The organism is Paenibacillus oryzae, from assembly GCF_001675045.1.
Taxonomy (GTDB): domain Bacteria; phylum Bacillota; class Bacilli; order Paenibacillales; family Paenibacillaceae; genus Pristimantibacillus; species Pristimantibacillus oryzae.
Genome location: NZ_LYPA01000075.1, coordinates 113,373 through 171,043, shown reverse-complemented (window position 1 = coordinate 171,043; position 57,671 = coordinate 113,373). Strand labels below are relative to the sequence as shown.

Annotated in this window: 47 protein-coding genes and 1 other annotated feature (2 of these 48 cut by a window edge); of the genes, 40 read left to right on the top strand and 7 right to left on the bottom strand. The window is 52.2% G+C overall.

The genetic code is table 11. The annotated features are described in order from the left end of the window. The 3 genes from A7K91_RS22490 to A7K91_RS22485 form a co-directional block, all read right to left on the bottom strand. On the bottom strand, positions 1-470 hold the beginning of the coding sequence (locus A7K91_RS22490; RefSeq protein ID WP_068686720.1) for a family 10 glycosylhydrolase. The gene continues 1,177 nt to the left of window position 1, outside the view; 470 of the gene's 1,647 nt are visible here — the first part of the coding sequence; the start codon lies at positions 468-470; its stop codon lies beyond the left edge, outside the window. 209 nt (positions 471-679) lie between these two features. After that, positions 680-769: a sporulation protein YjcZ gene (locus A7K91_RS26240; RefSeq protein WP_082967681.1), complete on the bottom strand. Its 90-nt coding sequence runs from the start codon at positions 767-769 to the stop codon at positions 680-682. A 164-nt stretch (positions 770-933) separates the two neighbouring features. Continuing rightward, positions 934-2,631 (bottom strand): DEAD/DEAH box helicase, encoded by a 1,698-nt coding sequence (locus A7K91_RS22485; RefSeq protein ID WP_068686719.1) that lies wholly within the window; start codon positions 2,629-2,631, stop codon positions 934-936. Positions 2,632-2,947: 316 nt separating this feature from the next. Between A7K91_RS22485 and A7K91_RS22480 the strand changes: the two genes are divergently transcribed. The 5 genes from A7K91_RS22480 (at position 2,948) to leuS (ending at position 7,654) form a co-directional block, all read left to right on the top strand. After that, the gene (locus A7K91_RS22480) at positions 2,948-3,142 is read left to right on the top strand and encodes a YwbE family protein (protein ID WP_068686718.1); all 195 of its coding nucleotides are present in this window, start codon (positions 2,948-2,950) and stop codon (positions 3,140-3,142) included. Between the two features lie 35 nt (positions 3,143-3,177). Beyond that, entirely contained in the window at positions 3,178-3,492 is a 315-nt protein-coding gene (locus tag A7K91_RS22475; RefSeq protein ID WP_068686717.1) for a hypothetical protein, read from the top strand. A 4-nt stretch (positions 3,493-3,496) separates the two neighbouring features. Continuing rightward, on the top strand, positions 3,497-4,261 hold the full coding sequence (locus A7K91_RS22470) for a GNAT family N-acetyltransferase (RefSeq protein ID WP_068686716.1): 765 nt from the start codon (positions 3,497-3,499) through the stop codon (positions 4,259-4,261). 115 nt (positions 4,262-4,376) lie between these two features. After that, positions 4,377-4,796, top strand: coding sequence for a hypothetical protein (locus tag A7K91_RS22465; RefSeq protein ID WP_068686715.1), 420 nt, complete (start codon positions 4,377-4,379; stop codon positions 4,794-4,796). Between the two features lie 120 nt (positions 4,797-4,916). Beyond that, positions 4,917-5,157, top strand: a binding site (T-box leader). A 58-nt stretch (positions 5,158-5,215) separates the two neighbouring features. Further along, complete coding sequence (gene leuS / locus A7K91_RS22460) at positions 5,216-7,654, top strand: leucine--tRNA ligase (protein ID WP_068686714.1); 2,439 nt, start codon at positions 5,216-5,218, stop codon at positions 7,652-7,654. Between the two features lie 70 nt (positions 7,655-7,724). Here the strand turns inward: leuS and comER are convergent, their stop codons facing one another. After that, positions 7,725-8,564, bottom strand: a complete 840-nt coding sequence (gene comER, locus A7K91_RS22455; RefSeq protein WP_068686713.1) for a late competence protein ComER — start codon at positions 8,562-8,564, stop codon at positions 7,725-7,727. 149 nt (positions 8,565-8,713) lie between these two features. Here comER and A7K91_RS22450 point away from each other — a divergent pair, with 149 nt between their 5' ends. The 8 genes from A7K91_RS22450 to holA all read left to right on the top strand — a co-directional run bounded on the left by A7K91_RS22450 (position 8,714) and on the right by holA (position 19,109). Then, positions 8,714-9,364: a ComEA family DNA-binding protein gene (locus A7K91_RS22450; protein WP_068686712.1), complete on the top strand. Its 651-nt coding sequence runs from the start codon at positions 8,714-8,716 to the stop codon at positions 9,362-9,364. A 79-nt stretch (positions 9,365-9,443) separates the two neighbouring features. Then, positions 9,444-10,736, top strand: a complete 1,293-nt coding sequence (locus A7K91_RS22445) for a homocysteine synthase (RefSeq protein ID WP_068686711.1) — start codon at positions 9,444-9,446, stop codon at positions 10,734-10,736. Between the two features lie 289 nt (positions 10,737-11,025). After that, on the top strand, positions 11,026-11,556 hold the full coding sequence (locus tag A7K91_RS22440) for a deoxycytidylate deaminase (protein WP_068686710.1): 531 nt from the start codon (positions 11,026-11,028) through the stop codon (positions 11,554-11,556). Positions 11,557-11,799: 243 nt separating this feature from the next. Beyond that, positions 11,800-12,567 carry an MBL fold metallo-hydrolase gene (locus tag A7K91_RS22435; RefSeq protein ID WP_245697758.1) on the top strand — a complete coding sequence of 256 codons (768 nt, stop codon included), beginning with the start codon at positions 11,800-11,802 and terminating at the stop codon, positions 12,565-12,567. A 142-nt stretch (positions 12,568-12,709) separates the two neighbouring features. Beyond that, complete coding sequence (locus A7K91_RS22430) at positions 12,710-15,298, top strand: DNA internalization-related competence protein ComEC/Rec2 (protein ID WP_082967679.1); 2,589 nt, start codon at positions 12,710-12,712, stop codon at positions 15,296-15,298. A gap of 787 nt (positions 15,299-16,085) precedes the next feature. Then, positions 16,086-16,634 carry an RNA polymerase sigma factor gene (locus tag A7K91_RS22425; RefSeq protein WP_068686709.1) on the top strand — a complete coding sequence of 183 codons (549 nt, stop codon included), beginning with the start codon at positions 16,086-16,088 and terminating at the stop codon, positions 16,632-16,634. Further along, positions 16,631-17,779: an anti-sigma factor gene (locus A7K91_RS22420; RefSeq protein ID WP_068686708.1), complete on the top strand. Its 1,149-nt coding sequence runs from the start codon at positions 16,631-16,633 to the stop codon at positions 17,777-17,779. The genes A7K91_RS22425 and A7K91_RS22420 overlap by 4 nt, the downstream gene beginning before the upstream one ends. Before the next feature lie 280 nt (positions 17,780-18,059). Further along, positions 18,060-19,109, top strand: coding sequence for a DNA polymerase III subunit delta (gene holA / locus A7K91_RS22415; RefSeq protein WP_068686707.1), 1,050 nt, complete (start codon positions 18,060-18,062; stop codon positions 19,107-19,109). 76 nt (positions 19,110-19,185) lie between these two features. Here holA and rpsT read toward each other — a convergent pair whose 3' ends face one another. Then, positions 19,186-19,458 carry a 30S ribosomal protein S20 gene (gene rpsT / locus A7K91_RS22410; protein ID WP_068686706.1) on the bottom strand — a complete coding sequence of 91 codons (273 nt, stop codon included), beginning with the start codon at positions 19,456-19,458 and terminating at the stop codon, positions 19,186-19,188. A gap of 224 nt (positions 19,459-19,682) precedes the next feature. Here rpsT and gpr point away from each other — a divergent pair, with 224 nt between their 5' ends. After that, positions 19,683-20,687, top strand: a complete 1,005-nt coding sequence (gene gpr, locus A7K91_RS22405) for a GPR endopeptidase (RefSeq protein ID WP_068686705.1) — start codon at positions 19,683-19,685, stop codon at positions 20,685-20,687. 164 nt (positions 20,688-20,851) lie between these two features. Here gpr and A7K91_RS22400 read toward each other — a convergent pair whose 3' ends face one another. Then, a complete protein-coding gene (locus tag A7K91_RS22400; RefSeq protein WP_068686704.1) occupies positions 20,852-21,508 on the bottom strand; it encodes a TetR/AcrR family transcriptional regulator in 657 nt (218 codons plus the stop codon). 318 nt (positions 21,509-21,826) lie between these two features. Between A7K91_RS22400 and A7K91_RS22395 the strand changes: the two genes are divergently transcribed. From A7K91_RS22395 to A7K91_RS22285, 23 genes are all read left to right on the top strand, one after another. After that, on the top strand, positions 21,827-23,281 hold the full coding sequence (locus tag A7K91_RS22395) for a 4-hydroxyphenylacetate 3-hydroxylase family protein (RefSeq protein ID WP_068686703.1): 1,455 nt from the start codon (positions 21,827-21,829) through the stop codon (positions 23,279-23,281). Between the two features lie 48 nt (positions 23,282-23,329). Further along, complete coding sequence (gene ssuD / locus A7K91_RS22390; protein ID WP_068686702.1) at positions 23,330-24,490, top strand: FMNH2-dependent alkanesulfonate monooxygenase; 1,161 nt, start codon at positions 23,330-23,332, stop codon at positions 24,488-24,490. Beyond that, entirely contained in the window at positions 24,491-25,588 is a 1,098-nt protein-coding gene (gene sfnG, locus A7K91_RS22385) for a dimethylsulfone monooxygenase SfnG (protein WP_068686701.1), read from the top strand. Positions 25,589-25,603: 15 nt separating this feature from the next. Continuing rightward, entirely contained in the window at positions 25,604-26,800 is a 1,197-nt protein-coding gene (locus A7K91_RS22380) for an acyl-CoA dehydrogenase family protein (protein ID WP_068686700.1), read from the top strand. Between the two features lie 31 nt (positions 26,801-26,831). Continuing rightward, positions 26,832-28,022: an acyl-CoA dehydrogenase family protein gene (locus A7K91_RS22375; RefSeq protein ID WP_068686699.1), complete on the top strand. Its 1,191-nt coding sequence runs from the start codon at positions 26,832-26,834 to the stop codon at positions 28,020-28,022. Positions 28,023-28,063: 41 nt separating this feature from the next. Continuing rightward, entirely contained in the window at positions 28,064-28,852 is a 789-nt protein-coding gene (locus A7K91_RS22370; RefSeq protein WP_068686698.1) for a methionine ABC transporter ATP-binding protein, read from the top strand. Continuing rightward, on the top strand, positions 28,821-29,498 hold the full coding sequence (locus A7K91_RS22365; protein ID WP_068686697.1) for a methionine ABC transporter permease: 678 nt from the start codon (positions 28,821-28,823) through the stop codon (positions 29,496-29,498). The genes A7K91_RS22370 and A7K91_RS22365 overlap by 32 nt, the downstream gene beginning before the upstream one ends. Positions 29,499-29,548: 50 nt before the next feature. Further along, positions 29,549-30,352: a MetQ/NlpA family ABC transporter substrate-binding protein gene (locus tag A7K91_RS22360; protein ID WP_068686696.1), complete on the top strand. Its 804-nt coding sequence runs from the start codon at positions 29,549-29,551 to the stop codon at positions 30,350-30,352. Positions 30,353-30,381: 29 nt separating this feature from the next. Further along, positions 30,382-32,049, top strand: coding sequence for a pyridoxal-dependent decarboxylase (locus tag A7K91_RS22355; protein WP_068686695.1), 1,668 nt, complete (start codon positions 30,382-30,384; stop codon positions 32,047-32,049). 293 nt (positions 32,050-32,342) lie between these two features. Beyond that, entirely contained in the window at positions 32,343-33,689 is a 1,347-nt protein-coding gene (gene spoIIP, locus A7K91_RS22350) for a stage II sporulation protein P (protein WP_245697756.1), read from the top strand. Positions 33,690-33,694: 5 nt separating this feature from the next. Next, entirely contained in the window at positions 33,695-34,084 is a 390-nt protein-coding gene (locus tag A7K91_RS22345; RefSeq protein WP_068686694.1) for a hypothetical protein, read from the top strand. Between the two features lie 78 nt (positions 34,085-34,162). After that, entirely contained in the window at positions 34,163-35,980 is a 1,818-nt protein-coding gene (gene lepA / locus A7K91_RS22340) for a translation elongation factor 4 (RefSeq protein ID WP_068686693.1), read from the top strand. 70 nt (positions 35,981-36,050) lie between these two features. Then, entirely contained in the window at positions 36,051-37,226 is a 1,176-nt protein-coding gene (gene hemW, locus A7K91_RS22335) for a radical SAM family heme chaperone HemW (RefSeq protein ID WP_068686692.1), read from the top strand. Between the two features lie 732 nt (positions 37,227-37,958). Continuing rightward, on the top strand, positions 37,959-38,420 hold the full coding sequence (locus A7K91_RS22330; RefSeq protein ID WP_425415670.1) for an N-acetyltransferase: 462 nt from the start codon (positions 37,959-37,961) through the stop codon (positions 38,418-38,420). Positions 38,421-38,768: 348 nt separating this feature from the next. Beyond that, the gene (gene hrcA, locus A7K91_RS22325) at positions 38,769-39,794 is read left to right on the top strand and encodes a heat-inducible transcriptional repressor HrcA (protein WP_068686690.1); all 1,026 of its coding nucleotides are present in this window, start codon (positions 38,769-38,771) and stop codon (positions 39,792-39,794) included. A gap of 42 nt (positions 39,795-39,836) precedes the next feature. Further along, positions 39,837-40,424 (top strand): nucleotide exchange factor GrpE, encoded by a 588-nt coding sequence (grpE, locus tag A7K91_RS22320; RefSeq protein ID WP_068686689.1) that lies wholly within the window; start codon positions 39,837-39,839, stop codon positions 40,422-40,424. A gap of 81 nt (positions 40,425-40,505) precedes the next feature. Further along, the gene (gene dnaK, locus A7K91_RS22315; RefSeq protein ID WP_068686688.1) at positions 40,506-42,347 is read left to right on the top strand and encodes a molecular chaperone DnaK; all 1,842 of its coding nucleotides are present in this window, start codon (positions 40,506-40,508) and stop codon (positions 42,345-42,347) included. A 215-nt stretch (positions 42,348-42,562) separates the two neighbouring features. Further along, the gene (dnaJ, locus tag A7K91_RS22310) at positions 42,563-43,684 is read left to right on the top strand and encodes a molecular chaperone DnaJ (protein ID WP_068686687.1); all 1,122 of its coding nucleotides are present in this window, start codon (positions 42,563-42,565) and stop codon (positions 43,682-43,684) included. A gap of 82 nt (positions 43,685-43,766) precedes the next feature. Continuing rightward, on the top strand, positions 43,767-44,756 hold the full coding sequence (gene prmA / locus A7K91_RS22305) for a 50S ribosomal protein L11 methyltransferase (RefSeq protein ID WP_068686686.1): 990 nt from the start codon (positions 43,767-43,769) through the stop codon (positions 44,754-44,756). A 237-nt stretch (positions 44,757-44,993) separates the two neighbouring features. Next, on the top strand, positions 44,994-45,437 hold the full coding sequence (locus tag A7K91_RS22300) for a site-2 protease family protein (protein WP_245697754.1): 444 nt from the start codon (positions 44,994-44,996) through the stop codon (positions 45,435-45,437). Between the two features lie 80 nt (positions 45,438-45,517). Beyond that, complete coding sequence (locus A7K91_RS22295) at positions 45,518-46,303, top strand: RsmE family RNA methyltransferase (protein WP_068686684.1); 786 nt, start codon at positions 45,518-45,520, stop codon at positions 46,301-46,303. Then, entirely contained in the window at positions 46,300-47,799 is a 1,500-nt protein-coding gene (gene mtaB / locus A7K91_RS22290; protein WP_082967677.1) for a tRNA (N(6)-L-threonylcarbamoyladenosine(37)-C(2))-methylthiotransferase MtaB, read from the top strand. Before A7K91_RS22295 ends, mtaB begins: the two co-directional genes overlap by 4 nt. A gap of 86 nt (positions 47,800-47,885) precedes the next feature. Further along, positions 47,886-48,317 carry an NUDIX hydrolase gene (locus A7K91_RS22285; RefSeq protein ID WP_068686683.1) on the top strand — a complete coding sequence of 144 codons (432 nt, stop codon included), beginning with the start codon at positions 47,886-47,888 and terminating at the stop codon, positions 48,315-48,317. Positions 48,318-48,442: 125 nt separating this feature from the next. Here A7K91_RS22285 and A7K91_RS22280 read toward each other — a convergent pair whose 3' ends face one another. Further along, positions 48,443-49,408, bottom strand: coding sequence for a Na/Pi cotransporter family protein (locus A7K91_RS22280; RefSeq protein WP_068686682.1), 966 nt, complete (start codon positions 49,406-49,408; stop codon positions 48,443-48,445). A 351-nt stretch (positions 49,409-49,759) separates the two neighbouring features. On the opposite strand from A7K91_RS22280, the gene A7K91_RS22275 reads away from it, so the two are divergent. The 3 genes in view from A7K91_RS22275 to addA are tightly spaced (at most 36 nt apart) and all read left to right on the top strand, a layout consistent with a single transcriptional unit that may run on beyond the window. Continuing rightward, a complete protein-coding gene (locus A7K91_RS22275) occupies positions 49,760-51,136 on the top strand; it encodes a class I SAM-dependent rRNA methyltransferase (RefSeq protein WP_068686744.1) in 1,377 nt (458 codons plus the stop codon). 36 nt (positions 51,137-51,172) lie between these two features. Continuing rightward, on the top strand, positions 51,173-54,679 hold the full coding sequence (addB, locus tag A7K91_RS22270; protein WP_068686681.1) for a helicase-exonuclease AddAB subunit AddB: 3,507 nt from the start codon (positions 51,173-51,175) through the stop codon (positions 54,677-54,679). 5 nt (positions 54,680-54,684) lie between these two features. Next, positions 54,685-57,671, top strand: partial view of a helicase-exonuclease AddAB subunit AddA gene (gene addA / locus A7K91_RS22265; RefSeq protein ID WP_068686680.1) — the 5' portion only. The gene runs 901 nt beyond the window's last position; the window shows 2,987 of its 3,888 coding nt (coding positions 1-2,987); it begins with the start codon at positions 54,685-54,687; its stop codon lies off the right edge, out of view.

Here is a 57,671-nt window from a genome sequence, read left to right as displayed (position 1 = left end):
CCTTGCGTCGTTAGCGTAATTCTGCGAAGCTGCTGGCTCCAATCCACCTTTAAGCCCAATTGCTCGCTGACAAAACGAAGCGGCACCATCATACGCTTGTTTTTGAGCTCGACCGATGCTTCCAGCGGGATGGCTTGTCCGTTGACTGTCGCTATTTTGGAGCCCTTTTCCATCATCAAATATGTATTGTCTTTTCCGGCGATAACAACCTGCTGATCCTTTTCATTCCAGACTACTTTTGCGCCTAATTCCTCGCTAATCACGCGTAAAGGCACCATTGTTACAAAAACTTTAGGCAGAATATAAGGCGGGACATCACTTTGAATGACTTTACCGTCCAGTATGATTTCGATTTCCTTGCTGCCGCTGCTTGCTCCATCCGGAAGCGCCGCGGCTTGAGCGGACGGAATGGCAAGTGCCAGAAACATCATCACAATCAGCAGCCAGCCGACCGTCTTTCTTGCTATCATTTTGTTGATAACCTCCTGTTTTGCTCTCGAATAAAGCCGTTTTGCAGTTAGACGCATGAAGGAGGTTGTTTGTTGCGGCGAAGCTATGAAATCACAAAGAAAACCCCCTCTTGCCGGGCGATGAAATCATCGCTGCAATAAGGGGGTTCTCATGTGCGCTGGAGCCTAGCAGGCTCTAGCGCGATTTCACGAAGGGGATGTTCCGTCCGTTACAGAAAAGTTCTAGTAATGATGACCAGAAGAATAAACAGAACCAGGATTACACCCGCCGACGTGTAGCCTCCATACACACCTGACATGCCAAAGCCTCCCGAACTACTGTATTGCCTAAGCCGAAGCGCCATAACTGGCAAATTGCATATCTTCGGCTATCGGCATATTTCACTATATGATAGTATGGGAGTTTTGCTTGGACATTTGCCGGAATATTTGGAATAACGGCGATAGACCGGAAGACTAGCAATTAGCGTCTTCCACGTCCGCCAGGCTTATTCTGGCGGCTGTCTCTGCCAGAACGCTCCTTGCCTCCCGATTGGCCGCCTCGTCCCGAGCCGTCCCGGCTTCCGCGAGCGCCTTGATTGCGGGAGCCTCCGCCGCTTCGCTCATTCCGGCTTCCGCGAGAACCGCGCTGTGAGGTTTCGCCGGTTTCCCAAGGATTACCGCTTCCGACAGCCGCCGTCGCGGAACCGTTTTTGCGGGCGGAGCCGCGTCCGCCTGCCGCTGAACCTCTTCCTTCAGCAGATAATCCTTTTCCTGCTTTGAAACTGCGGCCTTCGGAGGGACGTCCTGCTGCCGCGCTGCGCCTGTCTGACGCGCCGCGTCCAGCTCCGGCGCTTCGTCCTGAAGCACCGCCGCGCCTTCCGCCTCTGCCTTCCGCATCCCGGCCGGATGCTTCTCCGCGCCTTCCGCCCCTGCCTTCTGCGCCGCGAGCCCCTTTACGGGCCGAACCGCGGCCTGCCGATTCCTCACGATCTCCGGTGCGGCCGGAGCCTCCGCGAGAGGCGCTGCTCCTGCGTGCGGAGCCTTGTCCATCGGAAATCTGGCCATCCCGGTCTATCGAGACGCGTTTCAACGCAGCTTGTATGCCGCGTTCGACTGCGGCCAGCTTGCCGGTATCGTAAGGCGTAGCCAGCGTGACGGCCATGCCGTTTTGCCCGGCTCTGCCTGTACGGCCGATCCGGTGAATGTAGCTTTCTGCGTCAAGCGGCATATCGTAATTGTAAACATGGGTAACGCCTTCTACATCCAGGCCGCGCGCCGCAACATCGGTTGCGACCAGAATTTGCAAGCGCGCCTCGCGGAAGCGGCGCATGACCTGCTCCCTTTTGGCCTGAGTCAGGTCGCCGTGCAGCTCGTCGCTGACAAGGCCGTAGTCCTGCAGCGCTTCATTCAGCTTTTTCGCACGTACCTTTGTCCGGCAGAACACAACCGCCAAATATGGCGTGTGCTGCTCCAGCAAATGGATAAGCGCGCTTTGTTTACCCCGATCCGTCGTTTCAACAACTATCTGGTTGATGCTGTCCAGCGTGACATGGCGGCTTTGCACCGTTACATCCGCCGGATCATTCATATATTCGCCCGCCAGCCTGCGAACGGCATCCGGCATTGTGGCGGAAAACAGCATGGTTTGTCTCGCTTTTGGCGTCTGGACAATAATTCTTTCAACCTCGGGAAGGAAGCCCATATGCAGCATTTGGTCGGCTTCATCCAGCACCAGCATCGAAATTTTACCCAAATTGACGGTGCCGCGGTTCATATGATCAATCAGACGCCCCGGCGTCGCAACGACGATATGAGGGGAGTTCTGAAGCTTGCGAATTTGCGCATCAACGTCTTGACCGCCGTAAGCGGCAAGAACGGTAGCTCCTACAACCGGCGCGAGCTTTTTCAGCTCTACCGTAATTTGCAGCGCCAGCTCCCGCGTAGGCGTCAATATAAGGCCTTGAACCTGCTCCTTGCCGGTTTGGATTCGCTGCAGCATGGGAAGGGCGAACGCAAGCGTTTTTCCCGTGCCTGTCTGGGCTTGGGCAATAACGTCTTCCCCTCTGAACAACCGCGGAATACTTTGGCTCTGGACAGCCGTTGGCTCATTGATGCCGTTTTGGGATAAGGCTTCACAAAGCTCCTGCTGTACGCCAAGAGCTGCAAATGACTTTGACATTTCTATAATTCCTCATTTCGTAACATTTCGTATTGAAGCTAAGTATAACAGTTGGCGAAGACAAGTGCATCTCCGAATTGCTTGTGTTATGTTAAAAATGTAAGTTCAAAAAGATCGGTTTTCAGTACCGAGAAGATGGAATGAAGGTAGAAAGGGAGTAGCGGAGCTTAGTGGAGGCTAAGTGAGCAACGGACATTTCGGATGAATTTCATGTTCGATGCTGATCATGCCGCAAGGCATGCGTCGTAATGGAAAGCGGGCTTTTTGAACCACCTTTAATAGCCAGCTATTTTGATGAAAAGGAATGAAGGATAGTATGGACGGCAAATTGCGAACATCCATCAAGGCAGGGCAGCGAGTGCGGATCGTATTGAAGCAGCATCAGCGAACGGGTCAGCTTACCGAAGGGGTGGTTAAGGATATTTTGACCAACTCGCCATCCCATCCCCACGGCATTAAAGTCAGATTAAGCGACGGAGCGGTGGGAAGAGTCAAAGAAATTATAGAATAAATCCGGTAGTGGAGCAGCGGCAGGGAGGCTGAAGAATGGCATTTGGCATTAAAAGAGAAGAGCTTCAGGCTTGGAAATCTGCCGTAGCACAGGGCGAAATCGCGTTTTTGACGCATTATTGGCTGGACGAGCGTTTTCCGGAAATGAAGACAGTGACCAAGGTTGGCTGCTCCAATCTGGACAAGCTGGCGGCATGGTGCAGAGATCATGGACTGGAGCCGCGTTACATACATCGACGGGGGGAATACCCCCATTTTGACCTGTTTGGCCCGCGCCAGGCCGCTATTCTGAAAAAGGCAGGCCAGCAGGGGATAATACAGCGCTTTGGCATAAAGGAGACGGTGAGATAAGGAAATGGGAGATACCTATCATCTCAATAAACGTATCGAAGAAATTTCGCTAAACGGTTGGCCTGCATTGCAGTCGGTTCTCTATGACGGCTGGCTGCTTCGCGTTTCGGAGGGCTATACCAAACGATCCAATTCCATTAATCCGATATACGGACATTCCATGCCGCTGGATGATAAAATAGCCTATTGCGAACGGTTCTACAGGAAAAAAGGGATGGACTCCGTTTTTAAAATCACTCCTTTTTCCCATCCCGAAAATCTGGATGGCCGGCTGGAGGAGCTGGGCTACCGGAAAGCCGAGCATGTGCTGGTTCAAACGCTGGAGCTTGATTCTCTCCCGTCGCCGGTTCATGCGGAGGCGGAGTTCTCCGATCAAGCCGGAGATATATGGCTCCGGCAGCTTGCAGAGCTGAAGGGGCTGAGCGCGACGCAGCTCGAAACAAAACGAAAGCTTTTTTTCGGACAGCCGCTTAACCAATGTTTTGCTTCCCTCAAGGTTGACGGCAAGCCCGTGGCATTCGGCAATATCGTGCTGGAGGACGGCTGGGCGGGTTTATCGGACATTATGACTGATCCTCATTATCGCGGCAGGGGTTACGGGTTATCGCTAACGCTGCATCTGCTGAATTGGGCGAAGCAGAGCGGCGCGAGCAAGGCCTATCTGCTAGTTGTCGACGATAACAGCGCTGCACTAAGCCTTTATAGCAAGCTAGGCTTTCAAACCGTCTATGAATACTGGTATAGGGTCAAATCTGTCGCCAGCCAATAATCACCATCCCCGGCCTATGCAACCTTTCTTCGTATATGTCCGTCAGTTGTGGTATATACTGATGAAAATGGCAGATTTACAATGAATGCTATTTTATGAGAAAGGCTGAGATGACATGAATCACAAAAACTGGCTGATTGCAGTGGTCGGGCTGATGTCGCTGGCGGCGGGATGGATGTATTTAAATGACGGTTTTTATTTCAAGGATCTGCTGGGCATGGAGCAAGGCTCGGAGCTTGCCGCAACATCCTTTTGGAGCAAAGCCTCCATGGGGCTGGGAGCTGTGCTTCTTGTTACCCTTGCACTCCGCTCGCGCATGAAGACTGCAATAAACGACGGCCAGATGATTTTGCTCTTGTCCTTCTTGTTTGTCATTCAGCTGCCTGCATTGGGACTTTGGACGATCGGTTTTTTTATAAGCGGGTATGGAAGTCTTCCCGGCGCTGTGCTGCACGCAGTATTGCTGCTCGCCATTACATTGATTTTTGTGACCGGGAAGGTCAATTATGCCGAGGATGCAAAACCATCGCAATAACCATTAGCTGCGTGGTTCCAAAATTGATAACACGGGATGGGGAAAACGGCCGGGGCATGTCGGATTGCTTGACATGAGCATGATTTGCCTTATATAATCGTATATATTGATTTTTCCAATAAATAAGCGTTGAAGAGGAATAGTACATCCGTTATGAAGGTTTCAGAGAGCCGGTGTTTTGGTGAAAACCGGACCTTATGCGGAAGGAAGCTCGCCTTGGAGCTGTGCAAGACCGACATGATTGCTCATGGCGGCATATGCACCGATTCAGCCCGCGTTAAGGGCTTTGAGTGAGCGTCGGACAGAGCATGTTCGAGCTAACTAGGGTGGTACCACGGGAGAATAACCTCTCGTCCCTAGCGTTAATCCGCTGGGGGCGGGAGGTTTTATGTTTTTCTACGACTAGGAGGATGTATGTCATGAGTCATGAGCATCGCCACGGCTATAATCCGCTGGCAATCGAACCGAAGTGGCAGCAATATTGGGACAACAACAAGACGTTTCAGACAAAAGAGGAAAAAGGCAAGCCGAAGTTCTACGCCCTTGATATGTTTCCATATCCATCCGGCGCAGGGCTTCATGTAGGCCATCCGGAAGGCTATACGGCAACGGATATCGTATCCCGCTACAAGCGGATGAAGGGCTTTAACGTGCTGCATCCTATGGCATGGGATGCATTTGGTTTGCCGGCGGAGCAGCATGCGCTGGATACCGGGCAGCACCCGCGCGACATCACCTTCAAAAATATTGATAACTTCCGCCGCCAGATCAAATCATTGGGCTTTTCCTATGATTGGGATCGGGAATTCAGCACAACGGACCCGGATTATTATAAATGGACGCAGTGGATTTTTATCCAGCTGTACAAACGCGGCCTTGCCTATGTGGCAGAGGTTCCCGTCAACTGGTGCGAAGCGCTGGGCACGGTGCTGGCGAACGAAGAGGTTATCGACGGCAAAAGCGAGCGCGGCAACCATCCCGTCGTCCGCAAGCCAATGCGCCAATGGATTCTTAAAATTACAGAATACGCGGAACGCCTGCTCGAGGATTTGGAGGAGCTGGACTGGTCCGAAAGCATCAAGGATATGCAGCGCAACTGGATTGGCAAATCGACCGGCGCGGAAGTGACCTTTGCTATCGAAGGGCGCAAGGAGTCGCTGGTTGTATTTACGACACGCCCTGATACGCTGTTTGGAGCAACCTATTGCGTATTGGCTCCGGAGCATGAGCTGGTAGCCGCTATCGTTACAGAGGAGCAGCGCGGCGCGGTTGAAGCCTATCAGGAAGCTGCCGCACGCAAGAGCGATCTCGAACGGACGGATCTGGCCAAAGAAAAAAGCGGCGTATTTACGGGAGCGTATGCGATCAATCCCGCAAACGGCGAAAAAACGCCGATCTGGATTGCGGATTACGTGCTGGCAGGTTACGGTACGGGCGCAATTATGGCGGTTCCGGGCCATGATTCCCGCGACTGGGAGTTTGCGAAGCAATTCGACCTGCCAATCATCGAGGTTGTGCAAGGAGGAGATGTTTCAAAAGAGGCATATACAGGAGAAGGACCGCATGTCAATTCCGGCTTCCTTGACGGCCTGAATAATGAAGATGCGATCAAAGCCATGATCGACTACTTGACTCAAAACGGCAAAGGTAAGGGCAAAGTGACTTACCGTCTGCGAGATTGGTTGTTCAGCCGCCAGCGTTATTGGGGCGAGCCGATTCCGATTCTGCATCTGGAGGACGGCACAATGAAAACCGTGCCAGAGGACCAGCTGCCGCTGCTGCTGCCTGACGTAGACGCCATCAAGCCTTCCGGCACGGGAGAGTCTCCGCTGGCGAATGTGACAGATTGGGTCAACACCGTTGATCCCGAAACCGGCATGAAGGCCAGACGCGAAACAAACACCATGCCGCAATGGGCGGGAAGCTGCTGGTATTACCTGCGCTTTATCGATCCCAAAAACGATAAGGAAATCTGTTCGCCGGAGAAGCAGAAGGAATGGCTGCCTGTCGATCTGTATATCGGCGGCGCCGAGCACGCCGTGCTTCATTTGCTGTATGCCCGTTTCTGGCACAAGGTGCTGTACGATATCGGCGTAGTGCACACGAAGGAGCCGTTCCACAAGCTGGTTAACCAAGGCATGATTTTGGGCACGAACAATGAAAAAATGTCCAAATCCCGCGGCAACGTCATTAATCCGGATGATATTGTCGGTGAATATGGCGCAGATACGCTGCGGATGTACGAAATGTTTATGGGGCCGCTGGAGGCGACCAAGCCATGGAATACAAACGGCGTTGAAGGCACGTACCGCTTCCTGGCCCGCGTATGGCGGCTTTTTGTAAACGAAGACGGCACACTGACATCCAAGCTGAGCAAGGATGGCGAAACCAGCGACGAATTCAAGCGCGTATGGCATCGCTCCATCAAAAAGATTGGCGAGGATTATGAAGGCCTGCGCTTCAATACAGTCATCAGCCAATTGATGATTTTTGTCAACGAAGCTTACAAAACCGAGGTTCTGCCGGAACAAGCGCTGCGCGACTTCCTGCAGCTGTTGTCCCCGATCGCTCCGCATATTTCAGAGGAGCTGTGGGCAATGCTTGGACAAAAAGAAAGCATCACGTACAGCCAGTGGCCATCGTACGACGCAGCCTGGACGGTAGATCAGGAGGTTGAAATTGTTGTTCAGGTCAATGGCAAAATTGTAGAGCGCTTATCCATCGCTGCCGATACAAATCAAGCCGACATGGAAGCACTTGCCAAGGATCTGCAAAAGGTGCAGGAGCTGATTGCGGGCAAAACGGTCCGCAAGGTTGTAGCCGTTAAGGGCAAGCTTGTCAACATTGTCGCCAACTAAAGGGCGCATGGCGCCCGTCCATAAGTAAAACGCAAACCGAAGAGGTGAGCGGACTTTAGCTGAAGAACAGCTATTGACCGTTCACCTCTTCGCCGTAAAAGGAGGTGGATACCTTGATAAGATCCTCACGGTATTTGGCATGCGTTGTTGCGATCAAATCCTGAAACATGCCGCTGCTTTTGCGTTCAAGCAGCTTAAGCGCTTTGGCGGTAATGCCGCCCGGCACGGCAACCCGCTCCTGCACCTCGGCCGGGGTCATGCGGCCTTCCGTCAGTAGTAGCGCGGTTCCCAGCAGCATATTGGATGCAACCTGCTGAGCGGATTCTCGCGGAATGCCGGTTTCCTCGACTGCGGCATTGACGAACTGTTCCAGCAGAAAAGCCATAAATGCAGGACCGCAGCTCGACAAGTCGGAAACGATGCGGGTGTAGCTCTCCTCAATCCGCAAGGGCTCGCTTATATGATCGAACAACGCCTCAAGCCTTTTTTTGTCCCGGTCCTCCATTGTGTCTCCGTAAATGCAAAGCGCCGATCCGCTCCATACCAGATTCGTAATGCTGGGAATGATTTTGGCGATTTTGCAGTTCAGCTCGCCTTCCAGATGGGAAACAAGAACGGGACTTGTAATGGATACAACAATTTTGTCGGGCGTCATAACAGGCCGGATGTCCTTTACAACATGAATGAATTCATGAGGCTTGACGCAGATGAACACAATGTCGCTGGCCTGGGCCGTATCGGCATTGTAAAACTCGGCCTTAATGCCTGGATAACGCTCTGCAAAGGTTTGAGCCTTGGAAAAGGTGCGGTTGCTAACCGTCACTTCCGCGGGCAGCAGAGCTCCGGATGTCATAAACGCCTCGATCAGCAGACTCCCCATGGAGCCTGTTCCGATAAATCCAACCTTCATGGCATAAACCCCCCGTGCCAGAGTGTGAACATTTCCATATTCTTTAAAAGATATTCAGGGGGACTTGTTCCATATGTCAATGCTTTGCAGATTGGTACATGTAAGTTGAAATGCTTTTACATTCAGAAATCCGTGAAAGGATGGAAGTTATGAAAATAGCTGCAGATAAGCTCTGCAAATGGTTTTCAGGCAAAACCAACAGCGGACAACATCGATATAGCGGGCGCCAGCCAGCCGCAAAGGCAGGGGGCGTAGAACGGCTGTTGTCCGCCAGGCTGCTGCGCACCAAGCTGCCCGGGCTGCTGTGCGTTTCAGGCGCCGTCGTTTTGCTGCTGCTCGCATTTAGCGGAGAGGATAGCGGCGCGGGCGGGGAGTGGGTGCCGCTTAATGATGCCTTGCAAGCAAAGCTTGACGGAGTGGAGGATGCCGGCCTCTGGGCAAGGAGTGAAAAGAAGCCTGAATCAAAGGAGAGTGCATCTGCACGGGACAAAAGCAGCAGTCAAACTGCCGCCGCTGCTAGTGTAGATGATGGTCCAAACGGCAAAGATAGCGGCGGTGCTGTAGTGTCAGGCGAACCAAACGGTCCTGTCAGTAGCAATGCTGGCAAGCTGGATATTAATCGCGCCACCGCTGCGGAGCTGGAGACGTTAAAGGGAATTGGGCCATCCAAGGCTGCTGCGATTGTTCGAGACCGCGAGTTGAATGGTTTTTTTCTCAGTGTAGATGATTTGCTCAGGGTTAAGGGAATTGGCGATAAACTGTTGGCGGGCTTGAAAGAAAGCGTTGTAGCAAACCGCTGATTGTGAGATAATGGAAAGGACAGCCACTTTAAAGCGGCAGTTAAATGCAGAAGCAATTAGCTGGAGGGTGATCAGGACCATGTCAGAGGAAAAAAAGCTTTCGCTAGACACGCTATCCGTCCACGGAGGTCAAGAAATCGATCCGACAACGCAGTCTAGGGCCGTTCCTATTTATCAGACTACGTCGTACGGCTTCAAGGATACGGACCATGCAGCCCGTTTGTTCGGCTTGCAGGAGTTCGGCAATATTTATACGCGCATTATGAACCCGACATCGGATGTTTTTGAAAAGCGCGTTGCAGAGCTTGAAGGTGCCCCGGCCGCGCTGGCCGTTGCTTCCGGACAAGCCGCGATCACGTATTCTATCATGAATATCGCTGGTGCGGGAGATGAAATTGTTTCCTCCACAAGCCTGTACGGGGGAACCTACAACCTGTTTTCCCATACGCTGCCCAAGCTGGGCATAGCGGTTAAATTTGCGGACCCCGCAAATCCGGAAAACTTCCGCGCCGCTATTACCGACAAAACAAAAGCGGTGTTTGTAGAAACAATCGGCAATCCTAAAGGCGATGTAATCGACTTGGAGGCGGTTGCCGCAATTGCTCACGAAAACGGCATTCCGCTTATTGTGGACAACACCTTCCCTAGCCCGTATTTGTGCCGCCCGATTGAGCATGGCGCAGATATTGTTGTTCATTCCGCCACAAAATTTATCGGCGGGCATGGCACGTCCATCGGCGGCATCATCGTGGACGGAGGCAAGTTCGACTGGAAGGCTAGCGGCAAGTTCCCTGGCTTGACCGAGCCAGACCCAAGCTATCATGGCGTCGTTTATACCGACGCGGTTGGTCCTGTCGCCTATATCATTAAAGCCCGCGTGCAATTGCTTCGTGATATGGGAGCAGCTTTGTCTCCGTTCAACTCCTTCCTGCTGCTGCAGGGTCTGGAAACGCTGCATCTCCGCATGGAGCGCCACAGCAGCAACGCCCAAGCGGTGGCTGAATACCTGGAAGCTCACGAAGCGGTTGAATGGGTCAATTACCCGGGCTTGCCAAGCCACCCGTCCTACGAGCTGGCTCAGAAATATTTGCCGGACGGCAAAGGCGCTATTCTAACCTTTGGCATCAAAGGCGGAATAGAAGCTGGCAAAAAAATCATCAATTCCGTGAAGCTGCTGTCGCATCTGGCTAACGTCGGCGATTCCAAGTCGCTGATTATCCATCCGGCCAGCACGACTCATCAGCAGCTGTCGGAGCAAGAGCAATTTGCTGCCGGCGTAGAGCCGGGAATGGTGCGTTTGTCCATCGGAACCGAAGGTATTCGCGACATCATAGCGGATCTGGAGCAGGCTATCGCGGCAAGCCAGGCTTAATCGGCAGCTGTTGCTTTACTTATTTTCCAATAAAGAAGCGCTGTCGGACAAGCGACAGCGCTTCTTTATATTGAAGCTGAACCATCCAGCTGCTCTAACACGCTCACAGAAAGTCATGTTTATGTTTTAATCCTCAGTTGAATGGTTAGTAATTTTGGCTGCAATAAGCTACTGATCTTTTGCTCTATCTTTGCATGTCTTTAAGGCAGCGGATTTATGAAGTATAATAAGGGAACATCAATAGATAGCGGCGGACAAGCCCGCCAAAAGCGGAAGGGGGCGCGCACAAATGGCTGAAACCGGAAATGATGCCTCGCGCAAGGATTGGGATACATATTTTATGGACATCGCCTATATGGTTTCGACTCGTTCACGCTGTCCTCGAAGACATGTCGGCGCTGTTCTCGTTCAAGGGAAAAAACTGCTGGGGACAGCTTACAATGGCGCTCCGATGGGAGTGCCGGATTGCTCCGATGCCGGGTGCATGATTGCTGAAGAAATTGAAGTTAATATTACGGATGGCGTGGAGCAGGTTGTTCGCAAGCAGCGCTGCATACGCACCATTCACGCAGAGCAAAATCTTCTGCTTTTCACCGACCGGGCGAATCGGGAGGGCTCGACGGTTTATGTAACGGACCAGCCTTGCTGGACCTGCGCCAATATGCTGGCAAACAGCGGAGTGGTGGAGATTGTTTATCATAGGAGTTACCCCAAGGACAGCGTTAAGGTGTATAGCCTTATGGAGCAAAAGGGAATTGTTTTTCGCCAGCTGCAATCCTATGCGCCTCCCGAGCAGGCTCAGATGGCTGTTATCCCGTAAAAAAAGGCGATCGCCCCAGTAGGGGAAATGCTGCGGAATGCTGGAGCATTACATTTTTGTAAACGACAAATTAGGGCGCGTCTGAAAACCCGCTTGAGGTCATCTTGCACCGCCTTTTCGCCCCCTGCTAAGTCCGTTTTGTTTGACTTACCGCCGGTAAGCCTGCACAAAACTTCCTTGCTTGGGACAAAAAATCGGCACTACCACTCGGAGTATTCAGACACGCCCTAGTTAATTAAGGAGTTGCTTTGCATAACTGTTTCCATTCATCATATTCGACATGCCACATCAATTTTAGTCATTAATGGAAAGCGAATATTAATCGACCCAATGCTGAGCAAGGCTGGCGGACTTTCACCAGTGCCATTAACACGGAATTATGTCAGGAATCCGCTGGTTGAAATGACAGTTCCACTGAGTGTTTTCCAGGATATAGACGCCATTTTGTTGACGCATCGCCATTTCGATCATTGGGATAAGAAAGCACTATCTGTTTTAGATAAAGGACTTCCTGTTTTATGTCAGCCAAAAGATCAAGCGTCAGTCCTTTCTGCCGGATTTTCAAGAGCATTGCCAGTGGACGAGAGTCTGGAATGGGAAGGTATTTCTATCAAGCGGATTCAGGGAATCCACGCCTACGGCTTGACCGGCAAATTGCTGGGACCGGTATCCGGCTTTATTTTGGATTCAGCGCAGCAAGGCTCTGTTTATATTGTTGGCGACTGCATGTTGACGCCTGCTATTGAAGAGGCGTTTCGGAAATATGCTCCGGATATTGCTATTGTAAATACGGGAGAAGCGCAGATGATATGGGGAGCTGTCATAACGATGACGCGCGAGGATGTGCTCCGGCTGGCCCGATTGTCGCCAAAAACTAAACTAGCAGCCGTTCACATGGATGCCATCAACCACTGCAAGCTCAGCAGGCGTGAGCTTGAGGTATATTTGCGGGAGCAGCATTGCGATGGAGCCGTGTGGATTCCGGAGGACGGGGAAGTCCGTATATTTTAGAGATAGGCGCAAACGTTTTTGATTAATAATCTATCGTTATTGCAAGTTAAAATTATACGAAAAAAAACAAGGAAGAACCTTTTGGAGCAAGCTTGAGCTTGCGCTGGAAGGTTTTTTTTGTTGCGCATGGGAGGATGCAAGGATGATGAGTATGAATAATCGGCCTTTGCTCTGGTTTGCTCTGAGCTGGGTCGCGGGGAGCGCTTTTGCGGCATCGCTGGGCATGCGCGGCAGCTTGCTTGCAGCAGGAGCAGGCGTTTTGCTTGCCGCTGCAGCGATAGGCTGGAGGCTGGCAAGCCCCCGTCTGATGCTGGCTTGCCTGCTGGCGCTGACGGCGGCGTCGGGACAGCGGCTTTGGGCCGACGAGCGCAATGTGACGGCGCTGGACGCTGTGCGCGAAGCCGCTGCTCTGGATGGTCCGCTGGCGGCGTATCCTGTTAACGCCAGCGGAGTCATCGTTAGCGCGGTCGAGGTCGACGGCGACCGCGTTCGTTTTGTCATGGAGGCGCGGAGCGTCCATGTTGAAGGTTATCCGCCGCTGACGGGCCTCAGCGAGCGGATCATGGTTCAGCTGCGCCTTCAGCAGCAGCTGGAGCAGGAAATCGCCGCAGCCTGGCAGCGCGGCGATGCCATTGCCGTGGCGGGGGAGCTTGCCGCCCCCGCCGAAGCAACCAATCGCGGCGGCTTCGACTACCGCCGCTATTTGCGCAGCCAGAGAATCCACTGGCTGCTCAAGGGGCAAGGCGCCGCCGACGCGCAGGTGGAGCCTGCGGCGGGCGCCTTTACCGCGGCCGCGCTGCTGGGCCGCGTGGATGCCGCGCGCGGCTGGCTCGGCGCGGCCTTTGACGAGCTGTACCCCGATAGTCAAGCGGGGTACATGAAAGGGCTGATCCTCGGCATCCGCGAGGATCTCGACCCTGAGCGCTTCGGCCAATTTTCGAAGCTGGGCTTGACGCACATATTGGCTATTTCCGGCCTTCATGTCGGCGTGTTTCTGTATGTGCTGGGAGGCCTGCTTCGTCTGGCAAGGCTGCCGAAGGAGAAAATATTGCTCATTCTGCTTTTTGCCGTTCCGGCGTATGTTCTCTTAACGGGCGGTTCGCCTTCCGTGCTGCGGGCGGGAATCATGTCCATGCTGGGGCTTGCGGCGGCACGTATGGGCAAGCTGAAGGATGGCCTGCATTTGATTAGCGCGGCGGCGCTGGCGCTGTTGGTTGTTAATCCTTATGTTTTAAACGACATTAGCTTCCAGCTTTCGTTTATTGTAACGCTGGGTCTGATTTTAGGCGTGCAGCCGTTAAGACGATGTATGCCGCGCTGGAAAAAGCACGGCTGGCTGCCGGATTTGATAGCCGTATCCGTCACGGCGCAGCTTGTTTCGTTTCCGGTGACGCTTTATTATTTTAACGGCTTTCATCTTCTGTCTCTGCCGGCTAATCTGGTGCTGGTGCCGTTTATCAGCTTTGTCGTTTTGCCGATTGGCTCCGCCAGCTTGATGGTTTCGATGGTTTGGCAAGGAGGGGCCAAGGCGCTGGCTTCAGCGGGCATCTGGGCCAATGACTTTTCGTTTAAGCTTGTTGAGCTTATGTCGACCGGCATTAGCAATCATTTACGGTTAATCTGGAAAACGCCGCCGCTCTGGTGGGTGTATGCCTGGCTGCTTCTTTTGCTGCTATTGTTTTCCTTATTAAGGGGATGGCAGGCCATGAAGGCCGCCAAAAAGCGCAGCGAGGCAGAAGGGCCGCCATTGGAGAATCCTTTTACGGCAAAAGGAATGGACAAAGCCAGGAGGCTGGGTTTTGCTTTTATCGGACTAGCCGCTGCCTTTGGCATGATGTTGGTATATGCGTATATGCCGGATGCGGCAAACAGGGATGCTGTAATCAGCTTTATGGATGTGGGGCAGGGAGATTCCGCATTGATCAGAACACCCGGAGGAAAGCATATTTTGATTGACGGCGGCGGAACTGTTTCTTTTCAAAAGCCGGAGGATGCTTGGAAGACGAGAAAGGACCCTTTTGAAGTTGGCGCAAAAGTGGTAGTTCCGCTCCTGCTGAAAAGAGGAGTGCAGCATATTGATCTGCTGGTCATTACCCATCTGGATAGCGACCATATTCGCGGTTTGGCGGCAATTATGGAGCAAATACCGATTTCTGCCGTCTGGTGGAACGGAACCTTTAAGGAAGCGGCCGATGCGCGGAGTCTGCTGCAATCAATGCTTGATAAAGGCATTCCGCTGTATGCGCCAAAAGCCGGGGATAGCTGGCGTCCCGACCCGGATACGCGGCTTGAGGTATTATGGCCGCCGTCTGAATCGGAGGGAGCCCGATTGGCTGGAGTACCGCTGATTAAGGAGCAAAACGAACAGAGTCTGGTGCTGGAGCTGGAGACATACGGCAAAAGGTTCCTGTTTACAGGCGACATTGGAACCGCAACGGAGCGGTCGCTTATGCGTATGATGGTTGAGGGGTTAGGCGAAAAGCAGTCCGCCCTGCATATTATGAAGGTTGCCCATCATGGCAGCCGATTTTCTACGGCGGATGATTGGCTGGATTTTTGGCGGCCTGCCGTTGCGGTAAACTCTGCCGGAGCTAATAATCCGTACAATCATCCCCATCCGGACACGCTTGCAAGACTTCAAGCGGCAGGCGTTGCGCTCTGGAGAATTGATCAGCAAGGAGAAGCTTCCTTTCGTGTTAATAACAGGGGAATCTATTATTGGGCAAAATGATTCTATATACGCAAACCCATATTTTTGGTATGCTTTGAGGTGGAGTTTAATTCGAAAATTGGCATGAACAACATTTATCGCATAACCTTTTAATATGGCTCTTATATAGGTACTTATATATTCTGGCAGGCTGTCTTATTTTAGCGGAGGCGTATTTGTATGATTTTTCGTATAAAAGCTGGCAGCATTATGGCCAGATTACCCTAGTTGTACGAATCATCGTACAAACTGCCCGCATCCGGGCAGCGATTCCTTATTTTTGTATGGATAATCGTACAAAACGTCCGCATCCGGGCAGTGATTCCTTATTTTTGTACGATTAATCGTATAAAATGCCCAGTTTCGGGCAGCGATTACTTATTTTTGTATGTATAATCGTACAAAATGCCCGGTTCCAAGCAAGCAATTCCTTATTTTTGTACGATTAATCGTACAAAATGCCCGGTTCCAGGCAGCAATTACTTATTTTTGTACGATTAATCGTACAAAACGCCCGATTCCGGGCAGTGATTCCTTATTTTTATACGATTAATCGTACAAAATGCCCGGTTCCAGGAGGCGATTACTTATTTTTATACGAATAATCGTACAAAGCCCCGTCCTCATGGCAATTGCCTTTTCCTTTTGAACGATAAATCACACAAAATGACAGATTTGGTTACCCGGCCCTGTCATGCATGCAGCAATTTTTGAGTTAAGCCCTAAAAATAAAAAAAACGTGCACATCATGGTGCAACTTTTAAAGCAACCTGCCCGTCAATAAGGTTGCAAGAGAGGAGGATCCTTCGTGGTTGAGCTCAGCACCATTAAAGCAGCCCAATCGGGAGATCGAGAAGCGTTAATTACTCTATTGCGAGAGATTGAAACGCATGTTTATCGGACAGCCTATTATATATTGAACAATGAGCAAGACGCGATGGATGCTGCTCAAGAAGCGCTTATCCGCATTTATACCAAAATTGGCTCCTATGAGGAAAAAGCCCAATTTAAGACCTGGGTGCAACGTATCGTTACCAATATTTGTATCGATAAGTTCAGAAGGAGCAAGCCAACCGTGTCCATAGACGAGCATGAGCTGGTATTCAGGGAAAAGCGGGATGTTGAGGACGAGGTAATGTCGTCCTATGCTCTTCAAGACATAAGAAGCGCTATTGACCAGCTGCCGGAGCATCATCGAACCGTCGTGGTGCTTCGATATTTGCAGGATTTCTCCTACAATGAAATTGCCGATTGCCTCAACCTGCCGCTTAATACGGTTAAGTCCTACCTTTTCAGGGCCAGACAGCAACTTCAATCGCTACTACATGATTATCAGAAAGGAGGCGTCCGGGGATGAATTGTCAAGAGGTGATGGAACTGATGCAAAGACAACTGGACGATGATCTGGATGAAAGCGAGATTACCGTTTTGATGAATCATACCAGGCAATGTCCGGAATGCGCCGAAATGCTGGAGAGGCTGAAGCTGCTATCTGCGGAGTTGACAAGCTTGCCCAAAGTGACGCCCAGCTACAGTCTGGTGGATGCGATCCTGCCGGAGTTGCTCCGTATTGACGAAATGAAAAATACGGATACCGATACGGTCACAGATACCGATACTGAAAATGCCTTATTGCCTGAAACGGATACGGTTCTTCCTGCTGCAGCAGCTCCGGACATCGGCGTTCAGCGGCGCCGTAAGCGTTGGCGTTCATGGGGCAGCATTGGCGGCGTAGTAGCAGCAGGTATCGTTGCCAGTATCTTTATGATTACGTATCCTCCCAACTTTGGCTCCAATCAAAATAACAGCACAGGCGTTGCGGGCGATATGACCTATTCGGTTGCTCTTCAGAATGAAGCCGCCGGGGCTAGAAGCATGACGGAAGACCCTGGAGGAGATGCATCCACTAACGATGTTGGCATCCAATCCTTCGAAGCTGGTCTGGAGGGAGCTGCGAACGAGCAGGAAGGGAAGCAAGCTCCAGTCACAGAGCGGTTGGGAGAGGCTGCACCTGCAGAAGGCGGAGATACTTCAGGCACAAGATCAGATAGCAAACCGGAATCCGTACAGCAAACAGGAGCCGTTGGAGAAGGTACCAATGCGGATGAAGGGGATCAGCGTTTCGTTGCCAAATATGACGGTCCCGTTGCGAAAGATATGACCGATCAATCCAGCACCGCTCTGAACGTGGAGCAGATGGAAAATTCTGACATGCCGGAAAGTCTGACAACAGGCGGCATGCATAATCTGATTTCGGAAGAAGTTGCGCTTTCCCCTGACGGATTGTATTTTGCCGCGGTTAACAATTTTACAATTGTTGTTACAAGAGCGGATTCCGGTGAGGAGCTGATGAAGTCGTCCCGCAAAAACGGGGAATTCGGAGGTCTTGTCTGGTCGGAGGACTCTTCCTCGTTAAGCTATGAGGTCAAGCTTGGGCAAGGAGCTATCGAAAAATACGTTATTTCCGCCAAAGACTGGACTGAAAAAAAAGCAAACCATTAAATTTCTGCAAAGCCGTCACCATTAGCCATGGATTTGAGTATGATATACCCAGGTAAACAGTCTGCGACGTTCCGCAGCGTCGTATGACCATTCCTCTGGCAGTGCCATGGAGCTGCCTACGAATGTTTATATAAAGACAAAGGGATGCTGCCTTCGGGAAGTCATCCCTTTGTTGTTGTGTCATGGTTGTTGTGTCGTGGTTGTTGTGTCATGGTTGTTGAGCTATGTTTGTTGAAGTATGATAGAAGATATACGAACGGATGAATCAGGGGGATGAAGGATGGAGGCCAAGGAAGCCTTTAGAGAAATGAAGGCGGGGAAATTCCGTCCAGTCTATGTATTGTTCGGCAAGGATCGTTACCGGATGACACAGTTTATAGATACCTTGAGCAATATGATGTTTGCTCCCGAAGAGAAGGAAATGGGCATCGTTAAGTTTGATACCGCAGAAACGGCGGTTGAAGAGGCGGTTTTGGAGGCGGAGACACCTTCTTTTTTTGGCGGGCGTAAGCTGGTTCTTATACGGGACAATACGGTTATGGCGGCGGGCGGAAAAGAAAACGCAAAGGTTGAGCATGCCCCGGAGCGGGTGTTGGCCTATCTGGAAGCGCCGATGGAGGATACCGTTTTGGTATTTGCCGTACAATCGGACAAGCTGGATGAACGGCGCAAGCTGGTCAAGGCGCTTAAGGATCGGAAATCGCTGATTGCTTTTCAGGAAATGGATATGGCGGAGCTGAGACAATGGCTGATCAAACGCGCTGCGGAGCAGGGCAGAGTGCTGGATGCCGATGGAGCGGAGCTGTTGATTACCCGAATAGGAATGAACACGGGAGGTCTGTCTCAGGAGCTGGACAAGCTATGTCTGCATGTTGGCAAAGGCGGCAAGATCGGCGCCAATGAGGTAAGCGGGCTTACAGTGGCTTCACTGGAGGAGGATGTGTTTGCGCTTGTAGATGCAACATTGGAGCTTCAAATCCGGCGCGCGTTGGATCTGTACAAGCAATTGCTTACCAAGCGGGAAGAGCCGATCAAAATTGCCGCTTTGATCGCCCGGCAGCTCCGCATTATGCTGCAAATCAAGGAGCTAGAGCAGCATCATTATTCGCCGCAGCAAATGGCAGGCCAGCTGGGGCTGCATCCCTATGCGGTTAAGCTTGCGGCAGAAAAGGCCAAAAAGTTTTCGCCAGCCGTCCTTGGCAAGCTGTTGTCAGCTTTGGCCGACCTGGATTACGGGATGAAAACCGGAGCAATCGATAAGCATCTGGGGCTGGAGCTGTACTTTTTATCTTTAGGCGTGGATGGCACACGTAGGGATGTGAGCGTTTAGAGGTTGAAGCATAATAAAAAGCAATAAAAAAGAGCGGTATCTCCATTCCGGGGACATCGCTCTTATTTTTTCCATACTAGGCTTGAGCGGACAAAGCGTTCAGTCTCTTAGCCAGGCGGGATTTTTTGCGGGCAGCCGCATTTTTATGAATCAGGCCTTTAGTAACGGCCTTGTCCAATTTCTTCGAAGCAACGATAAGAGCCGCTTTAGCAGTCTCTACATCAGTACCTGCAACCGCTTGGTCAGCCGATTTAACAGCTGTGCGAAGAGCGGATTTCTGCGAAGCGTTCAGAGCACGGCGTTTTTCGTTAGTCTTCACGCGTTTAATCGCGGATTTAATGTTTGGCATGGAATTCACCTCCTACTTTCAATAAACCTAGACAACACAACTTAAAATATATTACCACGCCACTTGTCAAAATGCAATAGCGCAAGTAGACGCGCATGATGCCGAAACGAGATCCGCCTCAAGCCAGATTGCCAGCTCAAAACAGTTTTTTGATCAACACTTTGCATGAAAAATGATGCTCTGCGAACAATAATGCCAAGAACGAAGGCGAAAGGGGAAGCATAATGAGCGATCTCGATTTACAGCAATTCAATGTCGCAACGGATTTGGCGCTGGAGGCCAAGGAGCTTGCGGAATCCCCCAAAGGGGGCCCCATTCCGGGCATTTCATCCGAAGTGGAAAAAGGCGACGGCATTACGGTGACGCTGCTGCATGTTCAAAACGAGCAGGGGGAGCAGGCTATTGGCAAAATGAAGGGCCGTTATGTCACGATTGAGGTGCCCGGCCTAAGAGGCGGCGACACGGCGCTTCAGGACAAAGTGGCAACAGCCTTTGCCAAACATTTCGAGTCCTTTCTCAAGGACTTGAACATAGCCCCGATGGCCCGCGTCCTTATTGTGGGACTGGGCAATGTCAATGTAACGCCGGATGCCTTGGGACCGCTTGTTGTCGAAAACGTTATGGTGACGCGGCATTTTTTTGAGCTGATGCCAGATCAGGTGGCTCCCGGCTATCGGCCTGTCAGCGCTGTTGCTCCAGGGGTTCTGGGTACAACGGGCATCGAGTCCAGCGACATTATTCAAGGCATCACGGAAAAATCTTCCCCCGATCTCATCATCGCAATTGATGCATTGGCCTCCCGCTCGCTTGAGCGCGTCAATACTACGATCCAGATTGCGGATACCGGCATTCATCCCGGCTCCGGAATCGGCAATAAACGAAAGGGATTGACGAAAGAGCAGCTAGGCGTGCCCTGTATAGCGATTGGCGTTCCAACGGTGGTTTATGCCTCAACGATTGTAAGCAATGCCTTTGAACTGATGAAGGCTCATCTTGAACGGCAAAATGGCGACACAAATCAAATTTTGGGACTGCTGAACGGAATGGATGAAAATGAGCGATTAGGCCTGGTACGAGAGGTGTTAACTCCCGTTGGCCATGATCTTCTGGTTACGCCCAAGGAAGTGGATGAATTTATCGAGGATATCGCCAATATTATTGCGAGTGGCCTGAATGCCGCGCTGCATGAAGCAGTGGACTCCAGCAACGTTGCTGCCTACACGCATTGAAGGGCATTGAAGTCTGGCAAAGACTGAAGCTGACAAAGCGGGATAAAAATAAGCCTCAATCTCCATTTTATATGGTGGATGTTGAGGTTTTTTTGTTTTAAAGCGAGCGAGGTTCCAATGGCTTTCAGTAATGAGCCGCAGATCTGGCAGCGGGAGTTGGAGGGTTAGATACCGGGATTGCGCTTTGCAGGGTTCCGGTTTGGCGGCATGCCCATTGCTTGATAGGCTCCTATTGCGGATAGTCTGGTAAGCTGAAGCGCCATGTAACGAGGTGTATAAATCATCTGCTGCTCCAGCCACTTGCGGGAAAGACCCATTAAGGAAACACTCATATAATCCAGAAGAAGATCCAGGGGAATCAGCAGCTTTTGCTCGGGATCAAATCGCAGAATCCGTTCGTACAAGCTATCTCTGACAACATTTTGCATAGCGCTGAAATGCTTCTCTGCATAGGCTTCTTCCAAAACAATACGGTAATAAGGCTCATGTTCCGCCAGATGGTTGAAAAAAGACAAATAATACCCGTCCGCCGCCTCCGGTTGTGCCGAATCAACGCTTTGACTGGCCTCCACGTTATTCATAAGCTCCTTCTTCAGAAGCTGCAGCTTCTCCTCTATCATGCTGTCCAGCAAATCGTATTTATCAGTGAAATGGGCATAAAAGGTGGTACGATTCACATTGGCCAAATCTGTAATATCCCGAACGGTAATGCTTTGAAATGTCTTGCGGCGAACCAGCTTGAGCAAAGACTCAATGATTGTTGTGCGTGTACGCATAATGCGGCGATCGCCGGGGAATGACTCATTGTTTCGCTCTGACATGTTAATCCCGCCCTTCTACATTTTGATGTTATCTGTCGCTTAAACAACAAATGCAAACCTGCCACGGAGCGCGGAGGAGGCTTGATTTCTCTGCGCTTTTTTTGTTTTGAAGCGGAACAAGAGCTTGTTTAAGACTTACAATATAGGGCTATTCGTCGTTTAAAAAAGCGCGCAAGCAACATATGCGACTTTGCTGTTTGCTAAACGACATCTCGATACAAATTGTTTCTTGAATAGAAAATATTTCAATCTATAATAAACAACAAATACGATTAATTCAATAGGATTAATTGCTAATTATTTTAGGAGGGCGCAGGAGTGAGAGGTGACAAGTTTATTGAAAGCTTGAAAGACGGGCGCAGCGTATGGCTGGAGGGCGCGACGGTGTCGGATCTGCGGGAGCATCCCGCCTTCAAGGGAACACTGGATACAATTCGCTCGCTGTTCAATCTTCTGGATAATCCGGAGGAGCGGGAGAAGGTCGGGTATTTGGTTCCAGGGCAAAATCGCTATGCGCACAGTTCGTTCCTTATCCCTTATTCGGCGGAGGACTTGCAAAAGCGTCATGAAGCCTTTTCCTGCTGGTCACAGCAAACGCACGGAATGATGAGCCGCTTGTCTGATTATGCACGTTCTCTGGTGACGGGATGGTACGCAGCGCGCCATGAAATTGCCCGTTATGATACCGGCTTTGCCGCCAAAATATCGAGTTATTACGAGCATGCCCGCGATGGCGATTTGTTTCTGACAACCGCTATTATCGATCCCCAGATCGACCGCTCCAGCGGCCTGGAGGATAGCCGGATTGCGGAGCGGTTTCTGCATATCGTCAAGGAAACCAGCGAAGGTATCGTCATTCGCGGCGCCAAAATGATTGCGACAGGGGCGCCTTACACTCATGATTTTGTTATTTTTTCGTTTCTCAAGTTCAGCGCAGAACAGAAGAAGCATGCCCATGTTCTGCTGGTGCCGGCCAATTCCAAAGGACTTCACATCGTATGTCGGGAGTCGTTTGCCGATAGCCACGAGCAAAACCATATCCTTAGCTCCCGATATGAAGAAATGGATGCCGTGCTCTTTTTTGATGATGTGTTTGTTCCTTGGGAAAGGGTGCTGCTGCATGGCGACACCGAAAAGGTATTGAGTCTTCGAGCCAATCGGACGGCCAACGGCCTGGCGTTCCATCAAAACATTGTGCGTTACGTAGCCAAGCTTGAATTTGTGGCGGGGGTTGCTTTTGCGGTTGCGGAATCCATTGGTGCGGACGGCTTTTTGCACGTTCAGGAAAAGCTGGGCGAGCTGCTGACCCAGATAGATGTCATGAAAGCGCTAGTGCTGGCTTCTGAAACGAAGGCCAAGCGCAATGAAAACGGGGTGCTGGTGCCGGAGCTCAGCTATATCGATACGGCAAGAAATATCGGGACGCGCTTTTACCCCCGTGCTATCGAAATATTGCAGCAGGTTGGCGGGGGAGGTTTTGTTCAAGCGCCATCAGGCGTTGAAGATTTTTATGGCCCGATATCGGGGCTTATGCATCTTTATTTCGAAGGGGCCTCGGTTAGTGCAGAGAAGAAGGTCCAGCTTTACAAGCTGGCGTGGGATTTGATCGGCAGTCCGCTGGGTTCGCGGCATGAGCTTTATGAGCGATTTTATGCCGGCGATCCGGTCCGCAACTATGCCTCGCAATATGTCCAGTTTAATAAACAGGCCTTAACGGACCCGGTATGGAGGCTGGTGAAGGATGCCAGCAAAATGGGAGCATCTACGATTTGACGATTCAAACGTATGGATGGAGAGAAATCAAGAGGAGGAGAAAAACCGATGGAAGTTTTCTGGTTTATTCCGACGCACGGCGACGGCAGACATCTGGGTACGCAAGAGGGTGCGCGGGCCGTCAGCTTTGCCTATTGCCGGCAAATTGCCCAAGCGGCCGATGAGCTCGGGTTTGGGGGCGTGCTGCTGCCAACGGGCAAGTCGTGTGAAGATCCCTGGGTTGTTGCTTCCACTTTGGTCCCAGTGACCAAAAAACTGAAATTTCTAGTGGCGGTCAGGCCAGGGCTGATGTCTCCCACGACGGCGGCGCGGATGGCGGCAACGCTGGATCGATTTTCGGAGGGAAGGCTGCTCATAAATGTAGTGGCGGGTGGCGATCCCGTGGAAATGGCAGGGGAAGGGCTGTTTCTGGATCATGACAAAAGGTATGGCATGACCGATGAATTTCTTGATATTTGGCGGAAGGAGATGAAGGGGGAGCAGGTTGATTATGAAGGGAAACATTTGAAGGTGGCCGGCGGCAAGCTGTTGTATCCCTCCGTCCAAAAGCCGCATCCTCCGCTATATTTCGGCGGTTCGTCCCAAGCCGCCATGGAGGTGGCGGCTGAGCATGTGGATGTCTATCTCACCTGGGGAGAGCCGCTGGAGCAGGTTAAGGAAAAAATTGCCGTAATGACTAGCCGGGCAGAGGCGCATGGGCGCAAGCTCCGCTTTGGAATCAGGCTGCATGTGATCGTGCGGCCTACGGAGGAGGAAGCCTGGGCTGCGGCCGACGAGCTGATTTCCCATCTTGACGATGAGACCATTCAGGCGGCGCAGAGCATTTTTGCCCGCATGGACTCGGAGGGACAACGTCGCATGTCGGAGCTGCATGGAGGAGATCGCAGCAAACTCGTAATTGGTCCCAATCTATGGGCGGGGATCGGGCTGGTGCGGGGAGGAGCGGGAACAGCGCTGGTTGGCAGCCCGGAAAATGTGGCTGAACGAATGAGGGAATACGAGGCGCTTGGCATCGAAACGTTCATTTTGTCGGGCTACCCGCATCTGGAGGAGGCTTACCGCACGGCAGAGCTGTTGTTCCCCCAATTAAATCTGGCGCCTGCAAGCAGCGGCCATCCCGCCTATGTCAGCCCGTTCGGCGAGATGATCGCCAGCAATTTATTGCCCGGGGCGGCAAAAACGGCGGCCGGGCATAGGGAGGGCGCCTGAATGGTTATGCAATTCGGCTATTGGGCTCCGCTGGAAAATAACGGCTTGCTTGCAACAAAGCTGCCCGGCAGGACGAGCAGCTCGTTTGAGGATAATGTTCGGTATGCTCGCATTGCAGAGGAAACTGGCTACAGCCACATCCTGCTTCCAACCCGCTTTATTGCGAGCAGCGATTCCACCGAGCAGTGGGAATCGCTGACCATTGCCGCTGCGCTTGCGGTAAAAACGGAGAAAATCGGCTTGATCGCAGCCGTGGCATCTGGCTTGTGGCCGCCTGCGATAGTGGCTAAAATGCTGACGACCATCGATCATGTGAGCGGAGGAAGGGCTGCAATTAATGTGGTAAGCGGCTGGCTGAAGGATGAATATATTGCTTTGGGCCAGCCCTGGCTGGATCATGAGGAGCGATATCGCCGCTCGGAGGAGTTTATAACGGTGCTGCGCAAGCTTTGGAATGATGAAAAAGCGGAATTCAGCGGTGATTTCTATAGGCTGAGACAGGCGGAATACCAGCCAAAGCCGCTTCAGGCTGCCGGACCGCTTGTATTTCAAGGAGGCAACTCCAGGGCGGCAAGAAGGATGGCGGGCCGGGCTTCGGATTATTATCTGATGAACGGCAACACACTTGCAGAGTTGAAGCAACAAATCGACGAGGTTCGGAGTTATGCCGAGGATGCCGGAAGGAGCATATCTTTTGGCGTTAATGCCTTTGTTATCGTCAGGGAGACGGAGGAGGCAGCCAAAGCGCAGCTCAGGGAGATTATCCAGAATGCAGACCGTGATGCGGTGGAGCTGTTCAGGAAGCAGACCCGCCAGGCAGGCGCAGCCTCTCGGGAAGGACAGGGGATGTGGGCAGACTCCTCCTTTGAGGATTTGGTGCAGTTTAACGATGGCTTCAAAACAGGACTCATCGGCACGCCGGATCAAGTGGCTGAACGGGTCGGAGAGCTGGAGAATATCGGCATAAACCTGATCCTGACGGGATTTCTTCATTATGACGAGGAGCTGGAGGCTTTTGGGAGACGCGTTATTCCGCTTGTAAGAGACCGGGAGGAGCAGGCTGCGGGCGCTTGTGCCGGACGGGAAACAGTAAAGTAGGGGAGTGTATAAACGATGAGCACAACATCAGCGGTAAAAATGGATGATGAGCAATTGCGAAGCCGTATCAGGGAAACTGTGGCGGCAACGATTCGGCCCAATGCGGAGAGAACTGACCGCGAAGGTGTTTTTCCAAAGGAAAATCTGCAGGCGCTGGCGGATGAAGGCTGGAACAGCTTGCTTATTCCGCAAGATTACGATGGGCTTGGATTGGACTACACTGCTTTTGCGATAGCGGCAGAGGAAATCGGGCGTGGCTGCCCGTCCACCTCGCTTATCTATGTGATGCATGTGGGAGCAGCGCAAACGATTGTATATTACGGAACGGAGGAGCAGAAGCGGCGGTGGCTGAAGCCGGTGCGGAGGGGGGCAATCGGAACTCATTCCATGAGCGAAAAGGCGACGGGAGGGCACACCTGGTTTAACCTGAGCGAGGCGGAAAGAGATGGCGAAAACTATGTGCTTGATCTGGAAAAATCGTTTACGACCAGCGGAGGGCAAGCTGATTTTTATATTTTGCAGACGCGAACGCCCGGCGCGGAGCAGCCATCGGATTTGAGTTATTTTATTGTTGACGGCAGCGATCCCGGCATTTCGGCAGGCCCGTGGGAGGCGCTTGGCGTGCGGGGCAATCAGAGCGGTCCGCTGAAGCTGCACAATGTCAAGGTTCCCCGCAAAGACCTCATCTGGGAGGAGAATCGGGCCGCTGAAATTGCGCTGAATGGCATTGATCCGCTTTATTTGCTTGGCATCGGCTCCGCCTGGATCGGAGTTGCGGAGGAGGCGCTGGAGCTGGCGGTCAGTCATGCCCGGCGTACCGTGCATCGCGATTTTGACCGGAGCCTTGCAGATTATCAGGTTATTCGCCATCAGCTTGCCAGGGTCAAAATTGCAATCAGCGCGCTGAAGCCGTGGCAGCGCGAGCTGGCGGCTAAATTTACACAATACGAAGCGCAGGGTACACCGCTTGGCGAGCTGTGGTATGAAGGCACAGAATTTAAAATCCATGCGACGGAGGTGGCAAATCAGGCGGCTGGAGTCGCGCTTGACGTTACGGGCGGATACGGTTACAAAAAAGGGCCGATCGAACGCATCTATCGCGATGTGAGAGCGGGGCTGGCCTTGACGCCATCCAACAATCTGGCCCGGGAGCTGGTAGGCAAGCAATTGGTTGGTCTGCCTGCGGAGCTGTGGTCGCCCGGCGGCGATTAATACAGCAGCTTGAAGAAAGGAGATTAGCATAATGGCGGACGTTCTTGCAAGCACGGCAATTCGGGACGAAGCGCTGGAAAAAGCGGCAAGGCTGGCGGAATGGCTGCGCTCCGACGCAGCGGAGCGCGACAAGCAAGGTGGAACCCCCAAGGAGCAGCGCGATGCCCTGCGGTCAAGCGGGCTGCTGAAGCTGCTTATTCCAAAGGCTTATGGGGGCGATGGGGCGAAATGGTCACTGGTATTGGAGGTAACCCGGATATTGGCCGCCGCCGATCCTTCGCTCGCCCATCTTTACGGCTATCATTTTTTATGTCTGGTTGCGCCGCATCTGGCGGGCAGCGAGGAACAGAGGGGCCATTTCTACCGCTCTACTGTTGTGAACAACTGGTTCTGGGGCAATTCCTCCAACCCGCTTGACCACGGCATTATCGGGGTTCGGGAGGGCTCGCGGGTCATTGTAGACGGCGCCAAATCCTTTAGCTCCGGCTCTCCGGATTCCGATGTTCTGGCGATTTCGTGGCATGACAGCGAAACAGGAGATTATTACGAGGGCATTGTGCCTACAAGCCGCCGGGGAATCACTGTGGTTGATGACTGGGACGCCTTTGGACAGCGCCAGACGGGCAGCGGCACCGTCCGCTTCCATCAGGTCGTTGTGGAGGAAGAGGAAATTTTGCATACGCCTTATGCGGGCCAGACCGTTTTTTCAACTCTTATTCCCGTCCTGTCGCAAAGCATATTGGGCAGCCTGTTTGCCGGCATTAGCGAAGGCATTATTGCGGAAGCAAAGCAATACACCCTGAGGGAGGCCCGGCCCTGGTATACGTCGGGCGTGGAACGAGCCTCCGACGAGCCGTCCACGGTACGCCGCTATGGTGAGTTGTGGACGGAGCATCAAGCCGCCCTCTCCCTGCTTGAAAAGGCGGCTTTGCGGCTGGATGCCGTCTGGGAAAAAGGGACGGCGCTGACGGAGGAGGAGCGCGGAGAGTGCGCGGTGCTGGCGGCTGCGGCCAATGTAAAGGCCGGAGAAACAGCTTTGCTGCTCAGTAACCGGATATTCGAAGTGATGGGAGCGCGCTCTACGGCTTCAAGGTTTGGCTATGACCGATTTTGGCGCAATGCGCGGGTCCACACGCTGCATAATCCAGCGGAGTTTAAGCTGCGCAATATCGGTGATTGGGTGCTGAACGGCAAGGTGCCGACTCCCGGTTTTTATTCCTGATACGCGAGCAACATTCCATTCTATAGAAAGGAGCCCGCCGCATGCTGGAGCTGCAAAACATACTCAAATCATTTACCGGAGCCGACGGCCGCCACGATGTCGTTAATAATGTTTCCCTCTCCGTCGGCAAAGGGGATATTTATGGCATTATCGGTGCAAGCGGAGCCGGCAAATCAACATTGCTCCGCACGATTAATTTGCTGGAGCGTCCCGATAGCGGAGAGGTTTGGCTGGAAGGAGTGGATTTGACAAAGCTTGGCAAGCGGGAGCTGCGTCTTGCAAGAGGGCAAATCGGCATGATATTTCAGCATTTTCATCTCATTGAAAACCGGACTGTTTACGATAATATCAGCTTTCCGCTGGAAATAGCCGGCGTGCCGAAGAAGGAGCGCCGGGAACGGATTCTGGAAAGTCTGGCGATCGTCGACCTTCAAGACAAGGTGCTTGTTTATCCGGCGAAGCTGAGCGGTGGTCAAAAGCAGCGTATCGCCATTGCAAGGGCGCTGGTGGCGCGCCCCAAGCTGCTGCTGTGCGATGAGCCGACATCGGCGCTTGATCCCGATACAACGGGACAGATTTTGCGTTTTTTGCAGGACATCAACCGCAAGCTGCATATTACGATTGTTATTGTATCGCATGAAATGGAGGTTGTTGGCTCCATCTGCTCCAAGGTATCGCTGATGGAGCGGGGAGTGATTGCGGAAACGCTGGATCTTGCGGAGCGGAAGCAGCATGAGCCCAAGTCTCAAATTGCCAAGCTGCTGTTTAATCACGGCCAAGAGGCGAAGGAGGTGGATTATGCTTACGGACTTCTTCGGGCCAACGATTGAGCTCTGGCCGGAAATCCTGCATGCGCTGGGTCAGACCGGCTATATGATGATGTTTGCGATGGGGATTGCCGCGCTGGCGGGGATTCCGCTGGGAACGCTTCTTTATTTGATTCGTCCCGGTTCCCTCGCCCAGCAACCGAGGCTTTATGCCGTTTTGGATACGGCGGTTAATATTCTGCGTTCCTTTCCGTTTTTGATTCTGCTTATTGTGCTAATTCCAATTACCCGCTTTATTGTTGGCACGGCAATTGGCACAACAGCGGTTATTGTCCCGCTTGCGATTAGCGCGATCCCCGATTTTGCCCGTCTGATTGAACAGACGCTGCTGGAGGTCAATCGGGGCGTCATTCAGGCCGCAGAAGCTATGGGAGCTTCTACGTTCCAAATTGTCACAAAGGTGCTTTATCGCGAGGCGCGCAGCGGCATTGTGAGCACCTGCACCATCATATCCATTAATTTCCTCAGCTTTTCCACCGTTGCGGGACTGGTGGGGGGCGGCGGGATCGGCGATTTTGCGATCCGATACGGCTATTACCGCTATCAGTTGGATGTGATGGCGTTTACCGTTGCTTTGATTGTGATCATTGTGCAGATTATTCAATCCACTGGCAATTATCTGGTCCGCAGATTGGACAAAAGGCATTAGCCGAAGCTTTTGATGAGTATGAAATTGCAATTCCATAGGAGGATCAAGCCATGAAAAAATTAACTCTGCTCCCGCTGCTGCTGCTGTTTTTATTGACGGCCTGCAGCGGCGGCGGCAATTCGGAGAAAACGATCAAGTTTGTGGCGGCAAATATCAAGCTGTATGAGGATACCACCAAAATTTTGGCGGAGGAGCTGGAAAAGGAAGGGTATAAGCTCGAATACAAATTTATTTCGGATAATACCCAATTAAATGTAGCGGTTATTAGCGGAGAGGCGGATGCCAATTACCATCAGCATACCGCATATCTGAACGAATTTAACGCCTTGCATAATTCGGATCTGGTGCCTGCCTTTGAGGCGTTTACCGACCCTAGCGGCCTGTTCTCGAAAAAGCATAAATCGCTGAATGAATTGCCCGACGGAGCGGTAATCAGCATTCCTGTCGATCCCTCCAACAATTTCCGAACCTTTGTCATGCTGGCCAAGGAAGGTTTGATTACTCTGAAGGAGGGCGTAGAGCCCGCCAAAATAACTCAGCGCGATATTGTGGACAATCCGCGAAATTTCAAATTTCAGGAGGTTGATTACGCGCTGCTTACCCGCGCCCTGGACGATGCAGACGCCGGTTTTCTGTACGCTACGCTTGCAGCCGAAATCGGCCTTATCTTCGGCGAGGACGCGCTGATCAAGGAGTCGGAGGAGCTGTGGTCCCCTGATATTATTGCCGTGAAACCACAGGATAAAGACTCCGACAAAATCAAGGCGCTCCGGAAGGCCTACCAATCTGACCGGATCAAGCAGGCGTTTAAGGATGCCTATGGAGGCAAAGAGGTTTTGATTCCCGCGTGGTAAACCTATAAAACCGATAAGGAGCTTACAAAATGACCTCATTTAATGACTATCCGCCGGTGCCCGGTATTGATCCCAGCCTGTTCCAGCTTGGCGAAAATGCGCTGCCGGCCGCTCAATTTAATAATGCGTTGAATCAATTAAAGAATTATACGTTACTCTATAGAGCTAATTTCCTGGGTTATCAGGCTAATCAGGCGTTAAATTACAAGGATGACCTTGGCGATTATCTCAATCTGCATTTAAACAACATTGGAGATCCATTTCAATCCGGCAATTTTATGTTGAATACAAAATGGATCGAGCGGGCTGTGCTGGACTATTTTGCAAAGTTATGGAATGCGAAGGCGCCGCATGATGACAAGGATGGCGACTCCTACTGGGGGTATGTCGTTTCGATGGGGGGCACGGAGGGCAATCTATACGGCTTGAGAAACGCAAGGGATTATTTGTCGGGCAAGCTGCTGGCATCCGATATTCCATCTAAAGCCGACGGCGGTGCGTCTCACGACGATCACCCTGTACAGCTTCGGAGCAGGCTGTATCAAGGCCTGTTTTTGAAACCGCAGGAGACGGGTACTGAAGGCGGTTCGGAAGGAGGGGAGGATGCTGGATTGACTGTGGAGGAATTGCCGGAAGACAATGCGAATGCCTACATTCCAATCCTGTTCTATTCGGAGGACACGCATTATTCCATCGATAAAATTAAAGATTTGCTACTGCTGCCGACCTTCTCAGAATACGGAAGGGCGCATTACCCGGGGCAATCCCCGATTGGCGGCGATTGGCCGGAAAAGGTGCCGTCCAACAATGACGGCTCGATCAATCTGGATGCGCTCAAGGCACTGGTCCAGTTTTTTGTCGCCAAAGGCCATCCCGTCGCCGTTAACTTCAATTTTGGTACTACGTTTAAGGGTGAATACGATCAGGTGGAAAAGGCCGTAAATGCGTTGCTTCCGATTCTTAAGGCCAACAATTTGTATCAACGCGATCTAAAAGTTGTGGTTGGTGACAAAACGGTCATCAGCCGGCGCAACGGCTTCTGGTTCCATGTGGATGGAGCGCTTGGCGCCGCCTATATGCCTTTTCTGGAGCTGGCAAAGAGGCAGGGACGTTATTCCGGAGATGTGCCTGTGTTTGATTTCCGCACCCAAATCCACTCCATTTCCGTCAGCGGACATAAGGTGATTGGAGCGCCGTGGCCAAGTGGCGTTTATTTGACCAAAACGAAATATTTGCTCAACTTTGTTGATGTCAGCTATGTCGGAGCCCGGGATTCCACATTGTCAGGCTCGCGCAACGGCTTTTCCGCCTTGCTGCTGTGGCATTATTTCGCCAAACATTCCTATGCCGATCAAGTCGACAAAGCGGTCAGACTGGAGAATCTCGCGCAAAGAGCCTATGATGAGCTGCAATTATTGCAGCAGACGGTATGGCGCAAGCTGGATTTGCATGTTGACCGTTCGCCGGGTGCGCTTACTGTAAGATTTTTACGGCCCAACCCCTCAATTGTCACTCGTTTTTCCTTATCTACCGAGCAGTTGGACGGGGTTAGCTACGCACATATCTTTATTATGGAGCATGTGACGGATAAGCTGATTTTAACTCTTATCGATGCTCTTCGAGCAAGCGACGCTTTCGATCAGCCAAAAGTAGCTTTGCACGCCTATACCCATGAGCAGGGCCTGGGCTTCAAATAAGCCGGTATTTAGCTGAATCGACTTTCTTTCGCCTGCCATTTCGCGGCCCGTGGCATTAGCCATCCGGGCCTTTTTTCATTTTGATGGTTTTCCCATATTCGCTTAGCTGCTCCTTACCGCTCCGTACCATCCTCCTTTATGCTGCCCCTCTTCCCCGCCTGGGCTTGCCTACCATCTCTCTTTTTTATCCGCTAGGTTCAGAGATTGCGGTTCTATGATTTTGAATCCTCTCATAGATTGGAAGTAGATGAAATGGACAATTGAGATTTGGCTGAAACAGGAGGGACACTCTAATGATGAAGCAAACATGGATGAAACCTATGAACGGCGCTTCGCCGCTAAAAGAGCTAAGACAGGACAAAGGCGGCGAGCACGCTTCCCCAATGAGGCCGCTTATGCTGGAGCATGGCGGGAAGCCTGACGATAATGGACGGAATCGCCACAGGAGCGGCGATAAGCTGAGAAGCATTTTGGTTACTGGCCGGGCTTATGTTGCAATGTCGCTTAGCTCTATGCTTTTTTTTATCGTGCTAGGTGTTGCGATTGCCTGGTATGGTACAAATTCCGATATTGGCTCCACTGGAATGAAAGGCATTGCGGCGTCGCTTTCCAGCGGATTTTTTGGCGACATGCTGGAGATGGAAATGCCCGCCTTTCAAAGCAGTCTGGAATCAGAGTCGTTATCAGGTAAAGAGGTTGGCGCATTCCTGATGCGCACGTTAACGGATATTAACCCCGCAAGGCCGGAAAGCCTGGTCGCCAGTCAAATGGCGGGAATGAGCGATAACCGGTATTTTCTGATCCGAAAAGGCGCTGGAGGCGATGTTGAGGTGGGGCCTAGAGACCATCCGCCTACCTACGATCCGCTGGCTGGGCTGCATGAGGATGAAGGGGAGGCGGTGACTTCCGGCACGGATGAGGAACAGCCTGCCACAAATGAAGGCGGCGAGGATGGAGAAACCGGCGCACCTCCCGATAAAGGCGCTGTTTCAACGGGGAAATCCAAGGTTGTTTTTGTCTACCATTCTCATAACCGGGAATCCTGGTATCCGGAGCTGGGGGCGGACGCCAAAGACGCCACTTCCAAAACAACCAATATTACGCTGGTAGGAAAAAGACTTGCGGACAAGCTGGAGGAGCTGGGCGTAGGCAGCATGCATTCCGACACCGACTATCCTACGGCAATTAAAGATTACCGCTGGGAGCTGAGCTACAAATATTCGCTCAAAACAGTCAAGGAGGCGCTGGCAAGCAGCGACGATCTTAAATTTATGTTCGACATTCACCGCGATTCGCAGAAGCGGGAGTATACAACGGTTGATATCAATGGAAAAAGCTATGCCCAGGTTTATTTTATTATCGGCCACCGCAATCCCGATTGGAAGGAAAACGAAAAGGTTGCCGCCAAAATCCATGAGGCGCTGGAAAAGGAGTATCCTGGTATTTCGCGCGGCATTTGGGGGAAAACTGCAAATACGGGAAATGCGGAATACAATCAGTCGCAATCGCCGGGCAATGTGCTGGTGGAGATAGGCGGCGTTGAAAATACGCTGGAGGAATCATACCTGACGGCAGATGCCTTGGCCAAGGCGGTTTCATCGATTTATTGGGAAGCGGAAAAAGTATCCGGGGAGGAGTGAAGGCAATGAAACGGCAAACCTGGAAGTGGCTTCTGCTGGGGAGCGCGCTTACCTTTCTAATCTTGTTCGGCATGGAGTTGTCGACCAAAGGCGTTGAAACGATTTATGGCCCTCTGGACAAGGAAAGCGGCTATGCGCAGCAACCCAGCGAAGCGCAATATGCTTCCGAAACGGATCGCCGAATTGCGGAGCTGGAGCGCGAGCTGGCGGAAATCCGCGAGCTGGCTTATGAGAGCAGCCGGTGGAAGGAAAAGGAGCGTTTGCCCGGCATGCCTTACAGGGAGGATCATCCGGCCGTCAACAAGCTCGCGGATTCTACCGCAGGCGTGCTTCAAAACGCTTCCAGCAAAGGCATGCGATTTGTTGTTTCATTATTTGAAGGGTTTATGGAGTGATCTTCCGTTGCTGACCACACGCCAAGCTGATATAATTGAAAGGATGATTGGAATTAATGGAAGCGTGGGGGCTCAAGCATGACGGATGTTCGTGAACGGCAGACAAGAATCAGAAATTTTTCTATTATAGCTCATATTGACCATGGCAAGTCTACGCTTGCGGACCGGATTCTGGAGCATACGGGCGCTTTAACCTCCCGTGAAATGCAGGCGCAGGTATTGGATAAAATGGATTTGGAGCGGGAACGCGGAATTACAATCAAGCTTCAGGCAGTCCGTTTGACCTATCGCGCAGATGATGGCGTCGATTATATCCTCAATTTGATAGATACTCCGGGGCATGTGGATTTTACATACGAGGTTTCGCGAAGCATGGCGGCATGCGAAGGAGCCTTGCTTGTGGTGGATGCAGCTCAGGGAATCGAAGCTCAGACCTTGGCTAACGTATATTTGGCGCTTGACAACAATCTGGAGATACTCCCGGTTATCAATAAAATTGATTTGCCTAGCGCAGAGCCGGATCGCGTCAAAGGCGAAATCGAAGACGTTATCGGACTTGATGCCAGCGATGCCGTACATGCTTCGGCAAAGGCTGGCATCGGCATCAAGGAGATATTGGAGCAGGTTGTCGCCAAGGTTCCTGCGCCGCAAGGCGATCCGGATCAGCCGTTAAAGGCGCTTATATTCGACTCTCATTATGATGCCTACAAAGGCGTTATCGTGTATGTTCGCGTAATAGACGGCAGCATTTCCGCTGGCAAGCGCATTCGGTTTATGGCAACCGGCGCAGAATTTGAGGTCATCGAGGTTGGCGCGTTCAAGCCGCGCATGGAAATTGTGAATGAATTGGCGGTTGGAGATGTTGGTTTTATCGTGGCCGGCATCAAAAACGTCAAGGATACGCGAGTAGGCGATACCGTTACCGACGCAATCAAACCTGCACCGGCGCCGCTTCCAGGCTATCGTCGGATTAATCCGATGGTTTATTGCGGTTTATATCCCATTGAAACACAGGATTACAATGATTTACGGGAGGCGCTTGAGAAGCTGGAGCTGAATGACGCTTCGCTTCGTTATGAGCCGGAATCCTCGACGGCGCTCGGGTTTGGTTTCCGCTGCGGCTTCCTTGGCTTGCTCCATATGGAAATCATACAGGAGCGGATTGAGCGCGAGTTCAACATTCCTCTGATTACGACGGCGCCAAGCGTTATTTACAAGGTTACGCTGACAAACGGCGAAACGATGAATATCGACAACCCGTCCAATTACCCGGAATCCGGCAAGCTTGATTTTGTGGAAGAGCCTTATGTCAAAGCATCCATTATCGTACCAAATGACTTCGTAGGCGCCATAATGGAGCTGTGCCAGGGCAAGCGCGGCGAATTTGTCAATATGGAATACCTGGATACCAACAGGGTTACGCTCACATATGATATGCCGCTATCGGAAATCGTTTATGATTTCTTTGATCAGCTGAAATCCAGTACCAAAGGGTATGCATCCTTTGACTATGAGCTGTCTGGCTACCGGAAGAGCAGCCTGGTCAAGATGGATATTATGCTGAACGGCGAGCAAGTGGATGCTTTGTCCGTCATCGTTCACCGGGACCGGGCATACCAGCGCGGCCGCGCCATTTGCTCCAAAATGAAGGAGCTTATTCCGCGCCAGATGTTTGAGGTTCCTGTACAGGCCTCCATCGGCACAAAGGTAATTGCCCGCGAAACGGTCAAGGCGATGCGCAAAAACGTATTGGCCAAATGTTACGGCGGCGATATCAGCCGGAAGCGCAAGCTGCTGGAGAAGCAGAAGGAAGGCAAAAAGCGGATGAAGCAGGTTGGCAGCGTCGAAGTGCCGCAAGAGGCATTTATGGCGGTATTGAAAATCGACGAGGATTAATCTGGAAAACGACATACGAGGAGGGAGAGCGACGCTCTCCTTTCTTTGTTTGAGGAGGTTAAGAAAGAAGATGACGGTATGGAAAACGCCGGGGGCATTGTATATTCATATCCCGTTTTGCACCAACAAATGTCATTATTGCGATTTTACATCCTATGTGTTGAAAGGGCAGCCGGTAGACCGTTATCTGGACGCGCTGGAAGAAGAAATGAAGGCAACTGTGGCGGAGCATCCGCCGGAGGTTATCCAGACGGTTTTTGTTGGCGGAGGCACGCCTACCGTGCTTACTCCGGTTCAAATGGAGCGTTTTCTTGATTCCGTCAGGAAACATTTCCCGCTTGCGGAGGATGTCGAGTTTTCAATGGAGGCCAATCCGGGAACAACCGATCCCGATAAGCTTGCGGCCATGCGACATGGCGGCGTTAACCGAATCAGCTTTGGCGTCCAGTCCTTTGATAACGGCTTGCTGGAGCGGATAGGGCGCATTCACAACGTTGACGATGTTTACCGCAGCCTCGATAACGCCAGAAAAGCGGGTTTTGACAACCTGTCCATTGACCTGATGTTTGGATTGCCGGGGCAGACGGTTCAGCATTTGTCAGATAGCGTGGATCGCGCGATGGCGCTGGATTTGCCGCATTATTCCCTATACAGCTTGAAGGTAGAGGAAAATACGCTGTTTCATAAGCTGTATGAACGCAACGAGCTTCCGCTACCTGCGGAGGAGGAGGAGCTTGGCATGTTCCTGCTGCTTATGGACAAGCTGAAAGCCGGCGGCTACCGGCATTACGAAATCAGCAATTTTGCCCGTCCGGGCTTTGAAAGCCGGCATAACTCAACTTATTGGCGCAACGAGCCATATTACGGTCTTGGCGCAGGCGCTCATGGTTATGTCAATGGCGTTCGGCACGTCAACCTTAAAGGCGTCCAGCCTTTTATTGATGCGGCGTTGGTCAAGCTTCCCCGTCTGGAAGTAAACGCGGTCCCGCAAGAGGAAGCAATGGAGGATTTTATGATGGTGGGACTGCGGCTGCTTGAGGGCGTGAGCGCTAGCAGATTTTCGGCGCAATTTCCGGGAGAAACGCTGGAGTCCAGATTCGGCGGCGTTATTGATCGTCTTTTGGCGCAGGGACTGCTGCTTTCCGGAGAGACCGGGACGGGTGATACCGTCTACAAGCTTTCCGATCAGGGCGTATTGCTGGGCAATGAAGTGTTCGGGGCGTTTCTTGGGGTGGAGGAAGCCTGAATGCCGGACGAAGCAGGCCGGCTACAAGTCCCGCGTAAAACAGGCTGACTACAATAAGTAGCCCGAAAAAACAATCCATGCTGAGGCTCAGTGGCTGGTGACTGCTATAACGGTCAAGAATGACCGCCATAACGGGAAAATAACAGGTTCGACAAATGTTACGGACATCGCTGTCTGTTAGCGATCGGAATCAGTGGAAATATAAGCAAACCTGACCTCTTACGGCCACTTGTGTCCATTAAAGTGGAAATAGTTGCAGATATCCCCTTCTAGCGGTCTTAAATGTCCGCTATTTAAACTCGCATTTGCTTAGGCTGTTCTTCATTGTGTCGAAGTGTTGCTATCCATGCTTCATTGTTGATAGTCATGCTGCACTGTTGTTACTCGTGTGCATAGTTGCAATCCGCATGATTGCTGCCCGTGATGCATTTTTGCAATTCGAGCACTGGTGTCATTTGGTGGTGTACTGCTGCTATTCGCGCCGTCCTATGGTTAATCAAGTCACATCGTTGTTCTTCGTCATTTATTGATGAACTCGGTGCTGTTTAGCTGCTCAAGCTATCCCGATTAGCCAATTTCGGCGATGGCTTGGTTCAGCGCAAACTCTCTTTATAAATGCCTCTTGAGGAAAAATACATTATGATGTATATTTATTCATATTATATTTCAGATGATCATGTCAGCGTTGCGTAGACAGTGTTGACAGGCGGAGGTGAAGGCGGCATGACTACCATGCAAGTGTTATGTAGAAGAGCGGCATCAGAGGATGTCGAAACGTTATTTCAATTAATAAAAGGATACGCCGAGAAAGCAATCATGCTGCCCCGCACCCGCGAAACGCTGACTGAATTAATCGACACGTTTGTTGTGGCAGAGGTTGACGGCGTTGTGGTTGGCTGCGGCTCGCTGGCGAAGCTTGGAGACAATCTTGTAGAGATTAGGTCGCTGGGTATAACGGACGGCTACAAAAGCCTGGGAATCGGCAGCAAGCTGGTTGACCGTCTGCTGGAAATGGCCAGAGAGCAGGGCATAACCAAAGTTATGGCGCTTACTTATGCGGACAAATTTTTCGAGCGCAACGGCTTTACGATCGTCGAAAAGGAAATTTTCCCGGAGAAGGTATGGCGCGATTGCGTCAACTGCCCCAAGCAGCTGGCCTGCGACGAAATCGCTGTGCTGCGCGAGTTGAAATAATAATGTTAGGGTTGAACAGGTTGAATAAAACAAAGCCTTCTAATGCACTTAATGTGTTGCGGAAGGCTTATTTTTTTTATGGAAGCAAATCTCCAAATCATGACGACGTTATGATGAAGAGACGATATAATAATTAGCCGTGTGTTGCTGATGATCAAGTCTATACTCCGAAATTGAAGGCTTTTTAAAATATGCTAGTCTGCCGCTTTTACAGCTATGCCGCCCAAAAAACACCATTCTGATGGGGGAAGCCACTTGACAATAACAACGCTGGTTTGGTATTTTTGTATTAGTGATTAGCACTCATTGGAGTTGAGTGCTAACGAATTCTGAATGGGGGGATTTGGAATGTTAAGTGATCGCCAGCGTATGATTTTGAATGCCATCGTGGACGACTATATTCGCTCGGCGGAGCCGGTAGGCTCGCGAAGCATATCCAAGCGAGGCGATGTTGGCTTCAGTCCCGCAACCATTCGCAACGAAATGGCGGATTTGGAGGAGCTTGGATTTCTGGAGCAGCCGCATACCTCGGCTGGCCGGGTGCCATCCACCAAGGGATACCGTTATTACGTCGATCATCTCGTCAAGCTGGGAGAGGTCAAGGAAAGCGATCTGGATATGGTTAGATCTTTTGTCACTGGCAAGATGAACCAGATGGAGCAGGTCATTCAGCATACTGCGATGATTTTATCCAATCTGACTAACTATACATCCATTTTGCTTGGACCGGAGCTATTTCAAACGTCGTTGAAGCATTTTGGCCTGGTACCGCTTAATGAGAGCAGCGCCGTGGCTATTATCGTCACCAATACCGGACATGTAGAGAACCGGACCGTCTCCATTCCTCCGGAGCTCAATATGGATGATATGGCTAAAGTCGTCAATATTCTAAATACAAAGCTGGTTGGCGTGCCTATTGTACGATTGAAGGCCAAGCTTTATAGTGAAATCGGGCAGGAGCTGGAGCGGCATGTGGATCACTTTGAAGGTCTTCTTGGCGTGCTGGACAGTGCATTGACCAATGACGAGGAGCATCGCGTATTTCTTGGCGGAACGACCAATATGTTGACCCAGCCTGAGTTCAAGGACGTTGACAAGGTCAAAACAATTCTGGACCTGCTGGAGGAAACCCCAACTATCATGAAGATGTTTTCGGGATTACCTTCCGGCATTCAGGTGCGCATCGGTACAGAAAACGATCATAAAGCAATAAGCGACTGCAGCCTTATTACCGCCACATATTCCATCGACGGTGAAGCATTGGGGACAATAGGTATTTTGGGTCCGACGCGAATGGATTACGGGAAGGTTATAAGCTTGATTGATCTGATGTCCAAGGATATGGGCAAGCTGCTTAGCAAATGGTATAAATAAAGTCAGCATTTAAGTAATGAGGCATTTTAAGGAGGTGAAATCGTGAGCACAGAACATAACGAAGCAGTAGAGCAAGAGACAGCCCAAGCGGCGGCGGAAGAAATGGAAAGCCGTCAGGAGGATGGAGTGAAAGCTCCTGAGTCGGACAGCGAACAATCCGGGGAAACAACCGGAGAAGGCGCTGGACTTCTTGAAGAACTGCAAAAGCAGGCAGAAGAAAACCAACAGCGATATTTGCGGGCGCAAGCGGATTTTGATAATTTCCGCCGCCGTACCATAAAGGAAAAGGAAGAGCTTGTCCAATACGCATCCGCAAAGCTGATCGATCAATTGTTGCCCATTATGGACAACTTTGAACGGGCGTTTGCGGCAGCAGAAGCAAGCAGCGATCTGGAATCCTTCACTAAAGGCATTGAAATGATTTTTCGTCAACTGAACCAGACTCTTGAGGGTGAAGGCTTGAAGGTTATGGAAACCGTTGGTCAGCCATTCAACCCGGAATTCCATCAGGCAATCATGCAGGTGGAGTCAGACGAATATGAAGAAGGCATCGTTGTTGAAGAGGTTCAAAAGGGCTACATGCTGAAAGATAAAGTCATTCGCCCGGCAATGGTTAAGGTTAGCGGCTAGAAAAAGCGTGAAGCTGACGGCACCTATAATCAAGACACATAGTAGACTATATAGTCCATATTTTAAGGAGGAAACCAAGCCATGAGTAAAGTTATCGGCATCGACTTAGGTACTACAAACTCTTGCGTAGCCGTTATGGAAGGCGGCGAAGCAGTTGTTATTCCAAATCCGGAAGGAAACCGCACGACCCCTTCCATTGTAGGCTTTAAAAAGGACGGCGAGCGTACAGTTGGCGAAACGGCAAAACGTCAAGCCATTACGAACCCTGACCGTACCATCATCTCCATTAAACGCCACATGGGTACCAACCATAAAGAAAAAATTGACGATAAGGAATATACGCCGCAAGAAATCTCCGCGATTATTTTGCAAAAGCTGAAAGCTGACGCTGAAGCTTATCTGGGCGAAACGGTAACCCAAGCCGTTATCACCGTTCCGGCTTATTTCAACGACAGCCAGCGCCAAGCAACCAAAGACGCGGGGAAAATCGCAGGTCTTGATGTTTTGCGTATTGTCAACGAACCAACGGCTGCGGCTCTTGCTTATGGCCTTGAGAAAGCAGAAGATCAAACCATTCTGGTCTATGACCTCGGCGGCGGCACATTCGACGTTTCCATTCTTGAGCTTGGCGACGGCTTCTTTGAGGTTAAGGCGACTAGCGGCGACAACAAGCTGGGCGGCGACGACTTCGACCAGGTTATCATCGACTACCTCGTAGCTGAATTCAAGAAGGAGCAAGGCATTGACCTTTCCAAGGACAAAGCGGCTGTTCAACGTCTGAAGGACGCTGCTGAAAAAGCGAAAAAAGAGCTGTCCGGCGTTGTTTCGACAGCCATTTCCCTGCCATTTATTACAATGGTAGACGGAGTGCCTCAGCATTTGGAGACAAATTTGACTCGCGCCAAATTTGAAGAGCTTTCCGCGAACCTGGTTGAGCGCACGCTTGGTCCAACTCGTCAAGCGTTGACGGATTCCGGCATGACGCCATCCGATATCGACAAGGTTGTTCTGGTTGGCGGCTCCACTCGTATTCCTGCCGTTCAGGAAGCAGTTAAAAGGCTTATTGGCAAAGACCCTCATAAAGGCGTTAACCCGGATGAGGTTGTTGCTTTGGGCGCTGCCGTTCAAGCGGGCGTATTGACAGGCGAAGTCAAGGATGTTGTTTTGCTTGACGTAACGCCTCTGTCGCTGGGCATTGAAACAGCCGGCGGCGTATTTACAAAAATGATCGAACGCAACACAACGATTCCAACCAGCAAATCGCAGGTTTATTCCACCTATGCCGATAACCAAACAAGCGTGGAAATCCACGTATTGCAAGGTGAGCGCTCCATGGCAGCGGGTAACAAAACGCTGGGACGCTTTATGCTGGGCGATATTCCTCCGGCTCCGCGCGGCGTTCCGCAAATCGAGGTTACGTTTGATATCGACGCCAACGGCATCGTTAACGTATCCGCTCTGGACAAAGGAACAGGCAAAAGCCAAAAAATTACGATCACTTCCTCCAGCGGCCTGAGCGATGCTGAGATTGATCAAATGATGAGAGACGCTGAGCTGCACGCGGACGAAGACCGCAAGCGCCGTGAGCTGGTTGAAGCCAAAAACGAAGCGGATCAGCTCGTTTATTCCGTTGACAAAACGTTGAAGGACCTTGGCGATAAAGTAGACGCCGGCGAAGTCGAAAAAGCAAATGCAGCAAAAGAAAAAGTGACTGCTGCAGTTGCTACTGATGATGTCGAGCAAATCAAAGCAGCTACCGAGGAGCTGACTGCGATTATTCAACAGCTTTCTGCCAAGCTTTATGAGCAGGCGGCGCAAGCAGGCGGAGCTCAGGCGGATGGCGCGGCTAATGATTCCGCTAAAGGCAGAGACAATGTTGTTGACGCCGACTACGAGGTTGTTGACGAAAACAACAAAAATTAAGATATAGCATCAAGCCGGCCTGGTTTGGCAAAGACTGCTCCTTCTGGCAGTCGCCGCTTTTAAAGCGGTACGTCAAGCTAAGCCGCCGCTGCTTGACAGTTAAAGCGGCGGTCTGGAGGTTAGGGACGGCGAAAACGCTGTTCTTGACCTCCTTTCACGCGTTTTGCGCCGCCTTGGCGGCCGCAGCGTAAATGACAGGACGGGGGTGACAATGGTTGGCTGAAAAACGCGATTATTACGAAGTATTGGAGCTAGGCAAGGACGCTTCAACGGATGATATCAAAAAAGCATACCGCAAGCTGGCCCGCCAATATCATCCCGACGTAAACAAGGCCGCAGATGCGGAAGCAAAGTTTAAGGAAGTTAAGGAAGCCTATGACGTTTTAAGCGATGACGGCAAACGCGCCACCTATGACCGTTACGGTCATGTGGACCCTAATGCGGGAATGGGCGGAGGCGCCGATTTTGGCGGCTTTGGCGACATTTTTGATATGTTTTTTGGCGGCGGCGGCGGTCGTCGCGACCCCAATGCGCCGCAGCGAGGCAATGATCTTCAATATACGATGACCATTGAATTCAAGGAAGCGGTATTTGGCAAGGAATCCGAAATTACGATTCCGCGCACCGAATCCTGCGACACCTGCTTCGGAACGGGAGCAAAACCGGGTACGAAGCCGGAAAACTGTTCCGTCTGCCATGGCTCCGGCCAGCAGGAAGTGGTTCAGAATACGCCGTTTGGCCGAATGGTTAACCGGAGAGCATGCTCCAATTGTAGCGGGACGGGCAAAATCATTCGTGAAAAATGCGGAACATGCCATGGAGCGGGTAAAGTTAAAAAGCAGCGCAGAATCAAAGTCAACATTCCTGCTGGGGTGGACGATGGCGCTCAAATCCGCATGAGCGGCGAAGGTGAAGGCGGATTGCGCGGCGGGCAGGCTGGCGATCTTTATATCGTGCTGCGCGTCAAGTCGCATGATTTCTTCCAGCGCGAAGGCGACGACATTTATTGCGAGGTTCCGTTGACCTTTGTGCAGGCAGCGCTTGGAGATGAAATCGAAATTCCGACATTGACGGAAAAGGTTAAGCTGAAAATTCCGGCAGGCACTCAAACGGGAATGTATTTCCGCTTGAAGGGCAAAGGCGTTCCTAAGCTGCGCAGCTATGGCACGGGCGATCAGCATGTAAAGGTGACGATTGTGACGCCTACAAACCTCACCGAAGACCAAAAAGACCTGCTTCGTCAATTTGGCGAAAGCAATGGTCAGCAAACAAACGAACAGAGCGAGCATCATGAATCCATTTTTGATAAAATGAAGAAAGCGTTCCGCGGCGAATAGCGCGGAACGTTTTTTTGTGCCAAAGGGCTGCTCTGTTGTACAATAGAGGATAGGCTTTATTGAAATGTAGGAGGCAAAGGAAATGAAATGGCATGAACTGACTATTCATACAACGGAAGAAGCAACAGAAATGATTTCTAATTTTTTGCATGAGATGGGAGCGGGGGGCGTATCTATCGAGGAATCGGGAACCCTTAACAAACCTCGCGATACGTCTCTTGGACAATGGTACGAGCTGCCGCTTAACGATATACCGGAGGGGCAAGCCGTAATCAAGGGGTATTTTGCGGAAGGCACCAATCCTGAAGAGCTGATTCGGCAACTAAAGCCGCGCGTGGAGGAGCTGCGCGAGTTCGATATTGATCCCGGCGACGTTGTTTATGCATCTGCAGACGTGGATGATGAAGACTGGGCTACAGCATGGAAGCAATATTTTAAGCCGATAAGGGTCTCTGAAAAACTTACCATCAAGCCTACCTGGGAGTCATACGACCCGGCAGACGGCGAGGTAATTATAGAGCTGGACCCCGGCATGGCGTTTGGCACAGGCACTCATCCAACAACCGCGCTTTGTCTTCGTACGCTGGAAAGCGTCATTAAGGGCGGAGAAGAAGTCATTGACGTTGGCACAGGCTCCGGCATTCTGGCTATCGGGGCTGTAAAGCTGGGCGCCAAAAAGGTGCTTGCGCTTGATCTTGATCCCGTTGCCGTATCCAGCGCAACTGAAAACGTTCATCTAAATGCCTTGTCGAATGATATACAAGTCAAGGTCAGCGATTTGCTTGGCGTATTGAAGGGCAATAGTGCCGGAAACGGCGGAAGCTCTGAAGATGCTCCAGTCGCTGTCTCACTGCCTGTAGACCTCATTGTCGCCAATATTTTGGCAGAAATCATTTTGCTTTTCCTGGACGATGTTTATGCGGCGCTGAAACCAGGCGGGACTTATATCGCGTCCGGTATTTACAAAAACAAAGAGGATGACGTGGAGCAAGGGCTGATCGGAGCAGGCTTCCGCATCGTCCAAAAGCATCGTGACGAAGATTGGATTGCTTTTGTAGCTGAAAAAGCATAGGAGGGGCTGATACGTCTGAGCAACTTTTTTTGGTTTCCGATAGAGGAGCTTCCGTTTATCGTCCTTTCCATTATTCTTTGCTTTACGATTCATGAATTTGCCCATGCGTTCACCGCATGGAAATTCGGCGATGATACGGCTTATAAGGAAGGACGAGTAACGCTTAACCCTGTAGCTCATCTTGACTTTCTTGGATTTATTTTTATCATTCTTGCCGGCTTTGGCTGGGCCAAGCCCGTGCCTGTTCGGGCAAGCCGATTCAGTAATCCGCGCCTGATGAGCGTTATCGTGTCAGCGGCGGGTCCGGTTAGCAATTTTTTACTTGGGGTGCTATCGTTCTTTTTGCTATTCCTTTTGTATCGCTTCGGTCTAGTGGATGGAGCTTCGGATGGCGTTAGAGCTGCGATCGAAACCTTTTTCGGGTATTTCATTCACTTTAATTTTTTGTTGTTTGTATTTAACCTTATTCCGCTACCGCCGCTTGATGGCTACCGGATTGTGATGGAATTTTTGCCACTGAACCTGCGCTTCAAAATCGAGCAGCATGCGCAGTGGGGCGTTATTATATTCCTCCTGCTGGTCTTTATTCCGCCATTGCGCGCGGTGACTATTGGTCCAATTTTGGGATGGACGGAAAACATCACTTTATTTGTTGGGAAATTGGTTTCTTTTGTCATCTAAATAGATTTATTGTCGACAGACATGCTATGATGAAGGACGGACTTATGTAAAATTGCGTGTTTAAAAAGGTGGTTAAACTGATGCAGCGCTATTTTGTGGCGTCTGAGCAATTCCAGGACGGCATGGTTATATTGCGGGGAGAGGACGCCCATCATGCCTCGCGGGTCATGAGAATGAACGCAGGCGATGTTTTTATCGCCTGCGACGGCGGCGAGCGCAGCGCGCTTGTTAAAGTGGTACAGCTCGACGGCCAAGAAGTACGGGGCAGCGTTCAGGAGCTGCTGCCGCAGGATAGCGAGCCTCTCTGGCAGGTGACCATTGCCCAAAGCTTGCCCAAGGGCGACAAGATGGAGCTGGTTATCCAGAAGGGGACGGAGATTGGCGCGGTTGCCTTTTTACCGTTTCAGTCGGAACGGAATATCGTCCAATACGACGGTAAGAAGGAAGCCAAGCGGCTGGAGCGCTGGAGCAAAATCGCCAAGGAAGCGGCGGAGCAAAGCCACCGGCACCGGATTCCTTCAGTGGAGGCGGTGAAAAGCTGGAAGGGGCTTCTGGCAGATATACCGGCCTATGATCTGGCTTTATTTTGCTATGAGCGCGCGGGTGATTCAGCTCACGGCGTCGGGATCGGCGACGCTGTAAAGGAATGGCGGCTGCGCCGCGCCGGAAATGAAGCTCCGCCCCGCATATTGCTTATCGCCGGGCCTGAGGGCGGCTTTGCTGAGCGGGAGGCCGAAGAAGCCGCTGCTGCCGGAGCCGTTTTGACGGGGCTTGGCAAGCGTATTTTACGGGCTGAAACAGCGGGAATAGCAGGCTTGACCTGTTTAGTATATGAATCAGGAGAAATGGGGGGAGCGCAGCCATGACGTCAACCGTTGCATTTTATACATTGGGCTGCAAAGTGAATTTTTATGATACGGAGGCCATTTGGCAGCTGTTCAAAAATACAGGCTACGAGCAAGTAGAGTTTGAGGATACCGCGGATGTGTATGTGATCAATACATGCACGGTTACCAATACGGGGGACAAAAAAAGCCGCCAAATCATTCGTCGCGCCATCCGCAGAAATCCGGATGCGATTATTGCGGTGACGGGCTGTTATGCCCAGACATCGCCGGCGGAAATTTTGGCGATTGACGGCGTTGATCTTGTTATCGGCACGCAGGACCGCGACAAAATAATGGATTTTGTCGGTCAGATCAGAGAGGACCGCACGCCGGTCAACGCAGTACGCAATATTATGAAGACACGCAGCTTTGAGGAGCTGGACGTGCCGGACTTTACGGAGCGGACGCGTGCATTTCTGAAAATCCAGGAGGGCTGCAATAACTTCTGCACCTTCTGCATCATTCCTTGGTCGCGCGGCCTTTCGCGCAGCCGCGAGCCGCAAAGCGTGCTGGAGCAAGCCCGTTCTCTTGTTGCTGCAGGCTACAAGGAAATCGTATTGACGGGCATTCATACCGGCGGCTACGGCGACGATATGGAAAATTACAACTTGACCAGTCTGCTGTGGGATCTGGACAAGGTGGAAGGGCTGGAGCGAATTCGCATCAGCTCCATAGAGGCAAGCCAGATCGATGACGAAATGATCGATGTGCTGAATCGCTCCTCCAAAATGTGCCGCCATCTTCATATCCCGCTGCAGGCGGGAGACAACAGCGTGCTGAAGCGGATGCGCCGTAAATATACGACAGAGGAATTTGCCTCCAAAATCAAGCGTCTGCATGAAGCTATGCCTGGCGTCGCTATTACAACGGATGTAATCGTAGGTTTCCCGGGTGAAACCGACGAGATGTTCGAAGCGGGCTATAAGCTGATGGAGGAGCTTGCTTTTGCGGAAATGCATGTGTTCCCTTACTCCAAGCGGACGGGAACGCCGGCGGCAAGGATGGAAGACCAGGTTGATGAGGAAGTCAAAAATGAACGTGTGCACAAGCTGATCGACTTGTCCGAAAAGCTTCAGCTTCAATATGCCAAGAAGTCAATTGGCGAGGTGCTGGACGTCATTCCGGAGAGGGTAGTAAAGGGAGTCGACGGTGAAGAGTGGGTAATGGGCCACTCCGACAACTACTTGAATGTGGCTTTTGCAGGCTCTGAGGCTTTGATCGGCCAGTTGTGCCGTGTTAAGGTTACGGAAGCGGGCGTTAATGAGTGCACAGGCCAGCTTCTTCGCGTACTCGAAGCGGATCGGGAACGAGATGATGTTTCCGTTGCCTCGCGCCGCGGCGGCGGTCGGCCGCTTAATCACGGCCAAAGCCTGGATGCGCTTCGCGCGTCCGCCGTCAATGGAGAAGCTTTGGAAGAAGAGGACGAGGAGCTTCATACGTACAAGTATGAGCGCACAGAAACCATCAAAGCATAACATGTACCGGCAGCGGCTGGATTCACAAGATGAAGAATTCCTTTGCTGCATATACTAATGGATAAAGGCTGCAAGGGGGAAGAGGCATGATGGAAATATCAGCAGGCGGCGTCGTATACCGCCGCAATGAGCAGGGAGAGCTGCAAATTCAGCTTATTCAGGACCGCTATGGAAAGGTTTCTCTTCCCAAAGGAAAAATGGAGCCGGGAGAGACGGTCGAGCAGACGGCGCTGCGCGAAATTAAAGAGGAAACCGGTCTGTTGGGCGCTATAATAGAGCCGATTGACCAGATCAAATATCAATATGAGCATGCTCAGCATGGAACGGTGAACAAGGAGGTCCACTACTATCTGGTTGAGGCGATCGGCGGAACCCATCAAGCCCAGGTAGAGGAGATCAGAGGCGTTGACTGGTTTGAGCCGCTCGAGGCTTGGCGCCGCCAGAAGCAATCCGGTTATGACAACAACCACCGGATTGTTGCGGGCGCGCTCAGGCTGCTTGGAATAGAAACCAACTAGGCACAGCTGGACTTCGAAGGCGCAGCTGGTTTTCGGCTAACCAAAGCCCCGTTACAAGGGGCATTCGCATCCTGAAAGCAAAGCATTAAGGTGCGTTATAGATTTTAAGGTTAGACACTATCGCTTCAGCCTACCCTGTTCCAAATGCTTAAGTAACAAAAAGGAAGCGCAAGCAACGAACACGCCACGTTAAAAATAGTTTGCGCGCGGGCGACAAGTGATGATGGCGAGTGAGACAGCCAGTCCGATAAGAGCGTCAGCTCGCCAATCAGGGGCATGAACAGAAGTGCGCCGCCAATATTTAACACGGTATGGGCATAAGCCACAAAGCGCCCTTCCCTTGTGCTCCCGATGCCGGCCAGCAGCGCCGTGCTGCAGGTCCCGACATTGGCGCCGAGCACAATGGCGACGCCTAGCTCCGGGGGCATAGCGCCAAGCATAACAAACCCCATGACCATGCCGATTACCGCGGCGCTGCTATGAACGGCTGCCGTCAAGGCTATTCCTGCGGCAAGGCCCCACCAGAGGCTGGTCGCCGATTTGCCCAGAAACCAGTCATAGACTCCGCTGTTTTGTATATCGGGTCCGATGGATTGCATCATAGATAATCCCATTAGAAGCAAACTAAAGCCGGCCAGTGCAAGGGAAGCGGAGCGCAGGCTTTTCAGCCAGGCGCGTCTGCCGCCATTCGCAATGGGATTCATTTCGCCCGTCAATACGGTAAACAGCCATAACATAGCCGAAAGACCAAGCATGGGGACCGCCGCATGGCTGATATTAAGACCAATTAATTCCGTAGTAAGGCAAGTTCCGATATTAGTGCCCAGCACAATGCCAAGCGTTCGGCTGAAGCTGAGCAGACGGGCGTTCACCATACCGATGGAAACAACGGTAACCGCTGTGCTGCTCTGAAGGGCGGCGGATGCGGCAGCGCCTACGGCCATGCCTCTTAGCGGAGTTGCGGTGAACCTTTGCAGGGTTTTGTCCAGGTAAGGACCGGCCAGACGGTGCAGGGCAAGCTCCATAAGCTTCATGCCGCACAGAAAAACCCCGAAGCCGTACAGCACAAACAGCAGGCTGGGTATCGACATAATGTTAAATCTCCTTAGCATGTAAAATGGAGTGCGAGGCCGCGGAAGCTAGCTGTTCCCTACGGACATGCATGACCTTTAAAGCTTTGTTTTGATGCAATATCCATTTTTAAAGGTCATGCATGACCGTAAAAGCTTAATTACATCCCCAAAACGAGACTTTTGAGACTCTAAAGGACGTTGGTGACCGTTACATGAATCCAATGTATCCATTTTAGGCTCTAGCGGTCATCGGTGACCGTCAGGCGGTCAAAAGACAGTTGCCGATGTCTATTTTGAAGTCAGGTTATAATGTTCATAAGTATCGATTACTATCTATATGCCGCAAGCGGGACAAGCATGACATCCCGCATGGAGAGGACGAACAGAACGGTGAGCCATCCCAAAGCATTTTTGAAAAAGGAACGAAAAAAAAGAACCGAAAACGGACATCCCTGGATTTTTGCCAGTGAAATTCAAGGCGTGGAAGAAGGCGCTATCGCAGGCGGTTTGGTCGATGTGGTGACGCATCACGGCAAATATTTGGCAACGGGTTATTGGAATCCGGCTTCGCAAATCAGCATTCGCGTCATTTCATGGAGTCCGGTCTCCGAAATGGACAAGGCTTTTTTTGTGGAAAGACTGGAGCGCTGCAAGGAGCATCGCAGGCGTTTTGTGAAGGATGAGGATTGCCGCCTGGTCTATGGCGAGGCAGACGGCTTGCCGGGCTTGATTGTGGACCGGTTCGGGGGCGTGCTTGTTGTTCAGCTGCTGACGCTGGGCATAGACAGCAGGCGGGACGAGCTGACGGAGGCGTTGACGGATGTTTTTAGCCCGGAGGGCATATATGAGCGCAGTGATGTAGGCGTAAGAAAGCTAGAGGGGCTGGAGGAAAAAACAGGTGTTCTTTATGGACATTGTCCTGCGTCTGTCCAAATCCGTGAAAACGGCTTGAAGCTTGAGGTTGATATTGCAGAAGGGCAAAAAACAGGCTACTTCTATGACCAGAGGGAAAATCGCGCCGCGCTGGAGCCGTTGATGACGGGCTGGGGCAGCCGAAGCGGCATAGCGTTAGGGGAACATCCCGATGGTGAAGGTGAACGGGTACCGCTTAATGCAAATGGAAAAATCGTGACGTTTCCCTATTGGGACGGAGCAACCGTGCTGGAATGCTTTGCACATACAGGCAGCTTTACGCTGCATGCTTGCAAATACGGCGCAAAACGTGTTACCTGTCTGGACATTTCCGAGCATGCGCTTGAAACGGCAAAACGCAATGTCGAACTGAACGGTTTTGAAGACAGAGTGGAGTTTGTGGCGGCTGACGCCTTTCACTACTTGCGGGAGCAAGTTAAAGGGCTGGAGGAACGTGCAGCCCGGGCTGCAGGAAAAAGTGATACATCCTCCAAATTTAGCGGTCAAGGCCGCACATGGGATGTCGTCATCCTGGACCCGCCTGCATTTGCCAAGTCTAAAGGCGCTGTGGCTGGCGCTGCGCGGGGCTACAAGGATATCAATTTGCATGGCATGAAGCTTGTTAATGAAGGCGGCTATCTGGTGACGGCCAGCTGCTCTTACCATATGAGTCCGGAGCTGTTTCGCGATGCCATCGCCGCGGCGGCGGCCGATGCGGGCAAGGTGCTTCGCCTGGTGGAGTGGAGAGCGGCGGGCAAGGATCATCCGCAGCTGCTGGACATGCGGGAAGGCCATTATTTGAAGTTTGGCATCTTCGAGGTGCGAAGCAAATAGCCGGAAAAGGCGTAACCGTCAGGGGGGAGATTTATTATGTCGCTGCGGTTGATCATCGGAAGGGCGGGCAGCGGAAAAAGCTTCCGCTGTCTGACCGAAATAAGAGAACAAGTTAGCGGATGTCCTGACGGACCTCCGCTCATTTTGCTTGTACCGGAGCAAGCCACGTTCCAGAGCGAATACGCGATGCTTAACGGAAGCGGCTTTGCCGGCACCATGCGCGCGCAAGCGCTCAGCTTCCGGCGTTTGGCGTTTCGCGTCATGCAGGAAACCGGAGGCACCGCGCTTGTGCCAATCGGGGATATAGGCAAGCATATGCTGTTGTACAAGCTGGTGCACAAGCTATCCCCGGAGCTCAAGCTTTTTCGCGGAGGAGCCGGACAGCCCGGCTTTATGGATCGGCTGTCCGAGCTGCTGACGGAATGGAAGCGCTATGGCATTGATCCCCAGTCGCCGGACGTTATGCTGGAAGCCGAAGCGGGAAACGCTCCGATGCTGGATAACAAGCTGCATGATCTTTTGCTGCTTTATGAAGCCATGGAGGGCGAGCTATCCGGCAAATACATTGACGCGGAGGATTATTTAACCTTTTTGGAGGGCGGCTTTGCGGAGTCCCCATCCATGTCGGGTGCGCAAATTTGGGTAGACGGCTTTCATGGCTTTACGCCGGGCGAATACGCGGTGCTTGGCAAGCTTATTGAACATGCGGATGTTACCGTTTCATTGACGCTGGATAAGCTGTATCAGGCCGGAGAGCGCCCTCATGAGCTGGATTTGTTCCACCCCGCTGCCGAAACCTGCGCCGCTTTGCTGGAGCTTGCCGAAGCCTGCGGCGCAGAGGTGCTGCCGGCGCTTGAGCTGGGAGGGGAGAATTCGCCCCGTTTCAGAAGCAATGCTATGCTGCGTCATCTTGAACGGCATTATGGCAGCCGCATCCCCATGCTTACGGCTGACAAAAGGGTTTTCGAGCATCTCGATCACCGATGCGGCATATCACTTCACGCGCTTCCAGGCCGGAGGGCCGAGGTGGAAACAATTGCTCGCGATATGCTCCGCCGGGCGCGCGAGGATGCTCTTCGCTGGCGGGAGATGGCCGTGCTGGTTCGGAATGCGGAGGACTATGCGGATTATATGAGTCTGGTTTTTCAGGATTACGGTATTCCGTATTTTGTGGACCGCAAGGAAAAGGCGCTGCATCATCCCCTTGTGGAATATATCCGTTCGGCATTGGAAACGGTGCTGCATGGCTGGCATTACGACGCTGTGTTTCGCTGCGTCAAAACGGAAATGCTGTTCCCTATCGACGGGAGCTTGCCCAGAGAATGGTTCGATCAATTGGAAAATTATTGTCTTGCGAGTGGCATTGATGGCTGGAAATGGCTGAATGAGACAAGCTGGAAGCCGCTGGCGGCTGTTTCGCTGGATGAGGAATCCGAGATGGAATCCTCCGTCAGCGACAAGGCCAGAGCGGAATTTGAAATCGTTATGGCTGCGCGCGGGGCTATTGTCCCTCCTCTGGAGCAATTTGGCAAACGGTTGAAGGAGAGCGGCACCATTCTGGAAATGTGCGAGGCTTTGTATGCCTTGCTGGATGAAACGGACGCCGCCGATCGTCTGGAGCTTTGGGCAGGCAATGATCTGGAAAAGGGGGATGTTCGCCGTTCACGCTCCCACCGTCAGCTCTGGGACGGGATTATGAGCCTGCTGGATCAACTGGCGGAGCTGGCTGGAGACCAGCGGGCGGAGCCTGAATTGTTCGCGGGAATGGTGGAGGCCGGACTCGACAGCCTTAAGCTTGCCTCTGTGCCGCCTGCCCTGGACCAGGTGCTGATCGGAAGCCTGGACAGGACTCGCTCCGGCGAAGTGAAGGCGGTATATATATTGGGTGCAAACGACGGCATGATTCCGATGCGTATGAAAGAAGACGGCATTTTGACGGAAAACGAACGTGATATTCTGGCCGAACGAGGCATGAGCCTTGCTCCCGGAGCCAAGAGGCGGCTGCTTGACGAGCGCTTTATGATTTACAACGCTTTGGCTGCGCCTTCGAAGCATCTGTGGATCAGCTATGCGCAGGCCGACGAGGAGGGCAAAAGTCTGCTGCCCTCCGAGCTGATCCGCCATGTCTCTGTTTTATTCCCGGGCATTCCCATTCGGGAAGGGGCATCCGAGCCTTCCTTGTCCATGACGGAGGCGGAGCAGGTCAGCTTTATCGTCCAGCCTGGGCGTTCATTGACTTATCTGGGCTCCGTGCTGGGACGCTGGCTCCAGACCGGACAGGAGCCGCCGCCGTTTTGGTGGGGGCTGTACAACTGGTTTGCCGTCCGCCCCGATTGGCAAAGCAGGCTTGAGCTGCTGTCGCGCTCGCTTCTTTACAGCAATGAGGAGCCGCCGCTTCCTAAAGGGGTGGCCCGACAGCTGTACGGCCGCGATATGGTCGTCAGCGTTTCTAGGATGGAACGGTTTGTATCCTGTCCCTTCCAGCACTTTGCCATTCATGGCTTAAAGCTGCGCGAGCGCAAGCTGTATCGTCTGGAGGCGCCGGATGTCGGGCAGTTGTTCCACGCCGCCATGAGCAGGCTGGCAAACGGCTTGAGCAGCGGGTGGGGCCGAATGTCGAAGGACGAGATCAAGGCAGAGGCGCGCAAGACGGTGGAGGAGCTGGCGCCGCGGCTGCAATCTCAAATCCTGCTTAGCAGCGGCCGATTCCAGTTTATCGCCCGCAAGCTGCAGGAAATCGTAGCGCAGGCGGCCGTTGTACTGGGCGAGCATGCCAGAAGGGCTGAATTCCACCCCGTCGGTACGGAGGTCGGGTTTGGACCCGGCGGGACGCTGCCGGCCTTGAAGCTTGCTCTCCCTGGCGGCTCCACTTTGGAGGTTATAGGGAGAATCGACAGGGTTGACGCTGCGGAGACAGAGAATGGGCTGCTGCTTCGCGTAATGGATTACAAATCCAGCCAGACATCGCTGCGCCTTGAAGAGGTGGCGCAAGGCCTGTCGCTGCAAATGCTGACGTATCTGGATGTTCTGCTGACCTATGCGGAGTCGTGGCTGGGCCGTCCCGCCGCACCCGCAGGGGTGCTGTATTTCCACGTTCATAACCCCGTCATGGCCATGTCAAACCGGTTGACCAGGCAGGAGTCCCAAAAAAAGCTTTTGGGACGCTACAAGATGAGAGGACTGCTCACGGCGGATGCGGATATCGTACGCTTGATGGACGGTGAGCTGGAGAGCGGTTATTCCGAGGTGCTGCCCGTTGCGCTGAAAAAGGACGGCGGCTTTTATAGCAGCTCCTCTGTTATCGGCCAAGAAGACTGGCCCGTGCTGCGGCAATCGGTCCGCACTATGATTGGCGACATCGGAGAATGCATTCAGCAAGGGCAGGTATCTATCGAGCCTTACCGGCTAGGGGATAAAACGCCTTGCCAATTTTGCCGCTACAAGGCCGTTTGCCAATTTGACCAGCAAGTCGAGGGCAATCAGTATCGAAGGCTGGGCAAGCTGACAAAGGATGAGGTTTGGCAGAGGCTGGGAAGGAGCTGACGAATATGAATAAAAACGCAAACCCTCCTAAGCCGGAGGGAAGCCAGTGGAGCGACGACCAATGGGATGCCATCGTTACAGGGGGCAGGAATGTGCTTGTTGCCGCTGCTGCCGGCTCCGGCAAAACCGCCGTTCTGGTTGAACGCATCATTCGTCGCATATCGTCCAGCGCGGATGTGGACAGGCTGCTTGTGGCTACCTTTACAAAAGCGGCTGCCGCCGAAATGAGCGAGCGGATCAGCATGGCGCTGGAGAAGGAGCTGGAGCGCCAGCCGGATAACGGACATCTGCGCAGGCAGCTGGCATTAATGGGGCGGGCGTCCATTACAACGCTGCATTCCTTTTGTCTGGATGTCATCCGGCGTTATTATCATATGATCGGGCTTGATCCCGGCTTTCGGATCGCCAATGAAACGGAAAGCGAGCTGCTGCGGCTGGATGTGCTGGACGAGCTGTTTGAGCACAAATATAGCGGGACGGATGGGGATTCCGGCGCTTTTTTGCGGCTTGCTGAGCGGTACGGCGGCGAACGGGGAGATGAGCCGTTATATGCTCTTGTTCAGCAGCTTTATGACTTTGCCGGCAGTCATCCCTGGCCCGATCATTGGTTAAGAGAGTCAGCCAAAGCCTTTGGCGCGAATACGATTGATCAATTGGAATCCGGCGTTTGGGTCGGACGGCTTCACGCCGACATTGCGCTTGCTCTGGACGGAGCCGAAGGCCAGCTGAAGGAGGCGCTGCGCTTGTGCGCGCAGCCTGGCGGCCCTGATCCATATGCGGACACGCTTGCGGAGGACTGCTCGCTCGTGGCGGGGCTGAAAGAGGCCGTTAAATTTTTGCCTTGGAGAAGCTGGGGAGAACGGTTCCGCGCTGCGGCGTTTGGCAAGCTGAAGCCGCTTCGCGGAGACAGCTATGACAAAGCTTTGCAGGAAGCAGTCAAGGCATTGCGGGACAATGCCAAAAAGCTGGTTTCCTCGCTTGCAGACGAGCTTTTTGGACGGACGCCGGAGCAGTTTATGGAGGAGCTTGCGGAGCTTGCGCCGCTAATGGAGGAGCTTGCGAAGCTCGTTATTGAGTTCGGCAGCCGCTATGAAGAGGCCAAGCGCCGTAAAGGCTTGCTGGATTTTGGCGATCTGGAGCATTATTGCCTCCGTATTTTGCGTCATGAGAATTCGGAGCCCGGCAATCTGATCCCTTCATCTGCGGCTCTGGAATATAGGCAGCATTTCCAGGAGATTTTGCTGGACGAATACCAGGACACCAATATGGTGCAGGAAGCGATTGTAAGCCTTATTGCCAGAGAGGGAGCGGGCAACCGCTTTATGGTAGGCGATGTCAAGCAGAGCATCTACCGCTTCCGGCTGGCGGAGCCTAATCTTTTTCTGGCAAAATACAAATCGTATCAAACAAGTGACGGCTCACAAGCCCAAAGCGCCGGATCATTAGACAGGCCGGTTGCTGACGACGATGGCCTGCGCATCGACCTTGCCCGTAATTTCCGCAGCCGCAATGAGGTGGTGGATGGCGTAAATACGGTGTTTCGTGCCATTATGCGGGAGCAGGTGGCGGAGATGGATTACGACAGCCGCGCCGAGCTGGTGGCCGGAGCCGCTTACCCCCCTCCAGCTCCCCCGGATAGCTGCCGCGTGGAGTTTGGCATTTTGGACCGAGGCGGCGAAGCCGCTGCCGCCGAAGGCGAGGATATCTCGGAAAGTCTGGACGAATCCGCTGAAGCCTCGGTGGAAGCTGAAGCAGCGGAGGATTTGAAGGTCGCGCAGCTGGAGGCCCGCTGGATTGCCAGCCAAATGAAAAGGCTGGACGAAGGCGGCTTTATGGTCTACGACAGCAAGCGAAAAGCACATCGCCCTATGGAATGGCGGGATGTGGTCATTTTGCTTAGGGCAACCAGACAGTGGGCTCCCATTATTATCGAAGAACTGCAAAGCATGGGCATTCCGGCGTATGCGGAGCTGGGCAGCGGTTATTTTGAAGCGACGGAGATTGTAACGATGCTTTCGTTGCTGCGCATTATAGACAATCCTTATCAGGATATCCCGCTTGCGGCCGTGCTGCGTTCACCGTTGTTCGGCTTTACAGCGGAGGAGCTGGCGCAAATCCGTATTTTGTCTCCCGCCTTGCCTTATTACGAAGCTGTTTTGCAGGCAGCAGGGCATGAAGCAATGGAAGAGCGGATAAAGGGCAGATTGTCGCGTTTTCTGGATCAGCTGGAGGATTGGCGGGAGGAAGCCAGAGGCGGGGCGCTGGCGGAGCTGCTATGGAAAATCTATCGGGAGACGGGGTATTACGAGTTTGCAGGCGGACTGCCGGGAGGCGTTCAGCGCCAGGCAAACCTGCGGGCGCTTCACGACCGCGCGCGGCAATACGAGGCAACTTCGTTTCGGGGCTTGTTCCGTTTTCTGCGGTTTATTGAGCGGATGCGGGACAGTGGCGGTGATTTAGGAACAGCACGCGCATTAGGCGAACAGGAAAATGTAGTCCGAATCATGTCGATTCACAAAAGCAAAGGGCTGGAATTTCCCGTTGTTTTTGTTGCGGGATTAGGCAAGCTGTTTAACCAGCAGGATTTGAGGAGCTCGTTTCTCAAGCATAAGGAGCTTGGCTTTGGTCCTCGCATTATAGAGCCGGATGATAGAATCAGCTACCCGAGCTTGCCTTTTCTTGCTATACGAAGGGCGCTGCGCCGCGAAATGCTGGCCGAGGAAATGCGGATTTTGTACGTTGCGTTGACGAGGCCGAAGGAGAAGCTGTTTCTGGTCGGCACTGCTACCGATCTGGCCAAAAAGCTGCAAGGCTGGCAGGCGGCGCTCCAAAGCGACGGTACGCTGAACGACTATGTGGTTTCATCAGCACGCTCCTTTATGGACTGGCTTGGACCGATGGCATCCCGGCAATTGCTGGCTCAGGCCAGTCCGGAGGAAGCAGCCGCTATTGCATCGCCTCCATTGCTGCCGGATTGGCGAACAGGCTCGCT

Excerpts from the sequence above, each read along its gene's own strand:
- A7K91_RS22445 (WP_068686711.1), top strand. The coding sequence starts at position 9,444 with ATGTCAGAGGAAAAAAAGCTTTCGCTAGACACGCTATCCGTCCACGGA.
- A7K91_RS22370 (WP_068686698.1), top strand. The coding sequence starts at position 28,064 with ATGCTGGAGCTGCAAAACATACTCAAATCATTTACCGGAGCCGACGGC.
- A7K91_RS22475 (WP_068686717.1), top strand. The coding sequence starts at position 3,178 with ATGGCATTTGGCATTAAAAGAGAAGAGCTTCAGGCTTGGAAATCTGCC.
- dnaK (WP_068686688.1), top strand. The coding sequence starts at position 40,506 with ATGAGTAAAGTTATCGGCATCGACTTAGGTACTACAAACTCTTGCGTA.
- prmA (WP_068686686.1), top strand. The coding sequence starts at position 43,767 with ATGAAATGGCATGAACTGACTATTCATACAACGGAAGAAGCAACAGAA.
- spoIIP (WP_245697756.1), top strand. The coding sequence starts at position 32,343 with ATGATGAAGCAAACATGGATGAAACCTATGAACGGCGCTTCGCCGCTA.
- A7K91_RS22400 (WP_068686704.1), bottom strand. The coding sequence starts at position 21,508 with ATGTCAGAGCGAAACAATGAGTCATTCCCCGGCGATCGCCGCATTATG.
- A7K91_RS22365 (WP_068686697.1), top strand. The coding sequence starts at position 28,821 with ATGCTTACGGACTTCTTCGGGCCAACGATTGAGCTCTGGCCGGAAATC.
- A7K91_RS22355 (WP_068686695.1), top strand. The coding sequence starts at position 30,382 with ATGACCTCATTTAATGACTATCCGCCGGTGCCCGGTATTGATCCCAGC.
- A7K91_RS22275 (WP_068686744.1), top strand. The coding sequence starts at position 49,760 with ATGGAGAGGACGAACAGAACGGTGAGCCATCCCAAAGCATTTTTGAAA.
- A7K91_RS22375 (WP_068686699.1), top strand. The coding sequence starts at position 26,832 with ATGGCGGACGTTCTTGCAAGCACGGCAATTCGGGACGAAGCGCTGGAA.
- lepA (WP_068686693.1), top strand. The coding sequence starts at position 34,163 with ATGACGGATGTTCGTGAACGGCAGACAAGAATCAGAAATTTTTCTATT.
- A7K91_RS22380 (WP_068686700.1), top strand. The coding sequence starts at position 25,604 with ATGAGCACAACATCAGCGGTAAAAATGGATGATGAGCAATTGCGAAGC.
- A7K91_RS22480 (WP_068686718.1), top strand. The coding sequence starts at position 2,948 with ATGGACGGCAAATTGCGAACATCCATCAAGGCAGGGCAGCGAGTGCGG.
- addB (WP_068686681.1), top strand. The coding sequence starts at position 51,173 with ATGTCGCTGCGGTTGATCATCGGAAGGGCGGGCAGCGGAAAAAGCTTC.
- A7K91_RS22440 (WP_068686710.1), top strand. The coding sequence starts at position 11,026 with ATGGCTGAAACCGGAAATGATGCCTCGCGCAAGGATTGGGATACATAT.
- A7K91_RS22485 (WP_068686719.1), bottom strand. The coding sequence starts at position 2,631 with ATGTCAAAGTCATTTGCAGCTCTTGGCGTACAGCAGGAGCTTTGTGAA.
- hrcA (WP_068686690.1), top strand. The coding sequence starts at position 38,769 with ATGTTAAGTGATCGCCAGCGTATGATTTTGAATGCCATCGTGGACGAC.
- gpr (WP_068686705.1), top strand. The coding sequence starts at position 19,683 with ATGAGCGATCTCGATTTACAGCAATTCAATGTCGCAACGGATTTGGCG.
- sfnG (WP_068686701.1), top strand. The coding sequence starts at position 24,491 with ATGGTTATGCAATTCGGCTATTGGGCTCCGCTGGAAAATAACGGCTTG.
- A7K91_RS22450 (WP_068686712.1), top strand. The coding sequence starts at position 8,714 with ATGAAAATAGCTGCAGATAAGCTCTGCAAATGGTTTTCAGGCAAAACC.
- rpsT (WP_068686706.1), bottom strand. The coding sequence starts at position 19,458 with ATGCCAAACATTAAATCCGCGATTAAACGCGTGAAGACTAACGAAAAA.
- comER (WP_068686713.1), bottom strand. The coding sequence starts at position 8,564 with ATGAAGGTTGGATTTATCGGAACAGGCTCCATGGGGAGTCTGCTGATC.
- mtaB (WP_082967677.1), top strand. The coding sequence starts at position 46,300 with ATGACGTCAACCGTTGCATTTTATACATTGGGCTGCAAAGTGAATTTT.
- A7K91_RS22360 (WP_068686696.1), top strand. The coding sequence starts at position 29,549 with ATGAAAAAATTAACTCTGCTCCCGCTGCTGCTGCTGTTTTTATTGACG.
- A7K91_RS22280 (WP_068686682.1), bottom strand. The coding sequence starts at position 49,408 with ATGTCGATACCCAGCCTGCTGTTTGTGCTGTACGGCTTCGGGGTTTTT.
- A7K91_RS22345 (WP_068686694.1), top strand. The coding sequence starts at position 33,695 with ATGAAACGGCAAACCTGGAAGTGGCTTCTGCTGGGGAGCGCGCTTACC.
- A7K91_RS22465 (WP_068686715.1), top strand. The coding sequence starts at position 4,377 with ATGAATCACAAAAACTGGCTGATTGCAGTGGTCGGGCTGATGTCGCTG.
- A7K91_RS22430 (WP_082967679.1), top strand. The coding sequence starts at position 12,710 with ATGATGAGTATGAATAATCGGCCTTTGCTCTGGTTTGCTCTGAGCTGG.
- A7K91_RS22420 (WP_068686708.1), top strand. The coding sequence starts at position 16,631 with ATGAATTGTCAAGAGGTGATGGAACTGATGCAAAGACAACTGGACGAT.
- hemW (WP_068686692.1), top strand. The coding sequence starts at position 36,051 with ATGACGGTATGGAAAACGCCGGGGGCATTGTATATTCATATCCCGTTT.
- leuS (WP_068686714.1), top strand. The coding sequence starts at position 5,216 with ATGAGTCATGAGCATCGCCACGGCTATAATCCGCTGGCAATCGAACCG.
- ssuD (WP_068686702.1), top strand. The coding sequence starts at position 23,330 with ATGGAAGTTTTCTGGTTTATTCCGACGCACGGCGACGGCAGACATCTG.
- holA (WP_068686707.1), top strand. The coding sequence starts at position 18,060 with ATGGAGGCCAAGGAAGCCTTTAGAGAAATGAAGGCGGGGAAATTCCGT.
- A7K91_RS22470 (WP_068686716.1), top strand. The coding sequence starts at position 3,497 with ATGGGAGATACCTATCATCTCAATAAACGTATCGAAGAAATTTCGCTA.
- A7K91_RS22295 (WP_068686684.1), top strand. The coding sequence starts at position 45,518 with ATGCAGCGCTATTTTGTGGCGTCTGAGCAATTCCAGGACGGCATGGTT.
- A7K91_RS26240 (WP_082967681.1), bottom strand. The coding sequence starts at position 769 with ATGTCAGGTGTGTATGGAGGCTACACGTCGGCGGGTGTAATCCTGGTT.
- A7K91_RS22330 (WP_425415670.1), top strand. The coding sequence starts at position 37,959 with ATGCAAGTGTTATGTAGAAGAGCGGCATCAGAGGATGTCGAAACGTTA.
- A7K91_RS22285 (WP_068686683.1), top strand. The coding sequence starts at position 47,886 with ATGATGGAAATATCAGCAGGCGGCGTCGTATACCGCCGCAATGAGCAG.